The organism is Paractinoplanes brasiliensis (genome assembly GCF_004362215.1).
Classification (GTDB): domain Bacteria; phylum Actinomycetota; class Actinomycetes; order Mycobacteriales; family Micromonosporaceae; genus Actinoplanes; species Actinoplanes brasiliensis.
This window is the reverse complement of sequence record NZ_SNWR01000002.1, coordinates 799,990-854,232: the sequence shown is the minus strand read 5'-3', so window position 1 is coordinate 854,232 and position 54,243 is coordinate 799,990. Positions and strand designations below refer to the sequence as shown.

Sequence of the window (54,243 nt, the reverse complement as noted above, 5' to 3'; positions counted from 1 at the left end):
TCATGCTGGGCGCCAACCCGTGGGAGTCGAACGGCAGCCTGGCCACGGCGGCCGACTTCCCGGGACGGCTCAAGGCGATCCAGGCGCGCGGCGGCAAGTTCGTCGTGGTCGACCCGCGCCGCACCCGTACGGCCGCGCACGCCGACGAGCACCTGTTCATCCGGCCCGGCGCCGACGCGTACCTGCTGTTCGGCATCGTCCACACGCTCTTCGCCGACGGGCTGGTCTCGCTCGGCGCGCTCGCGGGTCAGGTGAACGGCGTCGAGACCGTCGGCGAGCTGGCCGCCTCGTTCGCTCCGTCGGCCGTGAGCGAGGTCTGTGGCGTGCCCGCCGAACGGATCCGGGCGCTGGCGCACGAGCTGGCCGCCGCGCCGCGGGCCGTCGTCTACGGGCGGATCGGCACGTGCACGGTCGAGTTCGGCACGCTCACGTCCTGGCTGGTCGACGTCATCAACGTGCTGACCGGCAACCTCGACCGGCCCGGCGGCGCGATGTTCCCGCTGGCGCCGCACGTGCGCAAGGGCCGCGGCGCCGGCAAGGGTTTCCGGACCGGCCGGTGGCACAGCCGGGTGCGGCGGCTGCCCGAGGTCAAGGGCGAACTGCCGGTGGCGACGCTGGCCGACGAGATCGAGACGCCCGGCGACGAACAGGTGCGCGCGTTCATCACCGTGGCGGGCAACCCGGTGCTGTCCACCCCGAACAGCGGGCGGCTCGACAAGGCGCTGGCGGGGCTGTCGTTCATGGTGAGCGTGGACCCGTACCTCAACGAGACCACCCGGCACGCCGACGTCGTGCTGCCGCCCCCGGACGCGCTGCGCAAGGGGCATTACGACTTCTCGTTCCTGGGCCTGGCGGTGCGCAACTTCGCGACGTACTCCCCGCCGGTGGTGGCCTTCGACGGCCCGGACGAGTGCGACATCCTGGCCCGGCTCACGCTGATCGTGTCCGGGAAGCCGGGCACGGCCGACGACGTGCACGAGGCGATGCTGCGGCAGGCGGGTGCGGCGTCCGCGTCCGGCTCGTCACCCGCCGAGCGGCTGCTCGACGCGGCACTGCGCTCCGGCCCGTACGAGGGAATGTCCTTGGATCTTTTGCTCTCCAACCCGCACGGCGTGGACCTCGGCCCGCTGCAGCCGCGCATCCCCGAGGTGCTGCGGACGCCGAGCGGCAAGGTGGAGCTGGACTTCGACGGGCTCGCCGCCGAGGTCACCCGGCTGCGGGCGGCGCTGGACCGGCCGCGCGACACGATGGTGCTGATCGGGCGGCGGCACCTGCGTTCCAACAACAGCTGGATGCACAACGTGCCGGCCCTGGTCAAGGGGCGCGACCGCTGCACGCTGCAGATCAACCCCGCCGACGCGGCCCGCCTCGACCTGCGCGACGGCGACGACGCCCAGGTGACCTCGCGGGCCGGTGGCCTGTCGGCACGCGTCGAGGTGACCGACGCCGTGATGCCGGGCGTGGTGAGCCTGCCCCACGGCTGGGGTCACGGCCTGCCCGGCTCCCGCATGACGGTGGCGGCCGAGCACCCGGGCGTGAACTCGAACATCCTCACCGACGAGACCACGGTCGACCCGCTGTCGGGCAACAGCGTCCTCAACGGCATCCCCGTCGAGATCAAGGCGCTCGCCGTCAGAGATTGAAGAACTCGGCGATGACGTCGGCCGTGTCGATCTGGTGGCTGGTCCTGCCGACGACAGCCGGGGCGGCGGACGAGGGACCGGGAACGGTGTGCCCGCCGCCGTGCACGGTGTAGAGGGCCACCTTGTCCCCGTACGTCGTGCGCTCGATCTCGGTGGGGTCGGCCGCGTCCTTCTTCGGCAGGCGCGTGGTCGTGGGGTCGGCGGTGATCCCGTTACGTTCGGCGAAGTAGCGCGCCGTGCGGGGGGCCGACCAGGTCTCGCCGCCGACCTTGAAGAGCGTGCGGAAGGCCCAGTTCATGGTGCCGCCCTGGTAGCTCACGATCGGGTCCTTGGTGCCGTGGATCAGCAGGACGGGCAGCGGCGCCGGGTCCGCCTCACCGGCGAGGAAGTTCTCCGGCGCCGGCATGGTCGCGGCGATCACCGTCGCGCCGGCCAGCAGCTCCGGCGCCTCGTGGGCGAGACGGATCACCATCTGGCCGCCGTTGGAGTAGCCGACCGCGTAGACCCGGCTCGGGTCGACACGCCGGTCCGAGGCGAACTCGGCGATGAACGCCCGGACGAACCCGACGTCGTCGATGCCGGCCTTGCGGGCCGGGAACCGGCTCTCGCGGCGGGCGTCGTTCCAGTTGCCGCGGTAGCCGTCGAGGTAGGCGACGAGCGCGCCCCGGCCGGCCAGCGCGTCGTAGACACCGCCGGTGAAGGCGCGATGCTTCGCACCGGTCTGCCGGGAACCGTGGAACACCAGGATCAGCGGCTTGGCGTCCCCCGGCTCGGCGACGCCGGCGAGCGTGAAGGTGCGACTGCTTTCTCCGACCACAAGTGGATTAGTCATCCGTTTAAGCTAGCACAAGCGGATGATTAATCCAGTTATCGTGGGAGCATGCCGTTGCGCAAGGACGCCGCCCAGAACAGACGCCACATCGTCGAGATCGCCCGGCGCTACGTCGACGAGGGCAAGCCCCTGCAGCTCAACGATGTGGCCCGGACAGCCTCCATCGGCGTGGCCACCGTCTACCGGCACTTCCCCACCCCGGAAGCGCTGCTCGAAGCCGTCGCGCTGCCGGCCCTCGAGGAACTCGTTCGGCGCGCCGGCCAAGCCTCGACCGAGCCCGACCCGTGGACGGCGTTGCACGACTTCCTCGCCGCCGCGATCGAGACCATGCTGGCCGACCCGGCCGTCCCTCCGGTGTTCGCCGCCGCCACCACCAGCCTGGAACACACCGGCGACCTCAGACGCGGGCTCGTCACCGCCTTTGCCCAGCTTCTGTCCCGCGCGCACGCGGCCGGCGTCATCGATCCGGCCGTCACCGAGGCCGACATGACCCCCCTGATGTGCGGCATCGCCTACGCCGCGAAGGTTCACAACACCCTCGGCCCGGCCGAACAAGCCGCCACCGGCCTGCGCTACCTCGACCTGCTCCTCACCGGCGTGCGCCGCCCCTGACCGCCGGCGCCCGGTGCTCGGCCGTCGCGGCAGTATCTCGAGGTCAAGACCCGGCACGAAGGCCTCCGCACACCCCTCCATCGGCTGCGGGAATCGCACCATCCGAGCTGAGGCCGGGACATTGTCCTGATCCGGCCGGGACACATCGCGGTTAGGGTCGGCGCCGGAGGTTCGGCGACGGGAGCTGCGAGTGGGACGGCGGGCGATGGTGGTCGCGTGGGCGGCCTGCGGGGTCGCGGTGCTCGCGGCGGCCGGCGCGGTCACGCTGGGGGCGGCCAACGGCGTCCCGGTCGCCGCCAAGAGCCACCTGCTGTTCGTGATGACCTGCGCGGCAGCCGGCGCGCTGGTGGCCGGCGCCCGGCCGCGGAACGCGATCGGCTGGGCCCTGCTGCTCAGCGCGGTCTCGTTCGCCCTGCTCGAGCTCAACGGCGAATGGGCGTACCGGGGCGGCTCGGCCTGGCCCGAGACGTGGCTGTGGGTGCCCGCCAACCTGGGCATGGCCGTCGTCCCGCTGCTCTTCCCGGACGGCCGGCCGGCCGGCCGGCGCTGGTGGTGGCTGCTCGGTCCGGCCGGGGTGGTAGCGGCCGCCGCGGCGGTGCTCGGGGCGGTGCGCCCGGGCCCGTCCGGGCAGGTACGCCTCGACGACGGCATCGCCAACCCGCTGGGCGTCGCCGGTCTCGGCCCGGCCGCGGACTTCGCCGCCACCATGTTCACGCTGACCGCCGGGCTGATCTTCGTGATCGGCAGCGGCACGGTGCTGTGGCGGGCCCGCCACGCCGGCGAGGAACGCCGCCGCCAGATCAAATGGGTCGCCTGGGCCGCCGCGATGGCCGCCGCCGTCGTGCTCGCGCGCCTGCTCGCCGGTCTGCTCGACGACGACCCCGGCTCGGTGTGGCCCCGCGCCGCCACGGTGTGGGAGCTCGCCGGGGCCGTCGCGGTCAGCCTGCTCCCGGCCGCGCTCACCGTGGCCGTGCTGCGGCACCGGCTCTACGACATCGACGTGCTGATTGCCCGTACGCTGCTCTACGGCACCCTGTCGGCGCTTCTCCTCGGCGCGTACGCCCTGATCACCGCGTACCTGGGCGCGTTGCTGGGCCGCTCGGCCAGCCTGACCGTGGCCGTACCCGCCGCGGCGGCCGTCGCCGTCGCGTTCGCCCCGCTGCGCGACCGCCTGCAACGTGGCATCGCCGTCCTGCTGCACGGCCGGCACGAGGAGCCGTACGTGATCCTGGCCCGCCTCGGCCGTCGCCTGGAGGACGCCGTCGCGCCGTCGGCGGTGCTGCCGTTGATCGCCGAGACCGTGGCCGAGACGCTGCAACTCGACTACGTCGCCGTGTCGGGCACGGCCGTCGGCTCACTGCCACCGGCGGAGGCGCTCCCCTTCCAGGACTCGGACACGGCCGCCTGCCCAGTGCCGCCAGGCGCGACGCTCACACACCAGAACACGGCCACCGGCCCAGTGCCACCCGGCGCGACACTCACACACCAGAACACGGCCACCGGCCCAGTGCCACCCGGGGCGGCGCTCACACACCAGGAGTCGGACACGGCCGTGGGCCCAGTACCACCCGGCGCGACGCTCACACACCAGGAGTCGGACACGGCCGTGGGCTCGTTGCCGCCCGGGGTTACGCCGGCCCGGCTGTCGCTCACCCACCAGGGCGAGGAGGTCGGCGTGCTCACCATGTGGCCCGACCCCGCGCGCCGCAGGCGGCCGGTGCTCGACGAGCACCTGCTGGCCGACCTGGCCCGGCAGGTGGGGGCGGCGGTCCATTCCGTACGGCTGGCCGACGACCTGCGCCGCTCCCGGGAAAGGCTCGTCATGGCCCGCGAGGAGGAACGCCGCCGCCTGCGGCGCGACCTGCACGACGGGCTGGGGCCGACACTGGCCGCGCTCACCATGCGCGCCGAGGCCGCCCAGGACGCCGCCCCTTCGGCCGTGAAGAACTTGCTGGCGCGGATCGTCGACGACGCCGAGGCCGCCGTGGTCGACGTCCGGCGGCTGGTCGAGGGGCTGCGGCCACCGGCCTTGGACAGTCTGGGGCTTGCCGGGGCGCTGACGGCGCACCTGGCCGGGCTGCCTTCGGGCGCACCACCCGTACGGCTCGTGGCCCCGGCGGCGCTGCCCGCGTTGCCGGCCGCTACCGAGGTGGCCGCCTACCGGATCGCCGTCGAGGCCGTCACCAACGTGTGCCGGCACTCGGGGGCTGCGTCGGCCTCCGTGCGGCTGGACGTGGACGGGGACCGGTTGATCGTGGAGATCTGGGACGACGGGGGCGGGGCTTCCGGCGTACGGGAAGGAACTGGTCTCGTGTCGATGCGCGAGCGTGCCGACGAGCTGGGCGGGCGGCTGGCCTGGTCGTCGGGTCCCGGTGGCACGCGGATCCGTGCGGAGCTGCCCGCTTCCGCGCCGTCCCTTGGTTCGCCCGCGACTCATTTATTGTTTTGTCCGGCTCCATCAGCCCCAGCTTCGGAAGGCGAGTCGTGGAGATCATCCGCACGTTGATCGTGGACGACCACGCGGCGTTCCGGGAAGGGCTGCGCGCGCTGCTCGAGACGTCGGACGACATCGTGGTGGCGGACGAGGCAGCCAGCGGCGAGCAGGCCCTCGCGCTCGCGCCCGCTGTGCAACCCGACGTCGTGCTGCTCGACCTGGCCATGCCCGGCATGGGCGGAATCGCCGCGACCGAGCGGCTGGTGCGCGACATGCCGCACGTCCGGGTGCTGGTGCTGAGCATGGCCGACGACGACGATTCGGTCTTCGCCGCGATGCGGGCCGGGGCACGCGGCTACGTGCTCAAGGGCGCGCGCAAGGCCGAACTGCTGCGTGCGGTGCGCTCGGTGGCTGCGGGCGAGGCCATTTTCGGGGCCGCTTTGGCCGTACGCCTGATGGGGTACTTCGCCGGCCCCCGCGCCCGCGACCAGGCGTTCCCCGAGCTCAGCGACCGGGAGCGCCAGATCCTCGGCCTGGTGGCGCAGCATCTGACCAACCCGCAGATCGCCGAGCGGCTGGGCCTCAACCAGAAGACCGTACGCAACCACGTCTCCAGCGTCTTCACCAAGCTGCGGGTCGCCGACCGGGCCGAAGCCATCATGCGAGCCCGCGAGGCCGGACTCTGACCCCGCAGACATCCATTTCCCTGTACGCACCGGCCACCGGCCCCGGCGCGCCACGGAACTCAGCCGAAGCGCCACACGCCGGCGTCGCGTTGTCCTCGTCGGCGTCGCGGGCCGGGATGATGTCGACGAGCGTGCGGATCCAGCCCTCGCGCTCCGGCACGGTTCGGCGCCGCTCGACGATCTCGTCGCGTTCGAGGCTGTGCTGCGGGAGCCGGCGAACCAGCGCAGCGAGCAATGTCTCGAGCCCGTTCCCGCCTCGGCCGGAACGAAGGTTGACGTGCGCCGGCGGATCGTCGCGCGTCATGCTGTCAAGGAAGACGGCCGCCGTCTCGTCGGGGCTCTTGTCCAGCGGCACGCTCACGTAGCCTCGATCGCTTGTCGTCATGTCACTCACGTCCAGATCCGACGGGCTGACGGACGTTCGCCACAGCGTCGCAAACCCGGCAGCCTGACAGTCCGGTCGTGTCACCGATCAGGGCGACCGCTGCCACCGGAGCGGCCGCCCTGCGGCGCCGATCGCCTAAGCCGTGTCGACCCGGGGGCGGGAGTTGTCCACAGGGGCCTCGATCGGGCTGCTTGAGCTGTCCGCAAGCAGGCGCGCGCCGATCGGGATCAAGGCGACGGCGATCAGGACCGGTCCCAGCGATTGCACGACCGGTGACTCCGAGAGCGCCAGGAAGGGCAGCGCCAGGCCGGCGACCAGCAGCACCGGCTGCCACCAGCGGGCCCGTCCCTCGCGGACCGCCGCCACGGCCAGCGCGATCAGGGCCGGGTGCAGCAGGAACCCCGGCAGCAGGAAGCCGTAGAGAACGCCGGCGTAGCCCTGGGCCGTGTCGGTGACGGCGACCGCTTCTGCGTCCGGCACCGTGAAGGCGAGCGCCAGGTCGTAGAAGTCCGACACGAGCAGGCCGGAGCCGTTGACAGCGGCGAGCGCCCCGACCAGGCCGGCGATCGCGGACAGGCGGGGGGTGCGGTCGCGGACCAGCCAGGCCAGGGTGAGCACCACCCCGACCAGGAGCACCGCGCCGTAGTGCAGGAGCACTCCGCTGACCTGCACAAGGGTGGCGTGCTCGCGGAAGACGGCCGGCTCGTGGGTCTGGCCGGGCGGTGAGGTGAGGAAGCCGGAGAAGTGCACGATCGGCCAGAGGATGAGACTGAGGGCGCCGGCACGGATCCAGAAGCGGCGGGTCGAGAAGGCCGCGGTGGTTGTGGTTGTCATGCCGGGGACACAACCGGACAGGTGTCCCGGGCCGCGACGGCGCCGACCGGGAAGAATGTCCCGGCCGGCGCACCAGCCATCGGGCCACGACCGGGCGACAAGCGCCGACGGCGAGGAAGGCGCCCCCGGTCAGGGGAAACGGCTCGCGGTCAGGCGACGGCCGCGAAGCCGCCGGTCCAGGACAGCTTCTCGCCGGCGGCCAGGCTGATCTGCAGGAAGGCCAGGGCCTCCAGTTCGCGGGCCCGCTTGAGCGAGCCGGCGTCGACGGCGCGCAAGCCGGCCGCGGTGACGACGTCGGCGACGGCTGCCTTCGCGTCGGCGTCGTCACCGGCGATCAGGACGGCGGTGGTTTCCGTACCCACCGAGCCGGTGGCCAGCGTACCGGCGAAGTTGGTGTTGAAGGCCTTGACGACCTTGCTCCCGGGCAGCTCGCGGGCGAGTTCGGCGGCGGCGGACCCGTCGGCGGGGACGGTCAGGTCGTCGAAGGTGGCGAAGTCGACGGGGTTGGTGATGTCGACGACGACCTTGCCGGTGAGCTGTTCCCGGCGGGTGGCGACGATGTCGGTCAGCGCGGCGTGCGGCACGGCGAGGATGACGATGTCGCCCGTGACGGGCTGGTCGGCGTTCGAGGTGTTGAGCTGCTGCACGGTGTGGCCGCCCTTGGCGACAAGACCGCCGATGGCCTGGCCCATGTTGCCGGTGCCGAGGATGCTGATGTTCGCCATGGTGCCCTCCCGAGGCAGTTTGTTGTTGCGACAACCATTGCACGAGATGCAGGTTGTAGCAACAACTATTGACGTGAGAGACTTGTGACCGTGGACACGCGATGGCTCGACAACAAGCAGAAGGCGACCTGGGTACGCCTGGCCGCCGTGCTCGAACTTCTGCCGGCCACCCTGGATTCGCAGCTACGGCGCGACGCCCAGCTCACGCACTTCGACTACTTCGTGCTCGCGATGCTCAGCGAGGCGCCCGGCCGCACGCTGCGCATGACGGCGCTGGCCGAGCACACCACGGCGACGCTGGCCCGGCTGTCGCACGTCGTGCAGCGGCTCGAGACGCGCGGCCTGGTCGAGCGTTTCCCCTGCCCCGAGGACAAGCGAGCCACCAACGCGCGGCTGACCGGGGCGGGCTGGAAGAAGGTGCAGGAGGCAGCGCCGGGCCACGTGGCGACCGTACGGGAAAATGTCATCGACGCCCTCAGCCCCGAGCAGGTCGAGCAACTGGCCGGCATCGCCGACGCGATCCTGCACCGCATCGACCCGGAACGCGCTCGGGCCGCGGTCTACGAACGCTACGACGACGCCGGCCCCGACCGCGACCAGCGGCCGTAGCGTCTTTTCAGGCGCCCCCACGCCCGCCGCGAACGAAGTCGGCGTTTCCTCGCTCCGCCGATTCTCGCTGGCGACCCAAGCGTCGCCGGGGTGGGATGGCGCTATGACTTCTCACCGTGTGCCGGGCGCTGCCGTTGCCGCCGCATCCGTCACGGTCGTGTTCTGGGCCTCGGCGTTCGTCGGGATCCGGGCCGCGGCCCCGCACTTCTCGCCCGGCTCCCTCGCGCTCGGCCGGCTCCTGTCCGGCTCCGTGGTGCTGTTGCTGTTCTTGGCCGTACGCCGTCAGGGCCTGCCCCCGAGGGCCGCGTGGCCCGGCATCGCCGTCTCCGGCGTGCTCTGGTTCGGGCTGTACATGGTGTCGCTGAACTGGGGCGAGGAACTGGTCGACGCGGGCACCGCCGCGATGGTCGTCAACGTCGGACCGGCACTGATGGCCCTGCTCGCCGGCTGGTTGCTCAACGAGGGCTTCCCACCACGACTGCTCGCCGGCATCGCGGTGTCGTTCGCCGGTACGGTCGTGGTCGGCCTGTCGATGTCCGGTGGTGGCCGGGCCTCCGTGCTGGGCGTGCTGCTGTGCCTGGTCGCCGCCATCACGTACGCCTCCGGGGTCGTCGCCCAGAAGCCGGCCCTGCGGCACGCGTCCGCCCTGCAGGCCACCACGTTCGGCTGCCTGATCGGGGCGGTCGCGTGCCTGCCGTTCGCCGGCCGGCTCGTGTCCGACGTCGCCGACGCACCCCTGTCGGCCACCTTGAACGTGATCTACCTGGGCGTCTTCCCGACGGCGGTGGCGTTCACGACCTGGGCGTACGCGCTGGCGCGCACCACGGCGGGCAAGATGGGCTCCACCACGTACGCGGTCCCGGTGGTCGTGATTCTGTTGTCGTGGCTGATCCTCGACGAGGTGCCGGGCCTCCTCGCCCTCGCCGGCGGGGCGCTGTGCCTCGCCGGCGTGGCCGTGTCCCGCAGCCGGCCACGGAAGCCGGCACAGCGGCCTCTCACGAGGTCGCACCAGTGACCGAGCTTCCGGCCCTGGTCACGTAGTAGGTCAACTTGGCGCCGCTCCAGAAGTGCAGGGTGAGCGTCACCTTCGCGCCGTCGTTGACCTCGGCGAAGAACTCCGGGGGCAGCGCCGGCGTGTCCGCCGTGTGGTTCGGCCGGCAAGCCGCGTCCAGGTGACCGCCCGTCGAGACACCGGCCGCTCAGGAAGCTGAATCTGGGTGATCGTCAGTCGAGCAGCCAGCCGCTCAGAGACTGGGCGGCCGGCGTCAGCGACACCAGGAGCACCGCGAACGTCACCACGGTGCCGGCGATCAGCGCGTACGTCTGCCGGCGTCCCTCGGCATACCCGACGAGGAACGCCATGATCGACACGAACAGTCCCAGCCCCGCAGCCACCGGCGCCGACTGCAACACGTATCCGATGGGCCAAGCCCAGCCCCAACCCCCGGCGACGTCAAGCCCCTCGGTCGCCGCATCCTCCTGCGCCGGGACGTGCCAATGCCCGGTCAGCTCAGCCGCATGGGCCAGGGCCAGCCAGCCACCAAGCGCATAGAGAACGGCGAATCCCACCTGCACCCCGACGAGGGTCCACACCCCGGCCCGGTTCGAGGTCGGCGCGTTTCCACGGGTGGCCACCGTCGTCGTCATCGGCGCATCCTAACGCCGCCGCGCAGCCTGTCCGGCCCACCGGCACCTGGCGTCACGTCAGGCACGTCGCAAGACCGCAGCCTCACGTGTCCGGCCCGCCCGCTTCCCGGCGTCACCTCAGGCACATCGCAACACCACAGCCCCACATGCCCGGCCCACTCGTTCCGAGCGCCACGTCAAACGGCCTCCAGGGCTGCCCCGGCCCGCGTCAGCACCGTGTTGAGCACGCGCGCGGCCACCTCACGGTCGGCGTCGGGCAGGTCGTTCCACAGCGCGTCGGCGATGCGGCCGGTCGCGGCCCGCACCGACGTCCACAGTGCCATCCCTCGCTCGGTGGGCCGCACGGTGAGATCGTCCGCGGTGACGACCATCCCGGCCGCCGCCAGGGCTGCGAGATGCTCGCGGGCCTCTCCCACCCGCAAGGCCCCGGCGATGCGGGCCACCAGCTCGGCCTCCCGGGGCCCGTCGGCCGTGACGGTCAGGGTCAGCGCCACCCACTGCGGCTCACTCAGACCCGTGCCGGCCAGCTCACGGTCCAACAGCGCGTTCAAGGCCTTCTCGGTGCGGCCGATCAACTGCGGCCCGAACGGGATCGACGTCATGTCACGGCTCCTATCGTTAGTCCCACTAACGCTAGATAGTTGGTTACACTAACGCAAGTGGAGAACATCGGGGCTGAGCGACTGCGCACGCTGCGCACGCGCTTGCTGTCGCTGGCGGCGATGCGCTCCGACCGGCGGGTCAACGAGGAACTGGCCCGAGCCGGCGCCCGGAAATGGCACTTCGCCGTGCTGGTCACGCTCGACGAGTTCGGCCCGGCAAGCCAGGCCCAGCTCAGCGACCGCACCGGCATCCATCGCAGCGATCTCGTCTCGGTTGTCACCGAGCTGCACGACCGCGGGCAGGTTGTGCGCGGCCCCGACCCGGCCGACCGCCGCCGCAACCTGGTCGAGCTCACGCCGGACGGCCGCCGTCAGCTCCGCCGGCTCGACGCGATCCTGACCACGGTGGACGACGAGGTGTTCGCGCCGTTGAACGCCGGGCAACGCGACCAGCTCACCCACCTGCTGACCCTGCTCCTGACCGCCCCCGGATGACCGCGACGACGGGACGAGCCCTGGTCAGCTCGTTTGTTACGGTTGCGCGGAAGTCCGGCCGATCCGGGTCGCGGCCATCACCGGGAAGGGCTCGGCCGGGGCGGCGTTGAAGAGCGCGACCGCCGGCTCCGTCAGGAGATCCCGAGCCTCGTCATCCGGCATCCCCGGCACCGGCCCGAAGCCGGCGTAACACCGGCACCCGCCCGAAGCCGGCGGGCAACCCCGGCACCTGTCCGAAGCCAACGGGGAACCGGCACCGGCCCGAAGCGGGGAACCCGGCGCGACAGGACGCCGGCGCGGCGGTCACCGGGGCGCGGGCCGTCCCGGAGCCGTTGTCGCCCCGACCAGCGCCGCGGCCTCCTCGAGGACAGCGAGCTCCCGTTTCGACGAGCGCGGCCACAGCACAGCGATCCGTTCGGCGCCGAGCGCGGTGTAGCGGCCCAGGCAGTCGCGGAAGGCTTCCACCGAGTCGAGCGGCCGCTCCCCGCCGTGACCGGGTGGCGGAAGTTGGGGGCGGTCACCATCGTGCCCACGCCGATCCGGTCCGTCACGGCGGCAGCTGCGGCCAGGACGGCGTACGCCTCGTGCCAGACCGGCCGGTCGCCGAGCGTCAGGTGGTCCCAGAGCCACCCACGGCCGATGCCGATGCGGTCGGCGCGCTGCCATTCGGCGCGCAGGCCGGCCCAGGGACAGTCGGGCCACATCACCACGTCGAGAGCTGTCACCACAGCACCCTACTGGACACGGATAGTAAAACTAACTAATAATCGTCCTCCCCCGACATTCAGTGGAGGACGTCGATGCGCCGCTCCCGATCATTGTTCCTGTCCGCCGCCGCCGCGGTTGTTGCCGCGGGTCTGGCCCTCTTCGCCGTCACCCCCGCCAACGCCGCCGCTACCACCGCCACCTTCGCCAAGGTCTCCGACTGGGGATCCGGATGGCAGGGCGAGTTCCGGATCACCAACGGCGGCAGCACCGCCCTGAGCCCCTGGAAGATCGAGTTCACCCTGCCGTCCGGCACCACCGTCGGCGCGTACTGGGACGCGCTGCTCACTACCGCGGGGCAACGGTTCACGTTCACGAACCGCGAGTACAACGGCTCGATCCCGCCGGGCCGGACGGTCACGTTCGGCTTCGTCGGCTCGGGCCCCGGCAGCCCGGCCGGATGCCTGCTCAACGGCGTGTCGTGTACTGGGACGGTGACGCCGACAACGCCACCCACCAGCACGCCACCCACGAGCGCGCCACCCGGCGCCACCCCGGTGGCCAGGAACGGGCAGCTCAAGGTCTGCGGCCGGCAGCTGTGCAACGCCCAGGGCAAGGCGATCCAGCTGCGCGGCATGAGCACCCACGGCCTGCAGTGGTACGCCAACTGCGTCAACGACGCCTCGCTCAACGTCCTGGCGAACGAGTGGAACGCCGACGTCCTGCGGATCTCGATGTACATCCAGGAGGGCGGGTACGAGACCGACCCGGCCGGCTACACCGCCAAGGTCAACGAGCTGATCGAGAAGGCCACCGCCCGCGGCCTGTACGCGATCGTCGACTGGCACATGCTCTCGCCCGGCGACCCCAACTACAACCTCGCGCGGGCCAGGACGTTCTTCCAGCAGATCGCGGCGCGGCACAAGGACAAGACCAACGTCCTGTACGAGATCGCGAACGAGCCGAGCGAGGTGCACTGGTCGGCGATCAAGTCGTACGCGGACCAGATCATCCCGGTCATCCGCGCGCAGGACCCCGACGGCGTGGTGCTGGTCGGCACCGAGGACTGGTCGTCGCTGGGCGCCTCGGGCGACGGTCAGGGCGTGGCGCGCATCCTGGCCAACCCGGTCAGCGCGGCCAACATCATGTACACGTTCCACTTCTACGCCGCCTCGCACGACGACTACTACCTGAACACCTTCTCCGACGCGATCACGAAGCTGCCCCTGTTCGTCACCGAGTTCGGCACCCAGCAGGCCTCGGGCGACGGCGGCAACAACTTCGCGATGGCCCAGCGCTACCTCGACCTGATGAAGCAGAACAAGGTCAGCTGGGTCAACTGGAACTACTCCGACGACATGCGCACCGGCGCGGTCTTCACGCAGGGCACGTGCGACGCCGGGGCGTACGGGGGAACCGGTCGTCTCAAGGAGGCCGGCGTCTGGATCCGCGACAGGATCCGTACGCCCGACGACTTCTGATGTGAGGCAGACTGACTGTTCATGCGCCTCTACTCCGTTGATCTCGAGCAGGGGACGGTCGCCGTCTACGGGCACTGGGGCCGGCCGTTGCTGGTCTTCCCCACCGAGAAGGGCGACGCCTGGGAGTGGGCGCACAACGGCATGGTCGGTGAGGCCGGCAGCCTGATCGAGGCCGGCCGGGTGAAGCTGTACTGCGTCGACTCGTTCGACGCGGGCACCTGGTCGGCCCACCACCTGCCGCTGGAGGAACGGGCGATCAACCACGGGGCGTACGAGTCGTGGATCCTCGACCGCGTGGTCCCGCACATCCGCGACGACAGCGGCCACGACACCGAGATCGCCACGGCGGGGTGCTCGCTCGGCGCCTACCACGCGCTCAACCTGGCGTTCCGCCACAGCGACGTGTTCCCGCTGGCGCTGTGCTTCTCGGGCAACTACGACCCCGGCACGTGGAACGCGTGGGGCGAGCGGGGCGACGCCGTCTACTTCAACAACCCGGCCGACTACGTGGCCAACCTGCACGGCGATCACCTGGAGCGGCTGCGGGAACGGCTGTCGATCCTGCTGGTCTGCGGTCAGGGCCGCTGGGAGGACACGACGGGCGCGCTGGCCTCGACGCCCCGCATGGCTCACCTGCTGCGCCACAAGGGCATCCGGCACGAGCTCGACATGTGGGGAGCCGACACGCCGCACGACTGGCCCTCGTGGCGGGCCCAGCTGATCAAACATCTGCCCCGGTTCTGCTGACCCACGATTCAGCCACCGCCGCGACGGTTCGCGGATAGTCTGACCGGGTGCATTTGATCGTCGAGGTGGGCAGCCAGCTCGATCCGGATGTGGCGTGGCCCGAGGGCGCGGCGCTGACGATGTTCGCCGGTGAGCCCGTGCAGCTGATGCTCTTCCTGAGCCATCCGCACGTGCTCGAGGTGCAGGCCGTCACGGCCCCGCCGACGAAGTTCGCCTGGGTCGACAGCGAGCATGCCGGCGTGCTGCTCTATCGGCTGGGGCCGGTGCTGTCGTGGTCCGAGGCGACCTACACGCCGCACCTGTTCGAGCCCGACGAGGGTCTGCCCAGCGTCGACGACGACGCGATAGTGCAGATCGTGCTGATCGACCGGGAGACCAACATCGTCAAGGCGCTGCACCGGGTCCGCTGGCCCGAGGATTTCGCCGCGGCCGTACGAGCCTCGGTGGCGCGCATGCGGGACACGCCGTACAGCGCGCTGGCGTACGACCATGCCCTGCACGCGCTGCACCGGCGCTATCCCACGCCGGAGGACATGGTGATCGACCGGGCCGACGTGCGCTGCACGGCCCTGCCGGTCACCGACGACCCGGACTGACCAGGCCGTTCTCGTAACCGAAGACCACGGCGTGCACGCGGTCGCGCAGCTTGAGCTTGTGCAGTATCCGGCTCACGTGGGTCTTGATGGTCTGCTCGGCGATGAACAGCTCCTTGGCGATCTCGGCGTTGCTCATGCCCATCGCCACGTGCCGCAGCACCTCGCGTTCCCGGTCGGTCAGCGCGTTCAGGGCCGTCGAGGGGGCCGTGGGCTGGGTGTCGACGAAGTTCTCGATCAGCCGCCGGGTGATCCGCGGGGACAGCAGCGACTCGCTGTTCGACACGACCCGGACCGCGCGCATCAGCTCCTCGGGGTCGCTGTCCTTGAGCAGGAACCCGCTCGCCCCGGCCCGCAACGCCTCGTAGACGTAGTCGTCGATGTCGAACGTGGTCAGCATCAGCACCCGCGGGGTGTGACCACCGCCGGACAGGATCTCGCGGGTCGCGGCCAGGCCGTCGAGCTCGGGCATGCGCACGTCCATCAGCACCACGTCGGGCCGCAGGCTGCGGGTGCGCTCGATCGCCACCCGCCCGTTCTCGGCCTCGCCGACCACCGACAGGTCTGGCTGCGAGTCGAGGATCGCGTGGATCCCGGCTCGGATCATCGGCTGGTCGTCCACGACAAGAACCCGGATCATGCGGCGCCTTCCTCGAGGGTCAGGGGAAACTCGGCGGCGACGCGGTAGCCGCCCTCGGGACGGGCCCCGGTTGTGACCGACCCGCCCGCGAGCCGGGCCCGCTCGCGCATGCCGACCAGGCCGTGACTGGCCCCGTGCCCGTCCTCGATGGGCCGCGGCGCCTGCGTGGGCAGGTCGTTCTCGACGACCACCGCCAGCGCGCCCTCGCCGACCGTCACGGTGACCCGGGTCGGCGCGCCCGGGGCGTGCCGCACGACGTTGCTCAGCGACTCCTGCACGATCCGGTAAGCGGCCAGGCCCACCGTGTCGGGCAGGCCGGCAGCCGACAGATCGCCCGAGACGTCGAGCTCGACGGGGATGCCGCCGCGCCGGGCCGAGCCGGCCAGCTCCTCCAGGTGTTCCAGGTCGGGCATCGGGGCCAGCTCGCTCTCGGCGTCCTCGTCGCGCAGCAGGGCCAGCAGTTGCCGCATCTCGCGCAGCGCCCCGCGGGTGCCGGCGGCGATGCGGCCGAACTCGGCCTGCGCCTCCGGGTCCAGGTTCTTGATCCGGTACGCCGCCGAGGTGGCCTGCATGTGGATGACCGACATGCTGTGCGCGACCACGTCGTGCAGCTCCCGGGCGATGCGGTTGCGTTCCTCGACCAGGGCCCGCTGCGCCTGCTCGAGCTCCACGTCCCGCTTGGCCTCGGCCAGCTGGCGGCGCGCCGCGTCCCGCTGGTTCCAGGCGATCATGCCGAAGAGCACGAGCACGGACGTGGTCGCGTACAGGATCAGCGAGCCGTCGCCGTCGTCGAGTGTGCGGTCGCGGGGGTCGGCCAGCACCAGCACGATGCAGACGAGCGCGCTGGCCCACCAGGTGATCACGGCGTCGCGCCAGGGCCGGGTCGCCCCGATCAGGCCGATGTGCGCGAGCAGCAGGACCATCACCGGGAACGGCAGCGGCCACAGCCCCTCGCCCGGCGGCTGCACCCAGGCGAACGTGCTCACGCCGGCCAGCTGCAGGGCCAGGGCGGGCCAGGGTTGCCGCAGGGCCAGCGGCAGCGCGGCGCACTGGGCGGTGGCCGCCGCGTACGAGACCAGCAGCGGGACCTCGTAGTGCGAGGTCATCAGCAGCGAAGTGACAACCAGCAGGAAGCCGGCGACTGCGCCCACGATCAGCGTCCGCGTCCGCCGTACCGGTTGTGCCCGCACCATGTCCACGACGCGACGTTACCCATTCGATCTTGCGTTTGGCGTCCCGCCGGCGAGCCATCCCACCCCCTACCACGGAGCTACCCGGAACCGCTCCGCGGACGGACGCCCGGTGCGCCACCTTCCCCGGATCGTTCTCGGCATCGCAAGACGCCAGGACCCCTCACGGAAGGCACTGCTCATGCGCATCCTCATCGGCGCCGACACCTACGCGCCCCACGTCAACGGAGCGTCGTACTTCGCCCAGCGGCTGGCCGTGGCGCTCACCGCCCGGCACGAGGTGCACGTCGCCGCCCCGTCGACCACCTCGCGCAGCTTCACCGCGATGAGCCGGGACGGCATCGTCGAGCACCGGGTACGGTCGCTGGCCGTGCCGGGCCACCCCGGTTTCCGGTTCTGCCCGCCGGTCGGCCTGCGGGCCCAGGCGCGGCGGATCCTCGACGAGGTCAAGCCGGACGTCGTGCACGTGCAGAGCCACTTCCCGCTGTGCCGCGCGCTGATCGACGCGGCGTCCGAGCGCGGCATCCTGGTCGTGGCGACCAACCACTTCATGCCCGAGAACCTGATCCATTATCTGCCGATCGGCGCGAGCGGGCGGTCCGCCGCGCACGACTGGGCGTGGCGCGACGCGGCCCGCGTGTTCACCCGGGCCGACATCGTCACGGCCCCGACCCCGTACGCCGCCGCGCTGGCCACCGTGGCCGGGGTGCCGGGCCCGGTCCTCCCGCTGTCCAACGGCATCGACCTGACCCGGTTCCGTGAGCGGCACCCGTCCGCCGGGTTCCGCCTGCGCTACGGCGTCCCTGACAAGCCGGTCATCACGTTCGTGGGCCGGCTGGACGCCGAGAAGAACCTCGACGTGGTGCTCCGCGCGTTCGGGGCCGTGCGCCGCAGCCTCGACGCCCATCTGCTGATCGTGGGCGCCGGCGCCGAGCGGGGAAAGCTGACCCGCCTGGCCGGGGAGCTGAAGGTCGCCGAGCACGTGACGTTCACCGGTTTCGTGCCCGACGAGGACCTTCCTTCCGCGTACGCGGTCACGTCGGTCTTCGTCAACGCCGGCACCGCCGAGCTGCAGAGCCTGGTCACGCTGGAGGCGATGGCCGTCGGACGGCCGGTGGTCGGGGCCGACGCCGCGGCGCTGCCGCACCTCGTGGCCGACGACGAGACCGGCTACCTGTTCCCGCCCGGCGACCACGACGCGCTTGCCGGCCGCCTGACCACGCTGCTGTGCAACCCGGAACTGGCCGGCAAGATGGGCCGGCGGGCCCGCGCCGTCGCCGAGCAGCACGACGAGGTGCGCACGGTGGCCGCGTTCGAGCAGCTGTACGCCATCCGCCCGGTGCGCGAGGCGCGGGTCCCGGCCCAGGCCGCCGCGTGACGGGATGCTCAGCGCTCGCGGACGCGGGCGGCGATGGCCTCGCCCAGCTCGGCCGTCGTGCCCTTGCCGTGCAGGTCGGGCGTGAGCGGCGCCTCGGACGGCCCGTACGCGAGGACGTCCTCGATCGCTCCGAGCAGATGCGCCGCCGCCTCGGGGTGGCCCAGGTGGTCGAGCATCATCGAGCCGCACCAGATCTGGCCCACCGGGTTGGCGATGCCCTGGCCGGCGATGTCCGGGGCGGAGCCGTGCACCGGCTCGAACAGGCTGGGGTGCTCGCGGCCGGGGTTGATGTTCGCGCTGGGGGCGATGCCGAGCGTGCCGGTGCAGGCCGGGCCCAGGTCGGACAGGATGTCGCCGAACAGGTTGCTCGCCACCACGACGTCGAACCACTCGGGGTGCAGCACGAACTGGGCCGCCAGCGCGTCGATGTGGAACTTGTCCACCCGTACGGCGGGGAATTGCTCCGTCATCGCGGCGACGCGCTCGTCCCAGTAGGGCATGGAGATCGAGATGCCGTTGCTCTTGGTGGCTGAGGTCAGGTGCCGCTTGGGACGGCGGGCCGCCTGCTCGAAGGCGAACCGCAGCACCCGGTCGACGCCGACGCGGGTCATCACCGTCTCCTGCAGCACGGTTTCGCGCTCGGTGCCGGAGAAGATCCGGCCGCCGATGCTGGAGTACTCGCCCTCGGTGTTCTCACGCACGACGACGAAGTCGATGTCGCCGGGTTCGCGGCCGGCCAGCGGGCTGCGGACTCCGGGCATGAGCCGGCAGGGGCGCAGGTTGACGTACTGGTCGAAGGTGCGGCGGAACTGCAGCAGGCTGCCCCACAGCGAGATGTGGTCGGGCACCACCTCGGGCCAGCCGACCGCGCCGAAGAAGATGGCGTCGTACGCGCGCAGTGTCGGCTCCCAGTCGGGCGGCAGCATCGTGCCGTGCCGCTGCCAGTAGCCGGCGCTGGCGAAGTCGAAGGTGTCGAACCGCAGGTCGATGCCGAACCGGGCGGCGGTGGCCTCGAGCGCGGTGAGGCCGGCCGGCACGACCTCGCGGCCGATGCCGTCGCCCGGGATGACGGCGATGCGATGGGTGGTCACGGCGCCTCCCTCAGCGCGGCGAGCCCGCCCTGCGCGTCGGAGATGGCGAGCCGTTCGGCGGTGGCCGAGTCACCGGCGCGCAGGGCGCGGACCAGGGCGCGGTGACTGGTGTAGCGCTCCATCCCGAACGTATCGTCCTCGGCCACCCGGCGCAGCAGGAGCTCGCGGCGGCGGGGACGGCTGAAGACGCGGCTCTGTTCCAGCATGCGCACGAGCACCGGGTTGTGCGCGCAGGCGCTCACGGTGTCGTTGAACTCCTGCATCGTGTCGAGCAGCTCGGCCAGGTGACGGTCGGCCGGCTGCTGCTGCCGGCGCCGCTCCTTGGCGAGAATCAGCAGGTCGTCGGCCCGGTCGAGGATAGCGTCGAGGGTGTCGAGCTGCTCGGCGGTGGCGTGCCGCGCGGCGAACCGGGCGACCAGGCCCCGCAGGCCGACCTCGACCTCGGCCAGGTCGTCGATCGCGGCGTCACGGATCGCGGCGACCAGCACCGTGCGCGGGCCGATCCGCTCGATCAGGCCGTCGAGTTCCAGACGGCGAAGAGCTTCCCGTACGGGGGTGGGGCTGATCGCAAGCCGCTCGGCCATGCCGCGCTCGGTGACCTTTTCCCCCGGCGCGAGCTCGCCGGTGGCGATGGCGGTGCGGACCTGACGGTACGCCTGATCGGCGAGCGTCTCCGTAGCTGTCATGCCGGGAACTCTAGTGCATGCTGTTGTCAAAATGCGATGCAACTGTTGACGTGTTTGCTACAGCAAATTAACGTGACCGCGGACACATGGAGGCGACATGGCCGAAATGAAAACCCGCGACGTCGCGGCGAACCCCTCCTACCGCAAGATCACGTTCTTCATCGCGCTGACGCTGTTCGCGCAGGAGTCGACGTGGAACTTCTACGACAACCAGGTGCCCGTCCTGCTGCGCGAACACGTGGCCAGCGCGGCCCTGGTCGGCGCCCTGATGGGCATGGACAACCTGCTCGGGATCTTCATCCAGCCCTGGATCGGCAACCGCTCCGACAACACCCGCACCCGCTGGGGCCGGCGCATCCCGTACCTCGCGGTGGGCATGCCGATCGCCGCGATCCTCTTCGTCTTCCTGCCCTGGACCACCTCGGCGGCCATGCTGATCGCCGTGATGGTCGGCTACGCGCTCGTCGCCAACACCATGCGCCCGCTCGCCGAGTCGCTGGTCCCCGACTTCATCCCGCCCGAGCGCCGGAGCCGCACCAACGCCGTCGTGAAGATCGCCGCCGCGCTGACCATCATCGTGGCGTCCCTGATCAGCCTGCTCGTGGTCGACGACCACCCGCACGCCGCGTTCGCCATCCCCGCCGTGATCCTGCTGCTGGTCACCGGCGTGATCGTGGCGAAGATCCGGGACAGCGAGTCGCCCGGCTACCGCGCCGCGGCGGCCGCTCACGCCCACGTGCCGTTCCGTGCGGTCGTCACCGACCTCGTCACCGATCGCGACCGTCGCCGCCTGCTCCTGCTGCTCACGGTCATGCTGTTCGGCGGGGCGTGGTTCGCCTCCAGATCCTTGATCACCCCGTACGGGATGGAAGCGCTCGGCCTGACCAGGGGCGAGGCCGGCGGGCTGACGCTGCCCAGCGGCATCGCGTACGTGATCGCCGCCTATCCGGCCGCGTTGCTGGCCGAGCGCTTCGGCCGTCTCAAGACCATGGGCGTCGGCATGATCGTGTTCGCGGCGGCCATGGCGGCCGGGTCGATGGTGCAGACCGCCACCGCCACGGTCATCGTCTTCTGCGTGGCCGCGGTCGGAGCGGCCGGCTTCCTGATCAACGCGGCCGTGGTGCTGTGGAACCTGGCCCCCTCGAGCCGGGTGCTGGGCACCTACACCGGCCTGTACGCGGTCACCTGGTACCTCGGCGGCTTCGGCGGCCCGGCCCTGATCGGCGGCGCGGTCGACCTGATCGGCTGGAACACCATGCTGCTGGACATCGCCGTCCTGGCCGTGCTGGCCGTCCTGGTGGTGGCGCTGCTGGGCCGCCTGCAACGCCGCGCCGACACCCCGATCCTCAAATGACCCCGAGCATCCCGCGCCCCCGGAGCCCCGGCCACCCGCACCCGCGCCTCTCCCCGCGCCCCGACCTTCCGAATCGCACCCCGGCACATCTCTGACGAAGGGTCTCCGATGCCGACCGTTCTGATCACCACCGACTACCTGAGCCCGGGCGACGAGGTGGACACCTATCTGACCGGGCTGGGCTTCGCGACCCGGCACAGCCCGCTACGTGGCTCGCGCACCGCGGCCGAACTCGTGTCGCTGCTGGACGGCGTCGACGGCGCGCTGATCGCCAACGAGCCGATGAGCGCGGACGTGCTCGCCGCCGCGCCCGCGTTGCGCGCCATTGTCCGTACGGGCGTGGGTTACGACTCGGTCGACGTGGCGGCCGCAGCCCGGCTCGGCATCAGCGTCAGCAACCTGCCCGGCATCAACGCCAACGCCGTGGCCGAGTACACGATCGCGCTCATGCTGGCCCAGGCCCGCGACCTCGTCGGCCTGGCAGCCGGAGTGGCCGCCGGAGCCTGGCCGCGCCGCGACGGGTTCGAACTGCGGGGCAAGACGCTCGGCATCATCGGCCGCGGCGCGGTGGCGCAACGGGTGCGGCCGCTGGCCGAGGCGTTCGGCATGACCGTCCTCGACGGCGACCTCGACAATCTGCTGCGCGAGTCCGACTTCGTCTCGGTGCACACGGCGCTCACCGAACGAACCCGCCACCTGATCGACGCTTCGGCCCTGGCCAGGATGAAGCCCTCGGCTCACCTGATCAACACCGCGCGCGGGCCGATCGTGGACTCCGCCGCCCTGGTCGACGCCGTGCGCTCGGGCCGGATCGCGGGCGCCGCCCTCGACGTGGTGGACGTCGAGCCGCTGCCCGCCGGCAGTCCGCTGCGTGGGGTCGACGGCATCACTGTCTACTCCCACATGGCCGGCCAGACCGCCGAAGCCCGCCGCGACGCCGGTGTGCTGGGGGCCCGCGAACTGGTCGCCGCGCTCGACGGCCGTCCCCAGCACCGCATCGCCGTGCTCACCCCCGAGGAGATCGCATGAACGCCGACGTCATCGTGGTGGGTGCCGGGCTGGCCGGTCTGGTCGCCACCGCCGAGCTGGCCGCGGCCGGGCGCTCGGTGATCCTGGTCGACCAGGAACCCGCACAGAGCCTGGGCGGGCAGGCGTTCTGGTCGTTCGGCGGGCTGTTCCTGGTCGACTCGCCCGAGCAGCGGCGCATGGGCATCCGCGACTCGCACGAGCTGGCCTGGCAGGACTGGCTGGACAACGCCGGTTTCGACCGGGCCGAGGACGAGTGGCCCCGGCGGTGGGCGCAGGCCTACGTCGAGTGGGCGGCCGGCGAGAAACGCTCCTGGCTCCGGTCCAAGGGCATCAAGCTCTTCCCGATCGTGGGCTGGGCCGAGCGGGCGAACAACTCGGTGCCGCGGTTCCACATCACCTGGGGTACGGGACCGGGGGTGCTCGAACCGTTCATCGCGGCCGCCGTCTCCTCCGGGCAAGTCAAGATCATGTTCCGGCACCGGGTCGACACGCTGCTCACCAGCGGCGGCACGGTCACGGGCGTGGCCGGGCGCGTGCTGGCGCCGAGCGATGTCGCCCGCGGTGAGGCGAGCTCCCGCGACGAGGCCGGGGACTTCTCGTTCACGGCGCAGGCGGTCGTGGTGACCTCCGGTGGCATCGGGGGCAACCTTGACCTCGTACGGCGGAATTGGCCCTCGCGTCTGGGAAGGCCCCCGGAACACATGATCAGCGGCGTGCCGGCACACGTCGACGGACGCATGCTCCAGATCGCCACCGACGCGGGCGGCACGGTCGTCAACCCGGACCGGATGTGGCACTACGTCGAGGGCATCCAGAACTGGGACCCGATCTGGGAACGGCACGGCATCCGGATCCTGCCCGGCCCGTCGTCGCTGTGGCTCGACGCTCTCGGCAACCGCCTGCCCACGCCGTTGTTCCCCGGGTTCGACACGCTGGGAACACTCGCTCATCTGCGGACGACCGGGCACGACCACAGCTGGTTCGTGCTGACCCAGCGGATCATCGAGAAGGAGTTCGCGCTCTCCGGCTCGGAGCAGAACCCCGACCTGACCGGGCGCAGCGTGCGGCAGGTGCTGGGCCGGGTCCGCGGCGGGGCCCCGGCGCCGGTGGAGGCGTTCAAGCGCAACGGCGCCGACTTCGTGGTCGCCGGCGACCTGGACGAGCTGGTCAAGGGCATGAACGCGCTGACCCCGGCGCCGCTGCTCGACCCGGCCTCGGTGCGGCGCACGATCGTGGCCCGCGACCGCGAGCTGGACAACAACTTCGGCCGCGACATGCAGCTCGCGGCCATCCGCAGCGCCCGGGGCTACCGCGGCGACCGGTTGATGCGCACGGTTTCGCCACACCGTCTGCTCGACCCGGCTGCAGGGCCGTTGATTGCCGTACGCCTGCACGTGCTGACCCGCAAGTCGCTGGGTGGCCTGCACACCGACCTGGACGCCCGGGTGCTCGACGCTTCCGGCACGCCCGTCCCCGGCCTGTACGCCGCCGGGGAGGCCGCCGGTTTCGGAGGCGGCGGGATGCACGGGTACCGCGCGCTGGAGGGCACCTTCCTGGGCGGTTGCCTGTTCTCGGGCCGCCAGGCCGCACGAGCCATTGATGGGCAACTATGACCGTGCCCGTTCCGCACCCCGCCCCACCCCCGCACCGCACCTCCCCCACCCGCCCAACCCGAGAGTCCGCCGCGGACGAAGTGAGGAAGTCATGAACGAGGTACGTGTGCTGACGCCGAGCGGCATGCTGGGTTCCGGTTTCCCGCCGGAGACGCTGACCCGCGGCATCGAGCTGGGCGCCGACGTGATCGCCGTGGACGGCGGCTCCACCGATTCCGGCCCGTACTACCTGGGTTCGGGCACCGCCAAAACAGCGGCGGCCGCGGTGGCCCAGGACCTGCGTCTGATGCTGCGGGCGGCGGCGTCGGCCGGCATCCCGCTGATCGTCGGTTCGTGCGGGACCAGCGGCACCGACTCCGGGGTCGACTGGGTGGCCGGGATCGTCCGCGAGATCCTCGCCGCGGAGGGCCTGAGCCTGCGGGTCGCCACCATCTACAGCGAGCAGCAGCCGGCCGTGCTGCGCTCGCTGCTCGGCCGCATCCGTCCCCTGCCCCCGGCGAACGCGCTGGATCCCGAGGTCCTGGACAGCTGCTCGCACATCGTCGGCATGATGGGCCACGAGCCGATCGTGCGGGCCCTCGAGGCGGGCGCCGACGTGGTGCTGGCCGGCCGCGCCACCGACACCGCGATCGCCGCCGCCTACCCCCTGATGAAGGGCTTGCCGGCCGGCCCGACCTGGCACGCGGCGAAGATCGTGGAGTGCGGCGGCCAGTGCACGACCAACCCCCGTGCGGGCGGCGTGCTGGCGACAATCGACGCGGGCGGTTTCACGATCGAGCCGCTCGACCCGGGCAACGCCTGCACACCGACGTCCGTGGCCGCGCACATGCTGTACGAGACGGTGAACCCGTTCTCGATGCGCGAGCCGGCCGGGACGATCGTGGTGTCCGACGCCACCTACCGAGCGTTGGACGACCGCCGCGTACGGGTGGAAGGTTCCCGTTTCGAACCCGCCGCCCAGCACACGATCAAACTGGAGGGCGCGCGGGTCACCGGTTACGAGACCATGTCGTTCACCGCGATCCGCGACCCGCACATCCTCGGCCAGATCGACACGTGGGCCGCCCTGATGCGCAAGACAATCGGCGAGTGGGTCACCCGCACCTTGGGCCTCGGCGACGGCGACTACGAGTTCGACCTGCGCCTCTACGGCCACAACGCCATCCTCGACGACTTGGAACCGGACCGCTCACCCCCGCGCGAGGTCGGCGTCATGCTGCTCGTCCACGCCCCCGACCAGCAAACAGCCACCGCCGTGGCGAAGGTCGCCAACCCGCTGATGCTGCACCTGCCCACCCCCGACATGAACTACCTGCCCAGCCTGGCCTTCGCCACGTCCCCCGCCGAAACCGAACGGGGCCCGGTCTACGAGTTCGCCCTCAACCACGCCGTCGACGTCGACTCCCCCACGGCCCTGTTCCGCATCAACCTGCCGGAGGCCCACAGTGCCTGACCCTCGTACGATCGCCGAGCTGGCCCTGGAGGTCCGCTCCAAGAACGCCGGCCCGTTCTGGGTCACGATGGAACTGTTCATGCGCGACGCCGCCGGCTACGCCCAGGTCGCCGACCCGGACTACCTGAACCCCACGGTGATCGCCCGCCTGTACGGCGTCCCCGCCGACACCATCCAGATGTTCCGCCTGCCGTCCCTGAACGTCGTCAAGATCTCGTTCCCCCGCCCGGTCTCCCAAGGCAGCCTGCGCGACCGAGACATCCACGCGGGTCAGCACCACGTCCCCCTGGCCCTGCACCCACTACCTCATTGACTCGGAAAACGGTTGAAACGTCGCCGCCGTCGGCACCCGGTGCGCGGCCAGGAAACCGGCTACCGACCTGTCCCACGGGTAGAGCTCCGCCTGCGCGCGGGCCGCGGACCGGCGTACGGGCTCGGGACGGGACAGCAACGTGCGAACGGCTTCGGCGAACGCGGGCCCCTCACCGGGGGCTGCCACGCCGGCGTCACCGATCACCTCGGGCAGGGCGCTCTCGGAGCTGACCACCACCGGGGTGCCGCTCGCCAGTGCCTCGAGAGCGGCCAGGCCGAACGTCTCGATCGGCCCGGGGGCCATCGCCACGTCCACCGTGGCCAGCAGCGACGACAATTTCACCTGGTCGGTGAGGTGTCCGAGGAAGCGCACGGGCAGGCCCCGATCGGCAGCCTCGGACTGCAGGGCGGATCGCATCGGTCCACCACCCGCCACGACGAGGACGGCGGGCACGCCGGATCGGCGCAGCGCGGCCAGTGCCTCGAGCGAGCGGCGCGGCCTCTTCTCGGGTGAGAGCCGGCCGCAGTGCAGGAGCAGGACATCGCCGGCGGCGCACCACCGCGTCCGCATCGCCGGGTCCTGGTTCGCCGGTGTGAACCGCTCGAGATCCACTCCCAGCGGCACCCGCGTCAGGTTCCGCACGCCGAGACGCGCGAATTCCGAGGCCGCCCACCGCGTCGTGCACACCACCTGGTCGTGCTCGGCGGCCGTCCGCGCGTTGAGCAGGTCACCCGCGCGCCGGCCGACCCCGGGCCCGAACAGGCGCAACAGGCCGTCGAGGCTCTCGTGCGAGACCATCATGGACGGCACTTCCCGGCGTTTCGCCCAGCGTCCCAGCCACCGCAGGGTCGAACGGTCGGAGACCTCGAGACGGTCCGGCCGCAGCGCGTGCAAGGCCGAACTCAGCCGGCCGCGATCCAGCAGCACGCGATAGCCACCCATGCCGGGCATCAGCGGGCCGGGCAGCGTGATCACCCGGCCCTGCTCGGTCACCTCGTCGGACTCGGCCGGCCCCGGGACGACCAGGACGGGCTCGTGACCCGCCGCGAGGTAGCCGGCGCCCAGATGACTGAGAGCGGTACGGAGGCCGCCCGACCGCGGATTCACGAAGTTCGCCACCCTGACAATCCTCATGCGGCAACCGCCCCGCGCTCGACGTAACCCAGACTGCGCGCCTCACCGTAGTGGCCGAGCAGTTCCTCTCCCACGGCGAACCAGGTGCGGCCCTCGATCGCTCGGCGGCCGGCGGCCCCGAACGCCGCGCGCTTCGACGGTTCGGCCACCAGTTCCCGCACGGCCGACGTGAAGCCCTCGGACTCGAACGGCGGCACCAGCAAGCCGGTGCGGTTGTGGCCGACCAGGTCGACCGGGCCGCCCGCGTTCGGTGCGACCACCGGCAACCCGCTCGCCATGGCCTCCTGCACCGCCTGACCGAACGTCTCGTAGGGTCCGGTGTGCGCGAAGATGTCGAAACTCGCGTAGAGCTGGGCAAGCTCCGCCCCGCGGCGCACACCCAGAAACGTCGCGGCCGGAAGCGCCTTGCGCAGCTGCGTCCCCGCCGGGCCGTCTCCCACGATCACCAGCCGTACGCCGGGCAGCCGGCTCACGTCGGCCAGCAGGTCGATCTGCTTCTCGACGGCGAGCCGGCCGACGAAGCCGACCACCACTTCACCGTCCGGGGCCAGGTCACGCCGCACCTCGGGGCTGCGGCGACCCGGGTGGAACAGTTCGTCGTCGACGCCGCGCCGCCAGAGGTGAACCCGCTCGACACCGTGCAGGTCGAGGGCGGCTGCCGACTCCGAGGACGGTGCCAGGGTGCGCGTGGCCAGGTTGTGGACGGTCTTGATCCACTTCCAGGCCGCGCCTTCGGTCATGCCGACCTTGTAGGCACGGGCGTACGCCGCGACGTCAGTCTGATAGACCGCGACGGTGGGCAGGCGCAACGTGCGAGCGGCCAGCATCCCCCACGCCCCGAGCACGAAAGGGCTGGCCAGATGCACCAGGTCGACGCCGGACGCGCGGAGGGTGCCGGTAAGGGTGGGGGTGGGCAGACCCAGCCGGATCTGCGGGTAACCGGGCATGGGCAGGGAAGCGACGCGGACCACCGGGTACGGCAAGGAAACGGGGGTGTCGCGCGTCGCCGGAGGTGGCTGAGGTGCGATCACCATCGGCTGGTGTCCACGGCGCAGCAGATGTTCGGCTGTACGCGCCACCGAGTTGGCGACGCCGTTCACGTCGGGCAGGAACGACTCCGTGACCAGAGCGACTCGCATGCAGTCACGATGGGCGTCGTCGATGTCCGGCAAACCGTACGGTCGTAGCCGGATCACAAACGCTGTTCGAACGACTAGGAGAAGAACCGTCCGGGTGAGCTGCCGCCGGGGCCCCTCAGCGGCGCACCCGGTAGCACAAGTGGAGCACGCGGTTGCCTTGGAGCACCACGTCCGGGTCTTCCAGCAGGTGCTCTGCGGCCACTGAGCCGAAGTAGCGCTTCCCCGAGCCGAACACGACCGGTACGACGTCCATGCGTACCTCGTCGACCAGGCCCGCAGCGAGCATTTGGCCTCCGACGTCACCGGCGGCCACCTCGACCAGCCGGGCGCCCGCCAGTTCCTGCGCCTTGGCCATCGCCGCCTCGATGCCGGCGACGAAGGGTTCCAGTTCCCGGGTGGCGGCCGGTGGGTCACGACCACCACGTTGTCGATCCCGGCCGGGGGCTCGCCGCCCCAGCCGTCCGTCATGTCGAAGACGTGGCGCCCGACGACGGTCACCCCGATCCGGTCCCAGTACGGCCGGGTGTGGTCGTACGACGTCTGCGAGACCTTCACCACGCCGCTCCCGTCCAGCGGCACGTCGCCGTTGGTCAGCCAGTCGAACAGCGGCCCGGGCTGGTCCTTGTCGTCCGCGATGAAGCCGTCGACCGACACCGAGCTGTACATGACCACCTTGCCCACGGGCCTCTCCTCCGGTTCGGGTGCCCTCAAGTTAGCCTGCGGCGAGCGGTTGTTCTTGTAAGAAATCAACCGGCCGGCAGCGACCAGTTGTCCAGCACGTGACCGGGGTGTTCCCGCAGGAAACGCCGGCGGATCTCGACGTACCGGGTCGGTGTCAGGCCGGTGAACGCCCGGAACTCGTGGCCGAAGTGAGCCTGGTCGAAGTAGCCGGCGCGGGCGGCGAGCTCACCCCAGTCGACCGGCGCCGACGGGTCGATCGCGAACACGGCCGCGGTGAAACGGTGAGTGCGGGCCAGCCGTTTCGGCGTGACACCGATGACCTGTCTGAACTGCCGGGTCAGGTGGGTGCTGCTGACACCTGCGGCCGCGCTCAGGTCGCCGATCGCCACCGCGCCGCGGGTCGCCGCGATCACGCCGCTCAGGTCGCGCACCAGCCGTAGGCCGGCCGTCGCGTTCAGCCGCCGCAACAGTTCTTCTTCGAGCAGCGTCAGCATCCCGTACGGGTCGTTCGCCGTGGCCAGCCGGTCGCGCAGGGTGGCCACGGCGGGCCGGCCCCAGACCTGCTCCAGCGTCACCGGCCGGTCGCACAGCTCGGCAGCGGGCATCGGCAGGAACGGCGCCGGGCCCCACGCCTTGAAGTGCACACCGACTGACCGCGTACGGGGTGGGTAGCCGAACTCGAACCCCCGGGTGGGCGTGGTGACCACGCACCCGTCGGCGTAGTCGGCGGCGCCGATGCGGAACGGCGCCCCCAGGTTGACGATGAGCAGCGCCCCCGGCATCGGCGGCAGCATCAACCGGGCGTACGGGGGTGTCCCCCGCAGGTAGTAGAGGTCGTCGATCAGCCCGTCCAGCGGCGGTCGCGGCACCCGGGACACGTACTCCACGCCGCCCAGCATGACGCACGTGTTTCCCCTGGCCCTCGGGGGGAAGCCACAAGTGGAGGATTCGACTGAGTCAGAAGGAGCGCGTCATGGGTCTCATGGACAAGGCCAAGGATCTCGCCGACAAGCACGACGAGCAGGTCGACCAGGGCATCGAGAAGGCGGGCGACCAGGTCGACCAGCGCACCGGCGACAAGTACACGTCGCAGGTCGACCGGGCGCAGGACGAGGGCCAGAAGCGCACCGGAGCCGGCGACACCCAGCAGTGACTTCGTGCGCTCCCGGGTGGGGACAACCCTGCCCGGGAGCTCCGGCCGGCCCATGCTGAGCTGGGCAAACGCCGGTCGCGGGAAGTGTGGGCAGGGGCGCGAACGGGTCCCGCTTCAGGGCCTGCGGCGCCGGCGGGACTTGAGGATCGTCCGCGCCACCAGCAGCGCCGCCACGACCACGAGCTGCCCGCCGAGCACGATCCGGTTCACGTCGACCGCCGGGCGCCAGGTCACGGTTCCGCCCGACAGCACGAAGACGCCGAGCGGTTTCGCCACGACGCCGAGGCCACCGCCGTTGCCGGCGGCCTCCTGCCCCTCCGGGGCCGGCCCGCTGCCGCCTCCCCCGCCCGCGCCGCCGCTGATCTTCGCCACTGGCAGCACCACCACCCCGCCGTGGTGGATCGGCTCCCCGAAGACCCGATCCGCGGCGGCGCTCTCAACGATCCGGTTGAGAGCCTCTTGCACGTCCATCGTCGTGTCAGCCATACCTCCCACTGTGCTATCGCCCCGGCCCCGTGGGAACCCTCAGCCGGGTTGGTAGCCGGCGGCCTGAATGCGGAACAACCCCGCGTACCGGCCGTCGACGGCCATCAGCTCGGCGTGGCTGCCCCGCTCGACCAGCACCCCGTCGTGCAGCACGAAGATCTGGTCGGCGTGGATGACGTTGGCCAGCCGGTGCGTGATCAGGATCGTGGTGCGGCTGCCCTGGCGGCCCCGGATCGCCTGGAACAGGGCGTCCTCGGCGAGCGGGTCCAGCGCCGACGACGGCTCGTCCATGATCAGCAGGTCGGCGTCCCGGTAGAAGCCGCGCGCGGCGGTGATCCGCTGCCACTGACCGCCGGACAGGTCGTGACCCTCCTTGAACGTGCGGTCGAGCAGCGTGCGGTACCCGTGCGGCAGCGCCAGGATCGTCTCGTGCGCGGCGGCCTTGCGTGCGGCGGTCTCGATGCGTGTCTGCTCGGCGTCGCCGTCCAGATCCCCCATCGCGATGTTGGTCGCCGCCGTGTACGGCCATTTGTGGTGTTCCTGCAGCACCACGGCGATCCGGTGGCGCAGCGCTTCCGGGTCCCAGGCGCCGAGCGGGCGGCCGTTCCACTCGATCATGCCGTCGCTCGGCGAGCGCAGGGCGGCGATCATCGCGGCCAGCGTGGACTTGCCGGAGCCGTTCTCGCCCACGAACGCGACCGTCTGCCCGGCCGTGATGCTGATCGTGACGTCGTCGACGGCGGGCGTGTCCCGATCGGGGTAACGCAGGCTCACCCCGCTGATGTCGAGCCGGCGCAGCGGTGGCGGCTCGGGCCTGCTCCCGGAGTCGTCGTCCGGGATGTACTCGCGGGCGCGGTCGAGGAAACCCACGTACTCCTTGAAGAACTGCCCGTTGGTGAACAGGAAGTCGAGCTGCAGGGTGACAGTGGTGAGCGACCGCTGCGCCGCCTGCACCGCCACGACACAGGTGACGGCGGCCGACAGCGGAATGTGCCCGCCGGCCAGCAGCAGCCCGAGCAGCACCCACACCCCGCCGAGCCCGATCCCGCTGATCACGGCGCCGACGCTCATCGTGGTGGTGACCCGCCGCGCGAGTTTCAGCTCCTCGGTGGTCTGCGCGCCCATGACCATGTCGTACTGCCCGAGCAAGAACCTTCTGAGCCCGTACGTGCGGAGCTCCGGCGCCGATTCCCGTTCGGCCATCTGTCTTTCCAGCACGAACAGGCGCCGCCGCCGCACCGAGCCGGCCAGGAAGTTCGCGTACCGCAGGTGCCCGGCGCGCAGGGCCGCGTACCCGTTGGGCAGCGTCGCCACGAGCAGCGCGAGCAGCAGCAGCGGGTTGATCACGACGACGGCCACCGCCACGGCGACCAGGCCCACCACACCGGCGAGCAGGTTGGTGGTGTGCGACACGAGCCCGTTGGCGGCGTCGCTGCCCCGGGTCGCGCGCTCCATGTCGTCGGCGAACGCATCGGCGTCGAAGGCGTCCAGCCGTACGGCGGTGGTCGTCTCGAACAGGCGGCGCTCGGCCGCCTGATTGACGCGTGGGGTCAGCCCGTTCTGCGCGTAGCCGACCGCGATGCCCAGCCCGCCCCGCACGGCAGTGACCGCGGCGAGCACGGCCAGCGCGGGCAGGGCCGCCTCGACCCGTTCCGGGGTGGGCCCGGCGCCGAACAGTTCGACGAGCACCCGCTGGGTCGACAGCAACCCGAACGTGGCCATCGAACCCGCCGCGATCGTCGCGCCCGCGACCACCGACGTACGGGCCTTGTCCGCTCGCCAGGCGAGGGCCACCGCCTGCCGGACGAACTGGGGAAGTTCCGCGAAGACGCCGAACACGCCGGTCTCCGCACGCCGCCGCGCCCCGTGCTCCCACCAGGCATTACGTAGTTCCGGAAGGACTGTCTCCTCCGTGACGCTCACCAATACCTCACTCGGGGTAGCGGACGGGTCACCCTCCACACTCGCCGCTGGCGCGCGTTTTGTCGCCTACCCGAAGGAGTTAGGCACGTCGATCCGGACGCGGTGTGCGACGCTCGGCCACGTGGCCCTCGACAAGCCCGGCTCGGCCGCCCGGCCACGGCATGCCGACCAGGTGCGGCAGCCGAGCGGTGAAGATGAGGGTCGCCGGCGCGTTGACACGCTGCGCGGGACGAATCGCATCGGTGGCGATCGTCACGCGGTTACGCAAAGTGGCGGCAACACGGGCGGGGCAGAATGCCGGACGCGAGATAACCTCCCCAGAGGTAAGACGTTTCAAGTACACCTGAGAGCCCCCATGCACGTCACCCGTACCACCGATTCGTCGACCCGCGCGTTCCGGGCCGCCGTCAGAATGCTCGCCACCTCCCGCCGCCGCTCCCACCTGCGCAGCCGGCCGCGTGCCAGATCCGAGGCCACCGGGCTGGGCTGCACCGAGCAGCCGATCCTCATGGTCACCCCGACGGCAGGCCGCCGCTCGACCGGCTCGGTCCCGGCAGACCTGGCCCTCGTGCGCCGCCTGGCCAGCGACGAGTACGACACGTTCGCCGTCCTCGTCGCCGGCACGTTCGGGGTGACACCCGAGTCGGTCGCCGGCGTCTACACGGCCGAGGTCCTGGCCAACCCGCTGATCGGCGCGTACGTGGCCGAGACCCGCAACGGGACGGCCGTGTCGGTCGGGGTGGGCCTGCTCACCGACGGGCACCTGGGGGTAGCCAACGTCGGCACGCTCCCGGCGTTCCGGCGCCAGGGGTACGCGCGGGTGCTGACCGAGACGATCCTGCGGCGGGGCACACTGGCCGGCGCGCACACGGCCTACCTGCACGCGAGCGACGAGACAGTGCCGTTCTTCGAGCGGCTCGGCTTCACGGCCCGAGCCGGCTGGTCCCTGCCCCGGGCCTCCTGACACACGGTTGTCCGCCGTCGCGGTTCTGCCACCGCTCGCGTCGCCAGCCAGAGCGGTGACGGCGCGGGCCGGCTGAACGTCGCGGATGGTCACGCCCCGCACGTCATGACTGGTCAGCCGGACCTCGACGTGGGCCACGCCCGCACCACCCACCCAACAACACCGCGCGCACGCGGAACCGCCGCGCCCGCACCGGCCCATAACGGCCGCGCCGCACCGTCCGCCCGACGGCAGGCCAGCACGTGGAATGACCCCTGCCGCGCACCCTCCACGCGGACGTGGATGACCCTTCCCGCCCGCCGTCCGCCCAGGCGGCACTCCCGCACGTAAAGGACGGTGCCCGCCCCACGGCGGTTGAGGCAGCACTCCCCGCTCGCTCAGACGGCGGTTGGCAGGGTGGTGGCGATCGGCCAGGCGACCAGGACCGAGCCGGTCAACGCGCTCAGCCACGGCGGCGCGGCCACGGCCCGCAGCGCCGCGGACAGCCCCGCCTGGATCACCATCAGGGCGGCCAGCAGCGGCACCACCAGCACGAGGAACCCGGACGCCAGGCCGGCCACGGACGCGGCGGTCAGGGCGCACACCGTGATCGCCGCGACGAGCAGGTCGGCGCGGAAGGTGCCCGCCAGCCGTCCGGTGGCGTAGGCGAGCACGGCGAAACCCAGCCACACGAGCAGGAGCAGCCACCAGCGCTGCCCGGCGGGGACGGCGTGGGTGAAGCCGAGGTGCAGCGGGACGGCGATCGTGGCCGCCGCGTACGGGATGAGCAGCAACGCCCCGAGCAACGAGCGCAGGCCACCGGGAGGGGATGGGAAGCGGCGCAGGTACGCGAGGATCGCCAGGCCCATCACGGCGGTGAAGCCGGCCGCGTAACCGCCCAGCTCGAGGCGCGCGGTCGGCAGGAACGGCGCGACGACCGCGGCCACCACCGCCCCGCCCGCCGCAACGGCAGCGATGGGCGCGAGCTCGAGCACAACAGCGGCAGCCCGCCCGAGCTCGGCTGCCGGTTCAGCCATGACAGCGCCAGGCCGCGGCGGGGACGCCGACGGGCCAGGCGCAACAGCGGCCGTCCGCGCGGGACCGGCAAGCGGATCGGCTCCGACAGCGGCCCTCCGCGTGGAATCAGACGGCGGATCGACCCCGGCAGCGGCATTCCGCGGGACGGAAACCACACGCCCGGCCACAGTGGACGGACGACCGAGGAGCGCCCGGGTGATCGGGACGAAACCCAGGAGCAGGCCCAGCAGCAGGACACCCGACGACGCGAGCCGGCGCAGCGGGGACGGCAGGCCGGGCGTTGACGGCGTACGCCCGAACGTGGTGTCGAGCCAGTCTGCGGTCAGGCGGTGCGTCCGGGCCGCGTACAGGATGGAAATGTGCTCGACGCCGGGGACGGTCGCCGCTTGCCGGTCGCTGCCCGCGCCCGCGAGCGCCCGCTCGACCGTCTGGTGAAAACCGGGGAACTCCAGCTGGCCCACCAGCATCAGCAGGCGGGAGGGCCGGGACGGAGTCACCGCGTTCGAGCCGGGCAGCGAGATGGCCACGGTCGCCGCGATCGAGGGGTGCGTGGCGGCGTACGTCGTCACCGCGGCCGCCCCCATCGAGTGCCCCACCAACGCTGTCCGGGCCGGGTCGACGCTCGGCAGCCCGCTGAGATGGGTCACCGCCACGTCGAGGTCGTGCTGCAGGTCGACCGGGTCGCGGGTGCTCGCGCCGTGCCCGTCGAGATCGGGCAGCACCACCGTGTACCCGCGCGTGACCAGTGTGTCGCCGAACTGCCGCATCAACCGGGCCGACCCCGCGAACCCGTGCGCCACCACCACGCCCGGCCCCGGCGTGGCACCGGCCGGGCGCATCACGTCGAGCGGCACCCCGTCGACCACCACACGCTCGGCGGCGGGGAAACGGGCGAGCATCACCCCGCCCGCGACGACCGCGACCAGGGCGAGCATGGGCGGCATTAATCGGAAGCGGGACCGTTGCACGTCGGCTATTCTGGCCCGCATGTTCACCGGTGTCGCCTCGATGAGGTTGCGTTCCGGCCGCTGACGGCGGCTGCAGCTCATTTTTCCCAGGCTTCTGCACCGCCGTCCTGGCGTTCCTGCCGGGCGGCGCATCCGACGCTGCCCGGCTCCCAGACGAGCCGAGAGCAGACCCGTGACCCTTGCAGAAAAAACCCTCTCCCACGTACGCGCTGAGTCCGTCACCGTGGTGCGCGGCGACCGTGTCGTCCTCGACCGCGTCGACGTCACCGTGTCGGCCCGTTCCCGCCTGGCGGTGGTCGGGCCGAACGGCAGCGGCAAGACGACCCTGCTGCGGGTGCTGGCCGGCCTGGCCGAACCCGACCACGGCACCGTACGGCGTTCCGGCTCCATCGGCGTGGCCGAGCAGGCCCTGCACACCGGCGACGGGCAGACGGTCGGCACGCTCGTCGCCCAGGCCGTCGAGCCGTCGCTGCGGGCCCTGGAGGCGCTCGACGCGGCGCTGCCGGCCATCGAGTCCGACCCCGACGCGTACGGGGAAGCCTTGGAAGAGGCCACCCGGCTCGACGCCTGGGACGCCGAGCGCCGCGTCGACGTGGCCCTGGAGGCGCTGAACGCATGCACCGACCGGGAACGGCGGCTGGACACGCTGTCGGTGGGCCAGAGTTACCGCGTACGGCTGGCCTGTGTGCTCGGCGGGCGCCACGACCTGCTGATGCTGGACGAACCGACCAACCACCTCGACGCGGGCGGGCTCGCCTTCCTCACCGACCGGCTGCGGCAACACCCCGGCGGCGTCCTCGTCGTGACCCACGACCGGGCGTTGCTGCGCGACGTCGCCCGGGAGTTCCTCGACCTCGACGCCACCCCCGACGGGCGTCCACGGCTGTACGCGGGCGGCTACGGCAGCTGGCAGGAAAGCCGCCGCCGCGAGCGGGAACAGTGGCAGCAGGAGTACGACGCCCAGGTGGCCGAGCATCAGCGCCTGGCCGGGGCGGTCGAGGAGGCCCGCGGCCGGCTGAGCACAGGCTGGCGCCCCGACAAGGGCACCGGCAAACACAAGCGGCAAAGCCGGGCGCCGGGCGTCGTGCAGGCCCTCAAACGCCGGCAGGAAGCCCTCGACTCCCACCGGATCACGCTGCCCCGGCCGCCACGGCCGTTGCGTCTGCCACCCGGCGACACCCGCCCCGGCACGCCGTTGCTGGACGCGGCCGGCGTGACCGTGACCGGCCGTCTGGACACGGCGGCCACCGTACGCCTGACCGGTGGTGGCCGCCTGCTGGTGACCGGCCCGAACGGCGCCGGCAAGTCCACGTTGCTGGCAGTCCTGGCCGGCGTGCTCACCCCCGCCACCGGCTCGGTGCGGCGGCTGTCCGGGGCAACCGTCGGCTACCTCGCGCAGGAGTTCTTCACCGAGGCCGCCCGCATGTCGCCGGGCGAGCACCGCCGCCGGCGGCTGGAGGAGGTGCTGGCCGCCAGGCCCGACGTCCTGATCCTCGACGAGCCCACCAACCACCTCTCGGCCACCCTGGTCGACGAGCTGACCGCGGCCCTCACGACAGCCCCGGCCGCGGTGGTGATCGCCACCCACGACCGCCGGATGCTCGCGGACCTGTCGAGCTGGACCCACCTGCGGCTGGGGTAGCCGTTCGCACCCCGGGGAGCGCACTCTGCCGGCCGTCGAGCGGCCGGCAGAGTCCGACGCCTCGTTCCCCACGGTCCTACGCCACCGGCGCCGCGCGCGACCTGACCACGTGGCCGCGTTCTTCACGTTCGTCCGCACACCGGCCGGTTCCCGGATGACTGTGCACGTGGCGCGCACAGACGGATGCTGGTTCTGGTCGAACCAGCTGAAAAACAGGTCTCCCACCCGAGACGGACCGTGGTAAGTGACGTCACGCCGTTCGTCCGCCGCCGGCCCTCGCAGATAGCGCTCGGTTCCCGCGTCGCAGACGGAGCCGGGTCCGTACCGAGATCTCCTCTGGCACAGTCCCACGAAGCCGGCCCGGAGCGGCGCCCCACGGGAAGAAGCGCGGTGGGCACAAAGGGCGTCCGCCGGGGCTGGGCGCGTGTGAGGAATCTGGCAGGAAGCAACGTGGGCTCGGTGCCGGGCACGTCATGTCGATCGGAGGGATGGCATGACGTTGCGTTTGTACAGGCGGGTGGCGGCCGTTGTCGCGGTTGGTGTGGTGGGCGGGTGCGGCACGACCGCGGCCACCCCGCCGCCCGGCTCCGCCCAGAGTCCGAGGTCGCCCAGCACCGCGCAGAGCACCAGCACGAGCACGACAACTGCAGCCGCGCGAGAGCCGGTCCGGATCAGTTTTCCGCAGGACGGGTCGGGGCGCTGGGTCGTGGCGGCGGCCGGGAACGAGACGGCCGGCGCCAAAGGGCGGTTGATGCGTTACCGCGTGGTCGTCGAGCGGGACATCCGGGGTGTCTCGGTGGCCGGGTTCGCGGCGGCGGCGGGCGCGACCCTGGCCGACCCGCGTGGGTGGACCGGCGGCGGGCAGTGGCGGTTCCGCCGGGTCGGGCCGGGGCAGAAGTCGGACTTCACGCTCTACCTGGCCACCCCGGGCACGCGGGGTGAGCTGTGCGGGGACGGGTCGGACGGCTACACGTCGTGCCGGAACGGGGCCAAAGTGGTGCTGAACGTGGCGCGGTGGGCGGGCGGCGTGCCGGGTTACCGGAACAACCTGCGGGCCTACCGGCAGTACATGGTCAACCACGAGGTGGGGCACCGGCTCGGCCACGGTCACAACCTGTGCCCGGGCAAGGGCAGGCTGGGGCCGGTGATGCTGCAGCAGACGCTCGGTCTGCACGGGTGCAAACCGAACCCGTGGCCCTACCCGGACGGCGAGCTCTATCGTGGACCGTCCGGGCAGTAGTCAACCATGCACCACGGCCGGAGCCCGCGCAACGGCCCGTGGTTCGACGCAGGCCGCGAGGAGCAGCGGGTTCCGGCCCGGTGCGGTTGGCCGAGCCGACGTGGCGTACGGCTAAATTCCGAGGTTGTTGAAAAGGTACAGCCAGATCTCGGAGCGGGTCGGGAACGACGGGACGGCGTGGCGCAGGCGGGTCACGGGGATCTCGCCGACGATGGCGATGGTCGCGGCCTGCAGGAAATCGGCGACCTGGGTGCCGGTGATGGTGGCGCCGACGAGCACGCCGCGGTCCTCGTCGACCAGGAAGCGTGCCGTGCCGACCGTGCCGCCGGAGTAGGAGCCGCCCGCGTTGCCGTCGGTGGGGACGTCGATCACCCGCACGTTCAGGCCGGCCGAGCGGGCGCCCGCGGTGGTGTAGCCGACCGCGGCGACCTGCGGGGACGTGAAGATGACGCGGGGCGCGCCGGGGCCGTCGGCGAGGTGGTCGGCGGCGATCGGCTTGCCCAGGATCTCCCCCGCCGCGACGGCCGCCTGATATTTGGCCATGTGCGTGAACAGGGCACGCCCGTTGAGGTCGCCGATCACATACAGCCAGTCCTGCCCGGGAACGCGCATGTGCTGGTCGACCTCGACATAGCCGTCCGCCTTGACGCCCACGGCCTCCAGACCCAGATCAACCGATTGCGGCGTACGCCCCGCGGCGACCAGGATCTCGTCGGCGCTCACCGTGCTGCCGTCACCCAGGGTCACCGTCACCCCCTCCGCGTCGCGCCGCACCGAGGTGGGGCGATGGCCGGTACGCACGTCGACGCCCTGCTCGGTCAGCCGGGCCGCGACCTGCTCCCCGGCGAAGTCCTCCTCCCGCGGCAGCAACCCCCGCCCGGCGACCAGCGTGACCCGCGCGCCCAGCGACACGTACGCCTGCGCCATCTCGGAGCCGACCACGCCCGCGCCCACGATGACCAGCGACTCCGGGATCTGCTTGGCCGTGGTCGCCTCACGGTTGGTCCACGGGTTCGCGTCGGCCAGCCCTTCGATGTCGGGGACGGTGGCCCGGGTGCCGCCGGCCAGGATGACCGCCCGCCGCGCCTCCAGAACGTCGTCACCGACGGTGACCTGTCTCGGCCCGGTCAGCCGCCCCCAGCCGCGCACCAGCGTGATCCCCCGGTCGAGCAGCCACGGCACCTGCGCGCTGTCGTCCTCGTTGTTGATCAGCTCGTCACGCCGGCGCAGCACCGCGGCCACGTCGAGCGAACCCGTCACCGCCTCGGCCGCCCCGGGCACGTGCCGGGCCTCCTCGAGCAGTTCCCCGGGCCGCAGAAGCGCCTTCGACGGGATGCACGCGTAGAACGAACATTCCCCGCCGACATGGTCCGCCTCCACGATCGCCACGCTGAGACCCGCCTCGGCCAGCCGTCCCGCAGCGACCTCACCGCCGGGCCCCGCCCCCACCACCACCACGTCGAAACTCTGCATGGCCCAATGATCGTCCAATCGGCGCAGTGGATGCACGCTCTTCCCTCGCACGCTTTTTCCGTACGCCTTCACGGAAGGTTCGCGCCGCACCTCGCGGCCACCGCGGTGCGCAAGGCCATAGCGCGGGCTCCGGCCGTGGTGGTGGGTCACCCGGGTGGGGCGTCCGAGCGTTCCATCAGTTCGGTCATGGCCAGCTGGAAGTCGCGTCGCCGCTGCTCCGGCCAGCCCTCGGTGAGCCGGTCGAAGACCTGCTCCTGCCATTGATGCGCGCGCGCAAGCATCTCGTGCCCGGCCGGGGTGACCGTCGTGGGCCGGCGCCGTCCGTCAGCGCTGGTGCTCGTGGAGAGACAGCCGGCCTCGACTCCGCTGCGGATCAGCCGTGACGCGCCGCTCTGGTCGATGCCGATCTCGTCGGCGACGGCGTTCACGGTTGCGGCGTGTCCACGCTGTTCGAGAGCGTGCACAGCCTCGGTGACCAGCACGAGACGGCCCTGCTCACGGTCGGCGCCGTGCGGCCCGGTCTCCAGTCTGCGCGACCAGTGCCGGACGAACCCGAACAGCGTCTGCCCCGGCCCTCTCATCCGAACTCCCCTTCCCGGCCCGCAACCCGCGGCCGTCTGCTCCCGGCTCGCCCGCGGATCACCCGCTCGCCGCCCGCTTGCCCCGCGTCCGCCCTGCCCCGCTCCCACGCGGGCCGGCATCTCGGTTGCCGGGCAGATCACCGCGCTGCCCGATCGAAGGGCGCCGCATCCGCGTAGGCCGGCTCCTCGGTCGCCGCCAGATCGCTGCCTACGTGCTCGGCGGGGACCGTCCGCCGACGCGGCCGGGTCAAGGGCCGTCGCGGACTGGCATCTCCGTCGCTGCCACATCACTACCCGCCCGGTCAAGGGCCGTCGCGGACCGGCATCTCGGCCGGCGCCTCATCACTGCTCGCCCGGTCACGGGCCGCCGCGAGCCGACTCCTCGGCCGCCGCGAGATCGCTGCCTGCCCGATCGAGAGCCGTTGCGAGGTCGGGGTAGCGCAGGGCGGCGGTCACCACGCCACCGTCGACGCGGAACGCGGTCGCCACACGGGTCGAGCCGACGCTGCCCGGCCAGGTCGCGTCCTGCTCGACCACGGTCAGGCGCTCGCCGGCCGGATGCCGGCCGACGGGTTCGAGCCGGATGCCCGAACGGTCGACCCACTCCGCGAACTGGGCCGGAGTGATCGCCGCCGAGCCTCGGGGCCCCAGCACGACGACCGGGTCGCCGACAGCCAGCGCGGCCCGATCGAGGTCGCCCGAGTTGACACTCGCGTGCCATTCGACGATGGCCTCTTCCCGTTCCATCGCCCAACTATATGCGAAACGCATAGATTCCTGGAGCTGGAATGACCGGGCCGCTCGTGAGCAGGCACGATCACCCGAACGAAGGCAGCGCAGGCGTCATCGGGCCGGGACCCGGACGAACAAGCGCAGCGCGGCATCGCGGCGCCGCGGGGAACGGCGGGCGGTCAGGCGGCTGTCACGACGGCGGGACAGCGAGAGCGGGCAGGGGGCGTGAGACGGCTCGGCGGGTTCGGGGCGGCGAGCACGCGAGGGCCAGGTGTGGTCGTTCCCGTGCTGCATGCGGCACCTGTCATCGAACGGCGGGAGACAAGGCGTCATTCCACCGCCAAACGAGGTCCCGGCGAGGGCGGATCTCACTGACTGGACGCGAGTACCGTCCCTGGCATGACTGTGTTGGACATCCGGAAGGTCGGCGACCCGGTGCTGCGCCGGGTTGCCGAGCCGGTGACCGTTTTCGACGCCGAGCTCCACAAGCTGGTCGGCGACCTGAACGAGACCCTCGAGCAATCCCGCGGCGCCGGGCTGGCCGCCCCGCAGATCGGGGTGAGCCTGCGCCTGTTCGCGATCAACCCGGACCTGCCCGGCAACGACGCCCGCCTCGACCATCTGATCAACCCGGGTCTCGAGTTCCCCGACGACGACGAGCAGGACGGGCCCGAGGGCTGCCTGTCCATCCCCGGCATCTATCTGGACACCAAACGCCGCATGAACGTGGTGGCCCGGGGCCTGACCAAGCACGGCGACCCGGTGCAGATCGTCGGCGCCGGCCTGCTCGCGAGGTGCATCCAGCACGAGACCGACCATCTCGACGGGGTGCTGTTCATCGACCGGCAGGACGCGGCGGGCCAGGAACGCATCCTCGCCACCCTGCGCGAGGCCGCCTGGGCCGACGCCCAGCTCAAGGTCAGCCCCCACTGACCCGCCAGGCCGCCTGACGGCCGCGCACCCCCGGGTCAGCGCAGCCCGGCGGCCATCTCCATCAGGTGCCCGAGCACGGCCTCCCCCGAGCTGCGCAAACCGTCGTGCTCGTGCTCGTTCGTCACCCACGTCCGCACGTTGCCGACGGCGGCCGCGGTCTCGAGCGACAGCCCCGCGTCGACGTACATGTCGTCGGCGTACACGGCGGCCACCACCGGGACCTCGTTGGACGCCAGCCGCCCCACGTCATAGAGCACCGGCCAGTCATCGGTCTCGGCCAGGATGCCGGCCGCCCCGGCGAACGGGCGCAGCGCCGCGATCTGCTCGAACATCCACGGGAACATCATCTCGCCGGTGAACAGCAGCGGGTCGGCCCCGGCGGCGAACTCGGGCCGCTCGGCCAGCGCGCGGGCGGCGGCCCAGCCGGTGGAGCCGTTGCCCTGGCCGTAGGAGTATTCCTGCAACGCGAACAGCGGCTTGTCGACGTAACCGGTCTGCGCCATCACCTCGTACAGGAATGTCGGTGACAACCGCTCGCCGTGCCACGCCTCGTCGAGAAGCCAGTGCACCTGGGAGTAGCCGTAGCTCATGCCGAAGACGCTGCCGAGCAGGCGGAAACGTTCCGGCGTGAGACGGTCGCCGTCGGGCAGCCGCACGTCGGTGGCGGCCAGATGGTCGGCGACGCGCCGCACGGCCGCGCGGTCGCCGGGGAAGTCGCGATAGAACTCGGCGTTCTTGCCGGCCACCCGTGGATACGTCCGCGCGTACACCTCGTCCGCGGTGGCGGTCAGGCCCGGCAGGCCACCGGTGACGTAACACGTGCGCAGGCCCTGCGGCGCGGCCGACAGATAGGTCATGGTCACGAAGCCGCCGTAGCTCTGCCCCAGGGTGTCCCACTTCGCGCCGCCGGCCACCCGTTCCCGCAGGATCTCGGCGTCGGCCACGATGCTGTCGGCCCGGAACAGCTTCACGTAGCCGGCCAGTTCCTTCGCCGTACGCTCCCCCACCGTGCTCGCGGTGAGCGGTGTGCTGCGGCCCGTGCCGCGCTGGTCGAGCAGCAGCACCCGATGGGTCCGCACCGCCCGCGCGAGCCAGCTCTCGGCCCGCAACGGCCTCGGCGACTTGCCACCCGGCCCGCCCTGCAGGAAGAGCAGCCACGGCAGATCGTCACCGCTGCGGTCGGCCGCCACCACCTCACGCGCGAAGACCTCGATCGTCTCGCCGCCGGGATCTCGATGGTCGAGCGGCACGGTGACGGTGTGATCGGCGAAGCGGAGACCCGGGTGAGCAATCATGCCGACACCTTAGAGGCGGCGTCTGACATAAATCACCGCGTCTATCCGGCCCCCGTTCGGACCGGGCAGAACGCCCAGCTGTTTGCCCTCGACCTCGAACCCGGCCGCCTGCAACGTCTTCTGCGAGGCCAGATTGTCGACGGGCGTGCCCGCCACGACCCTCTGCAGCCGCGCCTCGTTGAACGCCCACTTCGTCACCAGCTGCACCGCCCGGCGGGCGTAGCCCCGGCCCCGGAACGCCGGCAACACCCCGTAACCGAGCATGCCCTCACGCTGGTGCGGCTGGAAGTAGTACAGCGCGATCTGCCCGGCGAACCGGCCGCTGCGCGCGTCCAGGATGCTCATCGCGGCCACCTCCCCGGCCAGCCAACGCCCTTCCGCGTACGCGAAATGCTGCTCCACCTGCTCGCGCGGCGGCACGACCGGCGGCACCGAGCTCGCCACCACCTCGGGCAGGCTGCGCAACTCCATCCAGCCGTCCAGGTCGTCCGGGTGCAACGGCCGGATCCGGATCACGCCGTCGGTCAGCTCCCCGCCCGGCAGATCGGGCAAAATGCGCGGCGCGGGCCCTTCCGGGTCGTCCTCGAGCCGCGCCCAGACCACCATGTCCTCACGGTTCGGCCCGGCGCCCCGCGCTATTCCCTCCCGGCGATACCCCAACGCGATGACGTCCCGCTGCGCGGCGGGATCATCAAGCCGGAGACGAATCTCAGAACGGTACGGCGATGTCACCCGGCCACGTTATAGCGACCGGTCCCGGCACTCCCAGGGTCTCCCGCCCCGGGTCACGTGTTGGCGCCACGGGCCGCGACCCGCCAGCGGTCGGCCTCCGCTCCCCCACGGACGACAACCAGCTCGTCGGCCAGGTTGACCGTGGCGCAGACGTGGTTCGGGGCGATCCGCAACACGTCGCCGCGGGCCGGCGGCTCGGCGGGGAACTCGATCGTGGCATGGTGCTCGGAGAGGGCGACGATCCGGGCATCCGGGTGCTCGGGCAGCCGTCCGAACCCGGTGGCCCAGGCCAGACGGTCGGCGCCCAGAACCTTGGACCCGGCGTCGACGATCACCCGATTTCCCGTACGGCTCACGACCGTGGCCACCACGGTGAGCGCGACGTCGTCCCAGCCGCAGCCGCCCAGCTCGACCTGCTGCGCATCGCCGAACACGTAGACGCCGGGCCGGATCTCGGTCAGCGCGCCACCTTCGGCCAGCGGGGCTGTGGGCGTGGACCCACCACTGCGTACCCCGTCCCCCAGGTCGGCCGCGGACAGGGCAGCGGCTTCGTCGAGCGCGGCCGTGTGCTGCTGACCCGGGGCGTAGCCGTGCCCGGGAAACGTGAAAATCCCCCGTACGCGGTGGCCGGCCCGCTCGGCGGCCTCAGCCACCCGTACGGCGTCAGCCGGCCGCACACCGCTCCGGTGATGCCCACTGTCGATCTCGACCAGCACATCGAGCGGCCCGACGGCGGCGGACAGGGCTTCGGCGCTCTCCGCCGAGTCGACCCCCACCCGCAGGGCGACCCGCCCGGCCAAGGCCCGCAACCGCTCGGCCCGTCCGGGTGACGGCCAGATCGGGTACGCGATGAACAGGTCGTCGAAGCCGCCCCCGGCGAACACCTCGGCCTCGCTGACAGTGGCAACGGTCAGCCCCGTGGCCCCGTGCTCGACCTGCCGGCGGGCGATCTCGAGGCACTTGTGCGTCTTGGCGTGCGGCCGCAGTCCGAGCCCGCGTTCCCGGGCGACGGCCGCCATCCCCGCCAGGTTCCGGTCGAGCACGTCAACGTCAACAGCCACGTACGGCGTCTCCAGCACGGCATCCCCCCTCGGTGCCCCACCATGATCGCGCACCGCTGCACCGCCGGGGCCGCCGCCACAGCCGTTACAGCTTCCTAGGAGGCTGGGTTGATTGAAGGAGCCCCTCGATGAGCCGGCGCTGAAGGCTGACCGTGCCAAACCGGCCTGCCGGAGCATCCTGGCGTGGGGCCCGGGAGCCCGAGACGCAACACCGCATCAACGCGGTTCGTCGGCGTGGCGCCAGGCCGCGTTCGCGTTACGAAAGGTCAGCGCAGGTCGCGGCGTTGCATGAGGCGGTCGAGGTCGTCGGTCAGGGCGTCCAGCCGGCGGATACCGTCGTCGAAGGTGTCGCTCGGCCGGGCCTCCAGCAGCGGCGCCATGATGGCATCGGTCTGCGTGGCGAAGTCGGCCTGAGCGGCGCTGATCGCGGCCACGATCTCGTCGGCCAGCTCGGTGACGGGCAGCGACGACGCGTCGGGGTCGAGGCGCAGCTCGAGGACGCGGCCGCCCGGGCCGGTGCGGGCACGGGCGTACCGCTGCGGGGAGACGCCCTGCCCCGCCGCGCCGGCCATGTCGGACTGCATCTTCGCGACCCGCTCCAGCTGTTCCTGGGCGTACGCCGCCAGGTCGGTGAAATCGCGGATCTCCGGCATCGATGCCTCCCGGCGGACATGCCATCCTGGTGCGATGGCGGTGAAGGACTACACCTCGAAGGTCGCGCCCGCGTTCGGCGGCCTGCTCCGGGAATCCGAACGGCTGCTCGCCGTCTCGCCCCTGGTGCAGGATCCCGGCACGACCGAGGAGGTCTCGGCGCGCGACGAGCTGATCGACCTGCTGGACCCGACCATCCTAGTGGGACTGGGCACGTTCGGCGGCAGCGCCGTCCAGCAGGCCGTGTGGGGCCGCGCGGTGATCGGCGGACCGGGCACGCAGGGCCGGTTGCTGCACGAGGCCGTCGGCCGGGTGCTCGCGCCCCAGGTGGCGGTCACCGACAGCCGCCTGCTGCTCGCCGAGATCGAAGTGACCCCCCGGGCGAAGAGCGGACTCGGCCGATGGTTCGGACCGTCCGATCAGGTCGCGCGGGTCCGGTACGAGGTGGACAGGGCCGCTATCCTGGGTGCCGTCGCGGCCCCGGCGGGTGCCCTGCGCCGTGGACGACTGCTGGCCGGGTTCCGTGACGGGTCCGGGTGCATGCTGGTCTGCGCGCCGCCCAGCCTCGCCGAACAGGTGGTCGAGGCGATCGGAGCGCCGAGGGGGGAGTAACCGCGTGGGACAGCCGGTCGGCGTCCATCTGGACGCGTTGAGCCGATATTCGGCGGCGATGGACGAGCTGGGCGAGTCGTTCGAGTCGACCCGCCGGTTCCTGGTCGACGCCGACGTCACCGAGGACAGTTTCGGCCTGCTCCCCGATTCCCGCGACTGCGCACAGGTATACGAGCAGCGCACCACCGACGGCCTCGAGACGCTGCGTAACGGCGCCGACGCGTTCTCCGACCTGAGCCAGGCGTTCCGCGAGCTGCGCGAGGACTACGAGCGTACGGATCAGGCGGCCGCCGCCCGGGTCACCCGGAGCGGCCAGTGACCCGGGCCCCGAGCGGCGCCGACCGCATCGAGCAGTGGCTGGGCCCGGCCGGCGAGGCGTACTCGATCATCAAGCCGATCGTGTCGTTCCTGTCGGACCCGCTCGACCAGGTCACCGGCGACCCCGACCAGCTGCGCGAAAAGGCCGAGGCGTGGCGTTCGGCGGCGGCACAGCTGGAGCAGCACGCGCAGACCGAGCTGTCCGCCCGTACGGATCTCTTGTCCTACTGGGAGGGCGAGGCTGCAGCGGCCTTCAACGCCGAGCTCACCGAGGTCAACCGGTCGTTCGCCGAGATCGCCGAGCATTTCCGGGTGACCGCCGAGCTGCTCGACGGCTCGGCCGAGGCCGCCCAGCAGGCCCAGGACCTGGTCGAGTCGATCGTCAGGGAACTCATCGCCTGGCTGATCGTCACGATCATCGTGGCGCTCGCCTCGGCCTGGATCACCGCGGGCGCGTCGCTGGCGGCCGGGGCTGCGGCCGGTGGCATCGAGGCCGCGGTGGCCGGCACCCGCGCGGCCACGGTCGGCATGAAACTGGCGAACCTGCTGCGCAAGGTGGCCGCGTTCCTCAAGAAGATGAGCGACTTCGCCAAGACGTACAAGCTCACCAAGATCCGCAGCGTGGGCGCGAAGAACTGGGTCGGCGCACGGTACGCGACCAAAGAGGGCTACCAGCTGCTGGCAACCAACTGGGTGATCAAGAAGACGATCGTGCAGCCCACGCTGGGCCCGAGCATCGACAAGGTGACCGGCGCCGACGAGACCTGGAAACTCCCGCAGGTGTTCTAGAGCAGCCAGGGGTCCACGCCGCCACCGCCCGGCGGATCCGCGATCACTGGCGGAGGCGTCCGGCGACGGCGCACCGGACGAGCCAGACGGTCAAGAGCCTTCCCCCGTACGCCGGGAAGGCCGAACCCGAGCCTGGTCAGCTCGCGTGCCCGCGGCCCGGTCGGGATGTCCCGCGGCAGGGTGGCCACCGCGACCAGCCACGTCGGCAACTCGAGCAGACGCAGGACCCGGGCCAGCCGCTCGGACTCGTTGACCGTCTCCGGGTCGAGCCGCTCGCCCAGCATGCCGGCCAGCTCACCCGCGCGCTCCGGATGCCCGCACACCTCGGCGAAGGCGGTCGCGTTCTCCACCCCGTACGGGTCGTCGAGCACATCGTCGTCGGCGCCGGGCTCGCGGGACGGGTCGCTGACGTAACGGCCCAGCTCCTCCCCGTCCGACCACGCGACCAGGGCCAGCTGCCGATCGGTGCGCACCCGGATCGCGAGCACACGGCCGGGGAGTTCGGCGCCGACCTCGACGATGCCCCGCCGCCCCGAGGCCACAGCGCCACCCGCGGCGATGACCGGCAGCCAGCCCTTGTCCGGCGCGCCGACCCATCCCGTGAAGCGGAGCCGGCCGAGCACCTCGACGACCTGCGTCGCGTCCCCGGCATGCACCAGGGCCACCGCGTACGTGTCACCGGCCGGACCGCCCGAGCCGGGCGCGGGGGCGTACGGGAAAACCATGGTCCCAAGTTAGGCCGCCCTCCCCCACCGGCCGATCCGACCCCCTCCGCCCGGACCGGCCACCCCACCCAAGACCGCCCCCCAAGATCAACAAGCTCCGGGGGCCCACCCTCCTCCGGGGGCCCCCGTCCCCGGCCATTGTCGTCCGTTTTGCCGATCTTGGAGCCGGGCCCTGTGGACGGCCCGCAACTGTGGACAAGCCAGCAGAGATCAGCCCCGTGTGCTAGGAACCGATCAACGCCCCGGACAGCCCCGGGCGGCGGTTCCGGACACCACGAGCCTTTCGCCGCCCGGAGGTGGCGGACACCCCGGTTGTCGCCACGCGTGCCGTCCCACCGGGCACGACGCCGACCCCTTCACCGGCAGGGATGCCGGACGCCCGGTCGCCGCTACGCCTGCCGTCCCGCCACTGCGCCGACTTCCCCCACAGCGAGCGCTCCACCCGCACCGGGCAGCCATCAGTCGTCGTCGCGGTCGTCCCCGCCGTGCCGCCCGCTCCCGTCGTCCCCACGATCATCGTCGCCGCCGTGCCGGCCACCCCGGTCCTCGTCCCCGCCGTGCCGGCCACCCCGGTCGTCCCCGCTCCGGTCGTCCCCGCTCCGGTCGTCCCCGCCGTGCCAGCCGCTCCGGTCGTCGTCATCTCGGCCCTTGTCGTCGGAACGACCGTCGTCGCCTCGGACGGCGGACACGTCGTGATCGGTCACCGCGCCCGTCCGGCGGTCGATGTCCAGGTCGTGCTCGGCTCCCCGATACACGACCTCCACCTCCCACACAGCCCGCCCGTGCTCGGTCTCGGCTTCCACCTTGGTCACCCGTCCCCCTCCGACGGCTGACAACGCCTTCGACCGCGCCTGCGCGATCGTGATCGAGGTGACCGCGTCGCCCAGCCCCGACGATGCCGACGGGCTGCTGCCGCCCGGGACCGGGGCCACCGAACCCGGCTCCACCGTCTCGAAGGGCGACGGAGTGCTGCCGTCATCAAGGCTGCCGTCCCCGCGGAACTCCTCCGAGGGGCCGGCCGACGACGAAGGCGACGACGGCGACGACGGCGACGACGCTGGCGACGACGGCGAAGGCGACGAACCGGCGTCTTCCCCACCGGCGGCCAGAGCCGTACCGGTCACCCCGATGACGGCAGCCGCCCCGACAGCGGCCGCGATGGCGTACGAGCGCTTCATGGTTTTCCTCCTGATTCGGTGTGCTTCCGACAGGAGGAAGACTCGCGCTTTCCTGGATAGCGGCGCGCTGCCCGACCGCTAAGGCCGGGTTAAGAGCATCGTGACCACCGAGCCACCCTCCGATCCGCCGTGGATCTCGAACCGTCCCCGAGCGGCCCGGCGCGCGATGTCCAGCCCCAGGCCTGTCGAGTCGCCCCCACTGACGCCCCGCCGCACCAGTCCGTCCGGCATCCCGGGCCCACGGTCGGCGATCGTGAGCTTCACCCCGTCGGGCGCCACCTCCAGCCGTACGGAGAAGGGGGTGCCCTCGGGTGTGTGGGCGAAGACGTTCCCCAGCAGGGCGTCGACCGCCGCGGCCAGCTCGTCGGCCGACACCGCCGCGGGCTGCGGCCCCGGCGCCAGATCGACAGTCACCGACCTCCCGGTGTCCTCGGCGAGAACGGCCCAGAACGCGACCCGATCGGCCACCACCGAAGCCGCGTCACACCGTGCGGGCTCGGAGTCGGGGTCGGCGCGGCGGCGGGCCTGCTGGATGAGCCCGCTCACCGCACGTTCCAGGGCGTCCGCGGCGGCGCTCAGCCGGGCGCTCTCCGACGGGTCACGCAGCCCTTCGGCCTCCAGCCGTAAAGCGGTCAGCGGGGTCCGCAGCCGGTGCGAGAGGTCGGCCACCTGTTCCCGTTCGGCTCGAAGCAGCTCCTGAATGCGCCCGGCGAGGTGGTTGAGGGCGCCGGCGACCTCGCGTACCTCGGGAGGCCCGCCCGCTGAAGGTGAGGCGCGCGCGGTGAGTTCTGCGTTGGCCAGGCGGTGCGAGACGGCGGACAGGTCGCTGATCGGGCGGGTGATCGTTCGCGCGAGCCGGTCGGCGACCACCACCCCGAGCGCCACCAGCAGCGCGCCCAGCCCGGACAGCACCAGCCAGGAACGGGTGACGCCGGCGCTGCTCTCGCCGGCCGAGACCACCGTACGGATGACTGCCGTGCCGTCGCGGCCCTGAACCGACACCACGATCTCGCGGGCGCCGCCGTTCTCGACGGTGAGACTGCGGCTGCCCAGCCGCGCCAGCTCGACGGCCGGGGTGGCCTCTTGCGGCGTGCCGAGCATTGTTCCGTCGCTCAGATAGACCGTGATCGGGCGGCCCGAGGTGGCGGCCAGCGTCTCGACGGTCAGGCGCAGGTCGTCGGGGGCGGCCCGGCCGACGTCGGTGATGATGCCCTGCACGTCGGCGGTCGCGCGCACGGTGGCCCTGTCCTGCGCGACCTGGCGCACCAGGAAGGCGAGCGGCACCAGGAACGCGATCATCATGAGGCTCGTGGTGGCCAGCACCAGCAGGCGCAGCTGCCCCCTCACGGCTGCGTGCCCAGCCGGACCCCGACCCCCCGTACGGTGTGCAGGTAACGCGGCGCGGTGGCGCTCTCGCCCAGTTTGCGGCGCAACCACGACAGGTGCACGTCGACTGTCTTGTCGGCACCCCCGTACGGGATCTGCCACACCTCGGTCATCAGCTCACGCTTGGTCACCACCTGCCCGGCGCGGGTGGCCAGGTGATGCAACAGGTCGAACTCGCGCGGCGTCAGCTCGACCGGCTCCCCGGCCAGCCGCACCCGCCGCCCGGCCGGGTCGATGACCAGCTCGCCGACGGTGATGGTGGGGTCGGCCGACGGGGTGGCGCCGCGGCGCAGCACCGCCCGGATCCGCGATTCCAGCTGGGCCGCGGTGAACGGTTTGACCACGTAGTCGTCGGCGCCCGCGTCGAGCACCCGGACGATCTCGGTCTCGTCGTCACGCGCCGTGGCCACAATCACCGGCACCTGGCTGACCGCGCGCAGCATCCGCAGCACCTCACGGCCGTCCAGGTCGGGCAGCCCGAGGTCGAGAACCACCAGGTCGGGGCGGTCGGTGAGCGCGGACTGCACACCTTCCATGGCGGTGGCGACGGACGCGACGGCGTGGCCGCGCTCCTTGAGGGCACGCATCAGGGGCGTACGGATGGTCGCGTCATCCTCGATCAGCAGCAGCCGGGCCATTGCCCCGAGGGTAGTCGCCCCGGCCGCGGCGACCTGCGCTCTTAACCGTCCCTTAGCGCGGTCCCGAGACTGCGTTAGCGCCCGGTCCGGCATAGTGCTCCCCATGCAGGCTCCTCGTTCGCTCGTGGCCGGCGCCGGTTGGCTGGCCGCCGCCGTCGTCGTCACCGTCGCCGGGCTGGGTGGCATCCGGCTGGTCGGCGACAGCCTGACCGGAACCGCCGGCGGCGTGCTCAGCGAGCAGGAGGTGGCCCGGGCGTTGGCTGACGCAACCCCTTCCCCCGTACGGTCGTCAGCCGCCGCTCCCACGTCGGCCGCCGCGTCCCGTCCGCCAGCGCTCACGAGTTTCCCCAGTTCGGGAGGGGTCGCCATCGCCGGCTGCCGGGGAAACCAGGCTTTCCTGGAGCGATGGTCACCGAAGCCCGGCTACGAGGTGCGTGACGTCGACGCCGGGCCGGACGACGAGGCCGAGGTCCGATTCGAAAGCGCCGACCGCCACGTCGACCTGAAAATCACCTGTTCAGGCGGTGTCCCCCGGGCTGTCGAGCACGCGAACCACGGCGAGGACGACGACTGAGCATCGTCGAGGCCGGCCGCTCCGCCACCGCCGCGTCCCGCACACCGTCGACCATAAGGCTTCGACAGTCGTCAATGAGCGGTCGCGCGTCGTTAACCCGGTGGCCAGGGCGGGCCGAAAGCCTGTCCCGAACGCTGTCTTCGAGGAGGACCCATGGATCGTCGCACCCTGCTGCGTGCCACCGTCGCCGGGGCCGGTGGGCTGGCGCTGCCGTTCACCGCTTGGCCCGCCGCCTACGCGGCGCCCGCGCAGAACGCGACCGGGCCGTACGGGCCGCTGCAGGCCGCCGACGCCAACGGCATCCGGCTGCCCGCCGGATTCACCAGCCAGGTGGTGGCGCGCTCGCGGCAGACCGTGCCGGGGACCTCGTACGTGTGGCACGACGCCCCCGACGGCGGAGCGGTGATCCCCAACGGCAGCGGCTGGGTCTACGTGTCCAACTCCGAGGTGTCGTCGTCGGCAGGCGGCGGGGCCTCCCGGATCGTCTTCAATTCCAGCGGCCAGATCGTGGGAGCGTCGCGGATCCTGAGCGGCACCGACCAGAACTGCGCGGGCGGCAAGACGCCGTGGGACACCTGGCTGTCGTGCGAGGAGGTCACCCGGGGCCGGGTCTGGGAGACGTACCCGCTGGGCGGCTCGGCGGTGGTGCGACCGGCAATGGGCCGGTTCAAGCACGAGGCTGCCGCGGCCGACCCCGTACGCCAGGTCGTCTACCTGACCGAGGACGAGTCCGACGGCAAGTTCTACCGCTACGTCCCGGCCACCTGGGGCAGCCTCGCCGCCGGCACCCTGCAGGTGTTCCGGGCCGGCAGCGGCACGTCGGGCTCGTTCACGTGGGCCGACGTGCCCGGCCCGGACGGCTCCCCCACGCAGACCCGCTATCAGGTGTCCGGCGCCAAGTCGTTCAACGGCGGCGAGGGCTGCCACTACGCCGACGGCAAGGTCTGGTTCACCACCAAGGGCGACAACCGGGTGTGGCAGGTCAACCTGGCCACGAGCACGTACGAACTGGCGTACGACGACAATCTGGTCAGCTCGGGCACGGCCCCGTTGACAGGGGTCGACAACGTCACCGGCTCGCCGTCGGGCGATCTTTACGTGGCCGAGGACGGGGGCAGCATGGACATCTGCCTGATCTCGCCGTCGTCGGCGACGGTGTCCGTGTTTCTGCGGATCACCGGCCAGAGCGCATCGGAGATCACCGGCCCGGCGTTCACCCCGGCCGGCGACCGGCTCTACTTCTCGTCACAGCGTGGCGCCACCGGAGCGTCCTCCGGCGGCATCACGTACTGCGTCACCGGTCCGTTTCGCTAGGATTTTCGGGCGTCGAGGATCGCGGCGACGGCCGCGACAGTGACGACCGCGCAGGTCAGCAGGACGCCGCGCGCACCCCAGGCGACCATGGCCACCGACAGCAGACCCCAGGCGACGCCCGCGGCCACGAGCACGGTGACGAGCACCGGCCGGGGCCAGCGGGGCCAGGGGTCGCGGCTCAGCGTGGGGTAGTCCGTGGTCAGGCGGGCGACGATGTCGTCGAACTCCCGGCGCTTGTCCTCGGTGCTCATCCCGATCGACCTCCTAGTCGAGCAGTGCTCCCGATCGCACTCTACGTCGGAGAACCGTCTCAAGGTTCGAAGGATCTTCACGTAAGTTCCCGCGGCACCATTGTCTTCCCTTCCGCCGCGTTTTCAACCGAGCCTTACTACCATCGCGTAAACACCCGCGCCGGCCGGCCACGTCCTGAAGACCGGACCGCCTCCGCGACGCCTGCGCCGGCGCGGGAGTGGCCACGGCAGCGGCCGTCGCCACCGGTCCGGACATCAATGAACGGCGGGTGATCCGCCGACACGCATGGTCGCAATTCAGTGGCTCGGGAGAAACTGTCGTACCCCTCCGCGAAGATGTCGTCCAAGCCTGACGAAGGGACGACTCATGAACGCACCGGCCATCGAGACTGCCGGGCTGATCAAGACCTTTGGCGACAACCGGGCCGTCGACGGGGTGGATCTCACGGTTCCGCCCGGCACGGTCTACGGCCTGCTCGGGCCCAACGGGGCGGGCAAGACCACAGTGGTACGCATGCTGGCCACGTTGCTGAGACCCGACGGCGGCGTGGCCCGCGTGTTCGGGCATGACGTGGTGCGCGAGGCCGACGCCGTACGGGGCCGGGTCAGCCTCACGGGGCAGTACGCCTCGGTCGACGAGGATCTGACCGGCGCCGAAAACCTGGTGCTGCTGGCGCGGCTGCTCGGCCACTCCAAGGCCCAGGCGCGTGAGCGGGCCGAGCAGCTGCTGGCCGCGTTCGGGCTGACCGAGGCGGCCGACCGGCAGGTGAAGAAGTACTCGGGCGGCATGCGGCGGCGCATCGACATCAGCGCCAGCATTCTCAACACCCCCGACCTGCTGTTCCTCGACGAGCCGACGACGGGGCTCGACCCGCG

At 71.8% G+C, this 54,243-nt stretch carries 60 protein-coding genes and 2 pseudogenes (2 of these 62 cut by a window edge); 28 read left to right on the top strand and 34 right to left on the bottom strand.

All coding sequences use genetic code 11. The features are described from left to right. Window positions 1-1,643: the 3' portion of a molybdopterin oxidoreductase family protein gene (locus C8E87_RS35970; protein WP_239080426.1), read on the top strand. It extends 502 nt beyond the left edge of the window; only the last 1,643 of its 2,145 coding nucleotides appear in the window; its start codon lies off the left edge, out of view; its stop codon occupies window positions 1,641-1,643. On the opposite strand, the gene C8E87_RS35965 is transcribed toward C8E87_RS35970, so the two are convergent. Next, on the bottom strand, window positions 1,633-2,475 hold the full coding sequence (locus C8E87_RS35965; protein WP_133877857.1) for a CE1 family esterase: 843 nt from the start codon (window positions 2,473-2,475) through the stop codon (window positions 1,633-1,635). The two genes, C8E87_RS35970 and C8E87_RS35965, sit on opposite strands and share 11 nt — an antisense overlap. Window positions 2,476-2,523: 48 nt before the next feature. On the opposite strand from C8E87_RS35965, the gene C8E87_RS35960 reads away from it, so the two are divergent. From C8E87_RS35960 to C8E87_RS35950, 3 genes are all read left to right on the top strand, one after another. Further along, window positions 2,524-3,087 carry a TetR/AcrR family transcriptional regulator gene (locus C8E87_RS35960; RefSeq protein ID WP_133877856.1) on the top strand — a complete coding sequence of 188 codons (564 nt, stop codon included), beginning with the start codon at window positions 2,524-2,526 and terminating at the stop codon, window positions 3,085-3,087. Between the two features lie 190 nt (window positions 3,088-3,277). Next, complete coding sequence (locus C8E87_RS35955) at window positions 3,278-5,593, top strand: sensor histidine kinase (RefSeq protein ID WP_133877855.1); 2,316 nt, start codon at window positions 3,278-3,280, stop codon at window positions 5,591-5,593. Then, window positions 5,572-6,207, top strand: coding sequence for a response regulator transcription factor (locus C8E87_RS35950; protein ID WP_203720808.1), 636 nt, complete (start codon window positions 5,572-5,574; stop codon window positions 6,205-6,207). Before C8E87_RS35955 ends, C8E87_RS35950 begins: the two co-directional genes overlap by 22 nt. On the opposite strand, the gene C8E87_RS35945 is transcribed toward C8E87_RS35950, so the two are convergent. The 3 genes from C8E87_RS35945 to C8E87_RS35935 form a co-directional block, all read right to left on the bottom strand. After that, window positions 6,179-6,568, bottom strand: coding sequence for a hypothetical protein (locus C8E87_RS35945; protein WP_133877854.1), 390 nt, complete (start codon window positions 6,566-6,568; stop codon window positions 6,179-6,181). The two genes, C8E87_RS35950 and C8E87_RS35945, sit on opposite strands and share 29 nt — an antisense overlap. Before the next feature lie 159 nt (window positions 6,569-6,727). Then, window positions 6,728-7,426 (bottom strand): hypothetical protein, encoded by a 699-nt coding sequence (locus tag C8E87_RS35940; RefSeq protein ID WP_133877853.1) that lies wholly within the window; start codon window positions 7,424-7,426, stop codon window positions 6,728-6,730. Window positions 7,427-7,575: 149 nt separating this feature from the next. Beyond that, window positions 7,576-8,151 (bottom strand): NADPH-dependent F420 reductase, encoded by a 576-nt coding sequence (locus C8E87_RS35935; protein WP_133877852.1) that lies wholly within the window; start codon window positions 8,149-8,151, stop codon window positions 7,576-7,578. A gap of 90 nt (window positions 8,152-8,241) precedes the next feature. On the opposite strand from C8E87_RS35935, the gene C8E87_RS35930 reads away from it, so the two are divergent. Together C8E87_RS35930 and C8E87_RS35925 are read left to right on the top strand one after the other, a co-directional pair. Next, window positions 8,242-8,760, top strand: coding sequence for a MarR family winged helix-turn-helix transcriptional regulator (locus tag C8E87_RS35930; RefSeq protein WP_133877851.1), 519 nt, complete (start codon window positions 8,242-8,244; stop codon window positions 8,758-8,760). Between the two features lie 103 nt (window positions 8,761-8,863). Continuing rightward, a complete protein-coding gene (locus C8E87_RS35925; protein ID WP_133877850.1) occupies window positions 8,864-9,775 on the top strand; it encodes a DMT family transporter in 912 nt (303 codons plus the stop codon). On the opposite strand, the gene C8E87_RS44015 is transcribed toward C8E87_RS35925, so the two are convergent. The 3 genes from C8E87_RS44015 to C8E87_RS44010 form a co-directional block, all read right to left on the bottom strand. Next, on the bottom strand, window positions 9,756-9,887 hold the full coding sequence (locus tag C8E87_RS44015) for a hypothetical protein (RefSeq protein ID WP_239080444.1): 132 nt from the start codon (window positions 9,885-9,887) through the stop codon (window positions 9,756-9,758). The genes C8E87_RS35925 and C8E87_RS44015 overlap by 20 nt on opposite strands. A gap of 97 nt (window positions 9,888-9,984) precedes the next feature. Next, complete coding sequence (locus C8E87_RS35920; protein ID WP_133877849.1) at window positions 9,985-10,407, bottom strand: hypothetical protein; 423 nt, start codon at window positions 10,405-10,407, stop codon at window positions 9,985-9,987. A 176-nt stretch (window positions 10,408-10,583) separates the two neighbouring features. Beyond that, window positions 10,584-11,009 (bottom strand): winged helix DNA-binding protein, encoded by a 426-nt coding sequence (locus C8E87_RS44010; RefSeq protein ID WP_166661394.1) that lies wholly within the window; start codon window positions 11,007-11,009, stop codon window positions 10,584-10,586. A gap of 57 nt (window positions 11,010-11,066) precedes the next feature. On the opposite strand from C8E87_RS44010, the gene C8E87_RS35910 reads away from it, so the two are divergent. After that, the gene (locus C8E87_RS35910) at window positions 11,067-11,504 is read left to right on the top strand and encodes a MarR family winged helix-turn-helix transcriptional regulator (protein ID WP_239080427.1); all 438 of its coding nucleotides are present in this window, start codon (window positions 11,067-11,069) and stop codon (window positions 11,502-11,504) included. A 36-nt stretch (window positions 11,505-11,540) separates the two neighbouring features. On the opposite strand, the gene C8E87_RS46530 is transcribed toward C8E87_RS35910, so the two are convergent. The 3 genes and pseudogenes from C8E87_RS46530 to C8E87_RS46875 all read right to left on the bottom strand — a co-directional run. Next, entirely contained in the window at window positions 11,541-11,666 is a 126-nt protein-coding gene (locus C8E87_RS46530) for a hypothetical protein (protein ID WP_279536930.1), read from the bottom strand. A 141-nt stretch (window positions 11,667-11,807) separates the two neighbouring features. After that, window positions 11,808-11,969 (bottom strand): hypothetical protein, encoded by a 162-nt coding sequence (locus C8E87_RS46000; protein ID WP_239080428.1) that lies wholly within the window; start codon window positions 11,967-11,969, stop codon window positions 11,808-11,810. A 32-nt stretch (window positions 11,970-12,001) separates the two neighbouring features. Further along, window positions 12,002-12,208, bottom strand: a pseudogene (locus tag C8E87_RS46875) (LLM class flavin-dependent oxidoreductase); the annotation flags it as partial. A gap of 96 nt (window positions 12,209-12,304) precedes the next feature. Between C8E87_RS46875 and C8E87_RS35900 the strand changes: the two are divergent. From C8E87_RS35900 to C8E87_RS35890, 3 genes are read left to right on the top strand one after another with little or no spacing between them, the layout of a single operon-like run. Continuing rightward, window positions 12,305-13,690, top strand: coding sequence for a cellulase family glycosylhydrolase (locus C8E87_RS35900; protein WP_133877847.1), 1,386 nt, complete (start codon window positions 12,305-12,307; stop codon window positions 13,688-13,690). Window positions 13,691-13,711: 21 nt separating this feature from the next. Then, window positions 13,712-14,437, top strand: coding sequence for an esterase family protein (locus C8E87_RS35895; protein ID WP_133877846.1), 726 nt, complete (start codon window positions 13,712-13,714; stop codon window positions 14,435-14,437). Between the two features lie 47 nt (window positions 14,438-14,484). After that, window positions 14,485-15,033 (top strand): hypothetical protein, encoded by a 549-nt coding sequence (locus tag C8E87_RS35890; RefSeq protein WP_239080429.1) that lies wholly within the window; start codon window positions 14,485-14,487, stop codon window positions 15,031-15,033. Here C8E87_RS35890 and C8E87_RS35885 read toward each other — a convergent pair. Both C8E87_RS35885 and C8E87_RS35880 read right to left on the bottom strand, forming a co-directional pair. Further along, on the bottom strand, window positions 15,014-15,670 hold the full coding sequence (locus tag C8E87_RS35885) for a response regulator (protein ID WP_133877845.1): 657 nt from the start codon (window positions 15,668-15,670) through the stop codon (window positions 15,014-15,016). The two genes, C8E87_RS35890 and C8E87_RS35885, sit on opposite strands and share 20 nt — an antisense overlap. Beyond that, a complete protein-coding gene (locus tag C8E87_RS35880; protein WP_239080445.1) occupies window positions 15,667-16,863 on the bottom strand; it encodes a sensor histidine kinase in 1,197 nt (398 codons plus the stop codon). Before C8E87_RS35880 ends, C8E87_RS35885 begins: the two co-directional genes overlap by 4 nt. 178 nt (window positions 16,864-17,041) lie before the next feature. Between C8E87_RS35880 and C8E87_RS35875 the strand changes: the two genes are divergently transcribed. Further along, window positions 17,042-18,238: a glycosyltransferase gene (locus tag C8E87_RS35875; protein ID WP_133877843.1), complete on the top strand. Its 1,197-nt coding sequence runs from the start codon at window positions 17,042-17,044 to the stop codon at window positions 18,236-18,238. An 8-nt stretch (window positions 18,239-18,246) separates the two neighbouring features. Here the strand turns inward: C8E87_RS35875 and C8E87_RS35870 are convergent, their stop codons facing one another. Together C8E87_RS35870 and C8E87_RS35865 are read right to left on the bottom strand one after the other, a co-directional pair. Continuing rightward, window positions 18,247-19,329 carry a tartrate dehydrogenase gene (locus C8E87_RS35870; RefSeq protein WP_133877842.1) on the bottom strand — a complete coding sequence of 361 codons (1,083 nt, stop codon included), beginning with the start codon at window positions 19,327-19,329 and terminating at the stop codon, window positions 18,247-18,249. After that, window positions 19,326-20,015, bottom strand: a complete 690-nt coding sequence (locus C8E87_RS35865; RefSeq protein WP_133877841.1) for a GntR family transcriptional regulator — start codon at window positions 20,013-20,015, stop codon at window positions 19,326-19,328. The genes C8E87_RS35870 and C8E87_RS35865 overlap by 4 nt, the downstream gene beginning before the upstream one ends. Before the next feature lie 97 nt (window positions 20,016-20,112). Between C8E87_RS35865 and C8E87_RS35860 the strand changes: the two genes are divergently transcribed. The 5 genes from C8E87_RS35860 (at window position 20,113) to C8E87_RS35840 (ending at window position 25,777) form a co-directional block, all read left to right on the top strand. Further along, window positions 20,113-21,369, top strand: coding sequence for an MFS transporter (locus C8E87_RS35860; protein ID WP_203720812.1), 1,257 nt, complete (start codon window positions 20,113-20,115; stop codon window positions 21,367-21,369). 108 nt (window positions 21,370-21,477) lie between these two features. Continuing rightward, on the top strand, window positions 21,478-22,398 hold the full coding sequence (locus tag C8E87_RS35855; protein ID WP_133877840.1) for an NAD(P)-dependent oxidoreductase: 921 nt from the start codon (window positions 21,478-21,480) through the stop codon (window positions 22,396-22,398). Further along, window positions 22,395-24,011, top strand: coding sequence for an FAD-binding dehydrogenase (locus C8E87_RS35850; RefSeq protein ID WP_133877839.1), 1,617 nt, complete (start codon window positions 22,395-22,397; stop codon window positions 24,009-24,011). The genes C8E87_RS35855 and C8E87_RS35850 overlap by 4 nt, the downstream gene beginning before the upstream one ends. Window positions 24,012-24,102: 91 nt before the next feature. Further along, window positions 24,103-25,464 carry an acyclic terpene utilization AtuA family protein gene (locus C8E87_RS35845; RefSeq protein ID WP_133877838.1) on the top strand — a complete coding sequence of 454 codons (1,362 nt, stop codon included), beginning with the start codon at window positions 24,103-24,105 and terminating at the stop codon, window positions 25,462-25,464. Next, complete coding sequence (locus C8E87_RS35840; RefSeq protein ID WP_133877837.1) at window positions 25,457-25,777, top strand: DUF4387 domain-containing protein; 321 nt, start codon at window positions 25,457-25,459, stop codon at window positions 25,775-25,777. The genes C8E87_RS35845 and C8E87_RS35840 overlap by 8 nt, the downstream gene beginning before the upstream one ends. Here the strand turns inward: C8E87_RS35840 and C8E87_RS35835 are convergent. The 4 genes and pseudogenes from C8E87_RS35835 to C8E87_RS35820 form a co-directional block, all read right to left on the bottom strand. Next, window positions 25,766-26,911 (bottom strand): glycosyltransferase, encoded by a 1,146-nt coding sequence (locus C8E87_RS35835; RefSeq protein WP_133877836.1) that lies wholly within the window; start codon window positions 26,909-26,911, stop codon window positions 25,766-25,768. The genes C8E87_RS35840 and C8E87_RS35835 overlap by 12 nt on opposite strands. Further along, the gene (locus C8E87_RS35830) at window positions 26,908-28,050 is read right to left on the bottom strand and encodes a glycosyltransferase family 4 protein (RefSeq protein WP_133877835.1); all 1,143 of its coding nucleotides are present in this window, start codon (window positions 28,048-28,050) and stop codon (window positions 26,908-26,910) included. The genes C8E87_RS35835 and C8E87_RS35830 overlap by 4 nt, the downstream gene beginning before the upstream one ends. A gap of 115 nt (window positions 28,051-28,165) precedes the next feature. Further along, a pseudogene (locus C8E87_RS35825) lies at window positions 28,166-28,731 on the bottom strand (dihydrofolate reductase family protein). 65 nt (window positions 28,732-28,796) lie between these two features. After that, on the bottom strand, window positions 28,797-29,618 hold the full coding sequence (locus C8E87_RS35820; protein WP_239080430.1) for an AraC family transcriptional regulator: 822 nt from the start codon (window positions 29,616-29,618) through the stop codon (window positions 28,797-28,799). Between the two features lie 86 nt (window positions 29,619-29,704). Between C8E87_RS35820 and C8E87_RS35815 the strand changes: the two genes are divergently transcribed. Continuing rightward, a complete protein-coding gene (locus C8E87_RS35815) occupies window positions 29,705-29,884 on the top strand; it encodes an antitoxin (RefSeq protein WP_133877833.1) in 180 nt (59 codons plus the stop codon). Between the two features lie 114 nt (window positions 29,885-29,998). Here the strand turns inward: C8E87_RS35815 and C8E87_RS35810 are convergent, their stop codons facing one another. The 3 genes from C8E87_RS35810 to C8E87_RS44005 all read right to left on the bottom strand — a co-directional run bounded on the left by C8E87_RS35810 (window position 29,999) and on the right by C8E87_RS44005 (window position 32,549). Further along, window positions 29,999-30,370, bottom strand: a complete 372-nt coding sequence (locus C8E87_RS35810) for a spore germination protein GerW family protein (RefSeq protein ID WP_239080431.1) — start codon at window positions 30,368-30,370, stop codon at window positions 29,999-30,001. Between the two features lie 39 nt (window positions 30,371-30,409). Next, window positions 30,410-32,293, bottom strand: coding sequence for an ABC transporter ATP-binding protein (locus C8E87_RS35805; RefSeq protein WP_239080432.1), 1,884 nt, complete (start codon window positions 32,291-32,293; stop codon window positions 30,410-30,412). A 79-nt stretch (window positions 32,294-32,372) separates the two neighbouring features. Next, window positions 32,373-32,549, bottom strand: a complete 177-nt coding sequence (locus C8E87_RS44005; protein WP_166661393.1) for a hypothetical protein — start codon at window positions 32,547-32,549, stop codon at window positions 32,373-32,375. Between the two features lie 99 nt (window positions 32,550-32,648). On the opposite strand from C8E87_RS44005, the gene C8E87_RS35800 reads away from it, so the two are divergent. Continuing rightward, a complete protein-coding gene (locus C8E87_RS35800) occupies window positions 32,649-33,257 on the top strand; it encodes a GNAT family N-acetyltransferase (RefSeq protein ID WP_133877831.1) in 609 nt (202 codons plus the stop codon). Between the two features lie 377 nt (window positions 33,258-33,634). Here C8E87_RS35800 and C8E87_RS35795 read toward each other — a convergent pair whose 3' ends face one another. Then, entirely contained in the window at window positions 33,635-35,323 is a 1,689-nt protein-coding gene (locus C8E87_RS35795; RefSeq protein WP_166661392.1) for a dienelactone hydrolase family protein, read from the bottom strand. A gap of 91 nt (window positions 35,324-35,414) precedes the next feature. On the opposite strand from C8E87_RS35795, the gene C8E87_RS35790 reads away from it, so the two are divergent. After that, window positions 35,415-36,884, top strand: coding sequence for an ATP-binding cassette domain-containing protein (locus tag C8E87_RS35790; protein WP_203720813.1), 1,470 nt, complete (start codon window positions 35,415-35,417; stop codon window positions 36,882-36,884). 493 nt (window positions 36,885-37,377) lie between these two features. Further along, on the top strand, window positions 37,378-38,124 hold the full coding sequence (locus C8E87_RS35785; RefSeq protein ID WP_133877829.1) for a DUF3152 domain-containing protein: 747 nt from the start codon (window positions 37,378-37,380) through the stop codon (window positions 38,122-38,124). Window positions 38,125-38,235: 111 nt separating this feature from the next. Here C8E87_RS35785 and C8E87_RS35780 read toward each other — a convergent pair whose 3' ends face one another. The 3 genes from C8E87_RS35780 to C8E87_RS35770 all read right to left on the bottom strand — a co-directional run bounded on the left by C8E87_RS35780 (window position 38,236) and on the right by C8E87_RS35770 (window position 40,925). Further along, window positions 38,236-39,597, bottom strand: a complete 1,362-nt coding sequence (locus tag C8E87_RS35780) for a dihydrolipoyl dehydrogenase family protein (protein ID WP_133877828.1) — start codon at window positions 39,595-39,597, stop codon at window positions 38,236-38,238. Window positions 39,598-39,743: 146 nt separating this feature from the next. Then, entirely contained in the window at window positions 39,744-40,178 is a 435-nt protein-coding gene (locus tag C8E87_RS35775) for a MarR family winged helix-turn-helix transcriptional regulator (RefSeq protein WP_133877827.1), read from the bottom strand. Between the two features lie 357 nt (window positions 40,179-40,535). Continuing rightward, the gene (locus tag C8E87_RS35770) at window positions 40,536-40,925 is read right to left on the bottom strand and encodes a hypothetical protein (protein ID WP_133877826.1); all 390 of its coding nucleotides are present in this window, start codon (window positions 40,923-40,925) and stop codon (window positions 40,536-40,538) included. A gap of 384 nt (window positions 40,926-41,309) precedes the next feature. Between C8E87_RS35770 and def the strand changes: the two genes are divergently transcribed. Then, window positions 41,310-41,843 carry a peptide deformylase gene (gene def, locus C8E87_RS35765; protein ID WP_133877825.1) on the top strand — a complete coding sequence of 178 codons (534 nt, stop codon included), beginning with the start codon at window positions 41,310-41,312 and terminating at the stop codon, window positions 41,841-41,843. 35 nt (window positions 41,844-41,878) lie between these two features. Here def and C8E87_RS35760 read toward each other — a convergent pair whose 3' ends face one another. The 4 genes from C8E87_RS35760 to C8E87_RS35745 form a co-directional block, all read right to left on the bottom strand. Further along, window positions 41,879-43,138 carry an alpha/beta fold hydrolase gene (locus C8E87_RS35760; protein ID WP_133877824.1) on the bottom strand — a complete coding sequence of 420 codons (1,260 nt, stop codon included), beginning with the start codon at window positions 43,136-43,138 and terminating at the stop codon, window positions 41,879-41,881. A gap of 9 nt (window positions 43,139-43,147) precedes the next feature. Beyond that, complete coding sequence (locus tag C8E87_RS35755) at window positions 43,148-43,744, bottom strand: GNAT family N-acetyltransferase (protein WP_166661391.1); 597 nt, start codon at window positions 43,742-43,744, stop codon at window positions 43,148-43,150. Window positions 43,745-43,923: 179 nt separating this feature from the next. After that, window positions 43,924-44,949, bottom strand: a complete 1,026-nt coding sequence (locus C8E87_RS35750) for an alanine racemase (protein WP_239080433.1) — start codon at window positions 44,947-44,949, stop codon at window positions 43,924-43,926. Between the two features lie 248 nt (window positions 44,950-45,197). Then, window positions 45,198-45,584, bottom strand: coding sequence for a YbaB/EbfC family nucleoid-associated protein (locus C8E87_RS35745; RefSeq protein ID WP_133877821.1), 387 nt, complete (start codon window positions 45,582-45,584; stop codon window positions 45,198-45,200). A gap of 34 nt (window positions 45,585-45,618) precedes the next feature. Here C8E87_RS35745 and C8E87_RS35740 point away from each other — a divergent pair, with 34 nt between their 5' ends. From C8E87_RS35740 to C8E87_RS35730, 3 genes are read left to right on the top strand one after another with little or no spacing between them, the layout of a single operon-like run. Further along, window positions 45,619-46,194, top strand: coding sequence for a hypothetical protein (locus tag C8E87_RS35740; RefSeq protein ID WP_133877820.1), 576 nt, complete (start codon window positions 45,619-45,621; stop codon window positions 46,192-46,194). A gap of 4 nt (window positions 46,195-46,198) precedes the next feature. After that, window positions 46,199-46,513 carry a hypothetical protein gene (locus C8E87_RS35735; RefSeq protein WP_133877819.1) on the top strand — a complete coding sequence of 105 codons (315 nt, stop codon included), beginning with the start codon at window positions 46,199-46,201 and terminating at the stop codon, window positions 46,511-46,513. Next, window positions 46,510-47,301, top strand: a complete 792-nt coding sequence (locus C8E87_RS35730; RefSeq protein ID WP_133877818.1) for a WXG100 family type VII secretion target — start codon at window positions 46,510-46,512, stop codon at window positions 47,299-47,301. The genes C8E87_RS35735 and C8E87_RS35730 overlap by 4 nt, the downstream gene beginning before the upstream one ends. On the opposite strand, the gene C8E87_RS35725 is transcribed toward C8E87_RS35730, so the two are convergent. Further along, window positions 47,298-48,026 (bottom strand): hypothetical protein, encoded by a 729-nt coding sequence (locus C8E87_RS35725; RefSeq protein ID WP_133877817.1) that lies wholly within the window; start codon window positions 48,024-48,026, stop codon window positions 47,298-47,300. The genes C8E87_RS35730 and C8E87_RS35725 overlap by 4 nt on opposite strands. Before the next feature lie 458 nt (window positions 48,027-48,484). Further along, a complete protein-coding gene (locus C8E87_RS45995; RefSeq protein WP_239080434.1) occupies window positions 48,485-48,838 on the bottom strand; it encodes a PepSY domain-containing protein in 354 nt (117 codons plus the stop codon). 49 nt (window positions 48,839-48,887) lie between these two features. Here C8E87_RS45995 and C8E87_RS45990 point away from each other — a divergent pair, with 49 nt between their 5' ends. Continuing rightward, window positions 48,888-49,286, top strand: a complete 399-nt coding sequence (locus C8E87_RS45990; protein ID WP_239080435.1) for a hypothetical protein — start codon at window positions 48,888-48,890, stop codon at window positions 49,284-49,286. Here C8E87_RS45990 and C8E87_RS35715 read toward each other — a convergent pair. Together C8E87_RS35715 and C8E87_RS35710 are read right to left on the bottom strand one after the other, a co-directional pair. Further along, window positions 49,283-50,551, bottom strand: a complete 1,269-nt coding sequence (locus C8E87_RS35715; RefSeq protein WP_133877815.1) for a sensor histidine kinase — start codon at window positions 50,549-50,551, stop codon at window positions 49,283-49,285. The genes C8E87_RS45990 and C8E87_RS35715 overlap by 4 nt on opposite strands. Next, window positions 50,548-51,228: a response regulator transcription factor gene (locus C8E87_RS35710; RefSeq protein WP_133877814.1), complete on the bottom strand. Its 681-nt coding sequence runs from the start codon at window positions 51,226-51,228 to the stop codon at window positions 50,548-50,550. The genes C8E87_RS35715 and C8E87_RS35710 overlap by 4 nt, the downstream gene beginning before the upstream one ends. A gap of 103 nt (window positions 51,229-51,331) precedes the next feature. Here C8E87_RS35710 and C8E87_RS35705 point away from each other — a divergent pair, with 103 nt between their 5' ends. Together C8E87_RS35705 and C8E87_RS35700 are read left to right on the top strand one after the other, a co-directional pair. Next, complete coding sequence (locus tag C8E87_RS35705; RefSeq protein ID WP_133877813.1) at window positions 51,332-51,802, top strand: septum formation initiator; 471 nt, start codon at window positions 51,332-51,334, stop codon at window positions 51,800-51,802. Between the two features lie 153 nt (window positions 51,803-51,955). After that, complete coding sequence (locus C8E87_RS35700; RefSeq protein WP_133877812.1) at window positions 51,956-53,116, top strand: alkaline phosphatase PhoX; 1,161 nt, start codon at window positions 51,956-51,958, stop codon at window positions 53,114-53,116. Here C8E87_RS35700 and C8E87_RS35695 read toward each other — a convergent pair. Continuing rightward, window positions 53,113-53,367, bottom strand: coding sequence for a hypothetical protein (locus C8E87_RS35695; protein ID WP_133877811.1), 255 nt, complete (start codon window positions 53,365-53,367; stop codon window positions 53,113-53,115). The genes C8E87_RS35700 and C8E87_RS35695 overlap by 4 nt on opposite strands. A 367-nt stretch (window positions 53,368-53,734) precedes the next feature. Here C8E87_RS35695 and C8E87_RS35690 point away from each other — a divergent pair, with 367 nt between their 5' ends. Next, a protein-coding gene (locus tag C8E87_RS35690) for an ATP-binding cassette domain-containing protein (protein ID WP_133877810.1) crosses the window boundary here: on the top strand, window positions 53,735-54,243 show its 5' portion. The gene runs 457 nt beyond the window's last position; the window shows 509 of its 966 coding nt (coding positions 1-509); it begins with the start codon at window positions 53,735-53,737; its stop codon lies off the right edge, out of view.

Excerpts from the sequence above, each read along its gene's own strand:
- C8E87_RS35965 (WP_133877857.1), bottom strand. The coding sequence starts at position 2,475 with ATGACTAATCCACTTGTGGTCGGAGAAAGCAGTCGCACCTTCACGCTC.
- C8E87_RS35960 (WP_133877856.1), top strand. The coding sequence starts at position 2,524 with ATGCCGTTGCGCAAGGACGCCGCCCAGAACAGACGCCACATCGTCGAG.
- C8E87_RS35940 (WP_133877853.1), bottom strand. The coding sequence starts at position 7,426 with ATGACAACCACAACCACCGCGGCCTTCTCGACCCGCCGCTTCTGGATC.
- C8E87_RS35935 (WP_133877852.1), bottom strand. The coding sequence starts at position 8,151 with ATGGCGAACATCAGCATCCTCGGCACCGGCAACATGGGCCAGGCCATC.
- C8E87_RS35925 (WP_133877850.1), top strand. The coding sequence starts at position 8,864 with ATGACTTCTCACCGTGTGCCGGGCGCTGCCGTTGCCGCCGCATCCGTC.
- C8E87_RS35920 (WP_133877849.1), bottom strand. The coding sequence starts at position 10,407 with ATGACGACGACGGTGGCCACCCGTGGAAACGCGCCGACCTCGAACCGG.
- C8E87_RS44010 (WP_166661394.1), bottom strand. The coding sequence starts at position 11,009 with ATGACGTCGATCCCGTTCGGGCCGCAGTTGATCGGCCGCACCGAGAAG.
- C8E87_RS46530 (WP_279536930.1), bottom strand. The coding sequence starts at position 11,666 with ATGCCGGATGACGAGGCTCGGGATCTCCTGACGGAGCCGGCGGTCGCG.
- C8E87_RS35900 (WP_133877847.1), top strand. The coding sequence starts at position 12,305 with ATGCGCCGCTCCCGATCATTGTTCCTGTCCGCCGCCGCCGCGGTTGTT.
- C8E87_RS35895 (WP_133877846.1), top strand. The coding sequence starts at position 13,712 with ATGCGCCTCTACTCCGTTGATCTCGAGCAGGGGACGGTCGCCGTCTAC.
- C8E87_RS35885 (WP_133877845.1), bottom strand. The coding sequence starts at position 15,670 with ATGATCCGGGTTCTTGTCGTGGACGACCAGCCGATGATCCGAGCCGGG.
- C8E87_RS35880 (WP_239080445.1), bottom strand. The coding sequence starts at position 16,863 with ATGGTGCGGGCACAACCGGTACGGCGGACGCGGACGCTGATCGTGGGC.
- C8E87_RS35875 (WP_133877843.1), top strand. The coding sequence starts at position 17,042 with ATGCGCATCCTCATCGGCGCCGACACCTACGCGCCCCACGTCAACGGA.
- C8E87_RS35865 (WP_133877841.1), bottom strand. The coding sequence starts at position 20,015 with ATGACAGCTACGGAGACGCTCGCCGATCAGGCGTACCGTCAGGTCCGC.
- C8E87_RS35860 (WP_203720812.1), top strand. The coding sequence starts at position 20,113 with ATGGCCGAAATGAAAACCCGCGACGTCGCGGCGAACCCCTCCTACCGC.
- C8E87_RS35855 (WP_133877840.1), top strand. The coding sequence starts at position 21,478 with ATGCCGACCGTTCTGATCACCACCGACTACCTGAGCCCGGGCGACGAG.
- C8E87_RS35850 (WP_133877839.1), top strand. The coding sequence starts at position 22,395 with ATGAACGCCGACGTCATCGTGGTGGGTGCCGGGCTGGCCGGTCTGGTC.
- C8E87_RS35845 (WP_133877838.1), top strand. The coding sequence starts at position 24,103 with ATGAACGAGGTACGTGTGCTGACGCCGAGCGGCATGCTGGGTTCCGGT.
- C8E87_RS35835 (WP_133877836.1), bottom strand. The coding sequence starts at position 26,911 with ATGAGGATTGTCAGGGTGGCGAACTTCGTGAATCCGCGGTCGGGCGGC.
- C8E87_RS35830 (WP_133877835.1), bottom strand. The coding sequence starts at position 28,050 with ATGCGAGTCGCTCTGGTCACGGAGTCGTTCCTGCCCGACGTGAACGGC.
- C8E87_RS35815 (WP_133877833.1), top strand. The coding sequence starts at position 29,705 with ATGGGTCTCATGGACAAGGCCAAGGATCTCGCCGACAAGCACGACGAG.
- C8E87_RS35810 (WP_239080431.1), bottom strand. The coding sequence starts at position 30,370 with ATGGCTGACACGACGATGGACGTGCAAGAGGCTCTCAACCGGATCGTT.
- C8E87_RS35800 (WP_133877831.1), top strand. The coding sequence starts at position 32,649 with ATGCACGTCACCCGTACCACCGATTCGTCGACCCGCGCGTTCCGGGCC.
- C8E87_RS35795 (WP_166661392.1), bottom strand. The coding sequence starts at position 35,323 with ATGAGCTGCAGCCGCCGTCAGCGGCCGGAACGCAACCTCATCGAGGCG.
- C8E87_RS35785 (WP_133877829.1), top strand. The coding sequence starts at position 37,378 with ATGACGTTGCGTTTGTACAGGCGGGTGGCGGCCGTTGTCGCGGTTGGT.
- C8E87_RS35780 (WP_133877828.1), bottom strand. The coding sequence starts at position 39,597 with ATGCAGAGTTTCGACGTGGTGGTGGTGGGGGCGGGGCCCGGCGGTGAG.
- C8E87_RS35775 (WP_133877827.1), bottom strand. The coding sequence starts at position 40,178 with ATGAGAGGGCCGGGGCAGACGCTGTTCGGGTTCGTCCGGCACTGGTCG.
- C8E87_RS35770 (WP_133877826.1), bottom strand. The coding sequence starts at position 40,925 with ATGGAACGGGAAGAGGCCATCGTCGAATGGCACGCGAGTGTCAACTCG.
- def (WP_133877825.1), top strand. The coding sequence starts at position 41,310 with ATGACTGTGTTGGACATCCGGAAGGTCGGCGACCCGGTGCTGCGCCGG.
- C8E87_RS35760 (WP_133877824.1), bottom strand. The coding sequence starts at position 43,138 with ATGATTGCTCACCCGGGTCTCCGCTTCGCCGATCACACCGTCACCGTG.
- C8E87_RS35755 (WP_166661391.1), bottom strand. The coding sequence starts at position 43,744 with ATGGTGGTCTGGGCGCGGCTCGAGGACGACCCGGAAGGGCCCGCGCCG.
- C8E87_RS35745 (WP_133877821.1), bottom strand. The coding sequence starts at position 45,584 with ATGCCGGAGATCCGCGATTTCACCGACCTGGCGGCGTACGCCCAGGAA.
- C8E87_RS35740 (WP_133877820.1), top strand. The coding sequence starts at position 45,619 with ATGGCGGTGAAGGACTACACCTCGAAGGTCGCGCCCGCGTTCGGCGGC.
- C8E87_RS35725 (WP_133877817.1), bottom strand. The coding sequence starts at position 48,026 with ATGGTTTTCCCGTACGCCCCCGCGCCCGGCTCGGGCGGTCCGGCCGGT.
- C8E87_RS35710 (WP_133877814.1), bottom strand. The coding sequence starts at position 51,228 with ATGGCCCGGCTGCTGCTGATCGAGGATGACGCGACCATCCGTACGCCC.
- C8E87_RS35705 (WP_133877813.1), top strand. The coding sequence starts at position 51,332 with ATGCAGGCTCCTCGTTCGCTCGTGGCCGGCGCCGGTTGGCTGGCCGCC.
- C8E87_RS35700 (WP_133877812.1), top strand. The coding sequence starts at position 51,956 with ATGGATCGTCGCACCCTGCTGCGTGCCACCGTCGCCGGGGCCGGTGGG.
- C8E87_RS35695 (WP_133877811.1), bottom strand. The coding sequence starts at position 53,367 with ATGAGCACCGAGGACAAGCGCCGGGAGTTCGACGACATCGTCGCCCGC.